Source organism: Solirhodobacter olei, from assembly GCF_004010155.1.
GTDB lineage: Bacteria > Pseudomonadota > Alphaproteobacteria > Rhodobacterales > Rhodobacteraceae > Solirhodobacter > Solirhodobacter olei.
This window is the reverse complement of the sequence record NZ_RRYH01000003.1, coordinates 1-57,671: the sequence shown is the minus strand read 5'-3', so window position 1 is coordinate 57,671 and position 57,671 is coordinate 1. Positions and strand designations below refer to the sequence as shown.

Annotated in this window: 51 protein-coding genes and 1 tRNA gene (1 of these 52 running past the window's edge); 44 read left to right on the top strand and 8 right to left on the bottom strand. The window is 66.8% G+C overall.

Annotation, left to right across the window (positions count from 1 at the left end):
• The 21 genes from EIP85_RS02485 to EIP85_RS02385 all read left to right on the top strand — a co-directional run.
• Positions 1–731, top strand: the 3' portion of a protein-coding gene (locus EIP85_RS02485) for a pyridoxal phosphate-dependent aminotransferase (protein WP_127900570.1). It extends 442 nt beyond the left edge of the window; 731 of the gene's 1,173 nt are visible here — the last part of the coding sequence; its start codon lies off the left edge, out of view; the stop codon is at positions 729–731.
• A gap of 168 nt (positions 732–899) precedes the next feature.
• Positions 900–1,343 (top strand): DUF2852 domain-containing protein, encoded by a 444-nt coding sequence (locus EIP85_RS02480; protein ID WP_127900569.1) that lies wholly within the window; start codon positions 900–902, stop codon positions 1,341–1,343.
• 111 nt (positions 1,344–1,454) lie between these two features.
• Positions 1,455–1,910 carry an RDD family protein gene (locus EIP85_RS02475; protein WP_127900568.1) on the top strand — a complete coding sequence of 152 codons (456 nt, stop codon included), beginning with the start codon at positions 1,455–1,457 and terminating at the stop codon, positions 1,908–1,910.
• Between the two features lie 89 nt (positions 1,911–1,999).
• Complete coding sequence (locus EIP85_RS02470; RefSeq protein WP_127900567.1) at positions 2,000–2,836, top strand: arginyltransferase; 837 nt, start codon at positions 2,000–2,002, stop codon at positions 2,834–2,836.
• A gap of 7 nt (positions 2,837–2,843) precedes the next feature.
• Complete coding sequence (locus tag EIP85_RS02465; protein WP_127900566.1) at positions 2,844–3,230, top strand: VOC family protein; 387 nt, start codon at positions 2,844–2,846, stop codon at positions 3,228–3,230.
• Between the two features lie 191 nt (positions 3,231–3,421).
• Positions 3,422–4,030 (top strand): TRAP transporter small permease subunit, encoded by a 609-nt coding sequence (locus EIP85_RS02460; RefSeq protein WP_127900565.1) that lies wholly within the window; start codon positions 3,422–3,424, stop codon positions 4,028–4,030.
• Positions 4,027–5,805, top strand: a complete 1,779-nt coding sequence (locus EIP85_RS02455) for a TRAP transporter large permease (protein ID WP_127900564.1) — start codon at positions 4,027–4,029, stop codon at positions 5,803–5,805. The genes EIP85_RS02460 and EIP85_RS02455 overlap by 4 nt, the downstream gene beginning before the upstream one ends.
• Before the next feature lie 150 nt (positions 5,806–5,955).
• Positions 5,956–6,534, top strand: a complete 579-nt coding sequence (locus EIP85_RS02450) for a YceI family protein (RefSeq protein WP_127900563.1) — start codon at positions 5,956–5,958, stop codon at positions 6,532–6,534.
• Between the two features lies 1 nt (position 6,535).
• Positions 6,536–7,084 (top strand): cytochrome b, encoded by a 549-nt coding sequence (locus EIP85_RS02445; RefSeq protein WP_164871622.1) that lies wholly within the window; start codon positions 6,536–6,538, stop codon positions 7,082–7,084.
• 116 nt (positions 7,085–7,200) lie between these two features.
• Entirely contained in the window at positions 7,201–8,439 is a 1,239-nt protein-coding gene (locus tag EIP85_RS02440; protein WP_127900561.1) for an MFS transporter, read from the top strand.
• A gap of 98 nt (positions 8,440–8,537) precedes the next feature.
• The gene (gene metG / locus EIP85_RS02435) at positions 8,538–10,280 is read left to right on the top strand and encodes a methionine--tRNA ligase (protein WP_127900560.1); all 1,743 of its coding nucleotides are present in this window, start codon (positions 8,538–8,540) and stop codon (positions 10,278–10,280) included.
• Positions 10,281–10,594: 314 nt separating this feature from the next.
• On the top strand, positions 10,595–11,281 hold the full coding sequence (locus EIP85_RS02430) for a hypothetical protein (RefSeq protein WP_127900559.1): 687 nt from the start codon (positions 10,595–10,597) through the stop codon (positions 11,279–11,281).
• 175 nt (positions 11,282–11,456) lie between these two features.
• A complete protein-coding gene (locus EIP85_RS02425) occupies positions 11,457–12,596 on the top strand; it encodes a tyrosine-type recombinase/integrase (RefSeq protein WP_127900558.1) in 1,140 nt (379 codons plus the stop codon).
• A 115-nt stretch (positions 12,597–12,711) separates the two neighbouring features.
• A complete protein-coding gene (locus tag EIP85_RS02420) occupies positions 12,712–14,058 on the top strand; it encodes a phospholipase D-like domain-containing protein (RefSeq protein WP_127900557.1) in 1,347 nt (448 codons plus the stop codon).
• Positions 14,059–14,185: 127 nt separating this feature from the next.
• A complete protein-coding gene (locus tag EIP85_RS02415; RefSeq protein ID WP_206615433.1) occupies positions 14,186–14,425 on the top strand; it encodes a helix-turn-helix transcriptional regulator in 240 nt (79 codons plus the stop codon).
• Between the two features lie 166 nt (positions 14,426–14,591).
• Entirely contained in the window at positions 14,592–16,886 is a 2,295-nt protein-coding gene (locus tag EIP85_RS02410) for a VapE domain-containing protein (RefSeq protein ID WP_127900556.1), read from the top strand.
• 484 nt (positions 16,887–17,370) lie between these two features.
• Positions 17,371–17,685 (top strand): hypothetical protein, encoded by a 315-nt coding sequence (locus EIP85_RS02405; protein WP_127900555.1) that lies wholly within the window; start codon positions 17,371–17,373, stop codon positions 17,683–17,685.
• A 35-nt stretch (positions 17,686–17,720) separates the two neighbouring features.
• Entirely contained in the window at positions 17,721–18,263 is a 543-nt protein-coding gene (locus EIP85_RS02400; RefSeq protein ID WP_127900554.1) for a hypothetical protein, read from the top strand.
• 1 nt (position 18,264) lies between these two features.
• A complete protein-coding gene (locus EIP85_RS02395; protein WP_127900553.1) occupies positions 18,265–18,483 on the top strand; it encodes a hypothetical protein in 219 nt (72 codons plus the stop codon).
• 615 nt (positions 18,484–19,098) lie between these two features.
• On the top strand, positions 19,099–20,676 hold the full coding sequence (locus tag EIP85_RS02390) for a P-loop ATPase, Sll1717 family (RefSeq protein ID WP_127900552.1): 1,578 nt from the start codon (positions 19,099–19,101) through the stop codon (positions 20,674–20,676).
• Positions 20,673–21,425: an FRG domain-containing protein gene (locus tag EIP85_RS02385; protein WP_127900551.1), complete on the top strand. Its 753-nt coding sequence runs from the start codon at positions 20,673–20,675 to the stop codon at positions 21,423–21,425. Before EIP85_RS02390 ends, EIP85_RS02385 begins: the two co-directional genes overlap by 4 nt.
• A gap of 29 nt (positions 21,426–21,454) precedes the next feature.
• On the opposite strand, the gene EIP85_RS02380 is transcribed toward EIP85_RS02385, so the two are convergent.
• On the bottom strand, positions 21,455–22,627 hold the full coding sequence (locus EIP85_RS02380; RefSeq protein ID WP_127900550.1) for an AlbA family DNA-binding domain-containing protein: 1,173 nt from the start codon (positions 22,625–22,627) through the stop codon (positions 21,455–21,457).
• Positions 22,628–22,702: 75 nt separating this feature from the next.
• The gene (locus tag EIP85_RS02375) at positions 22,703–23,188 is read right to left on the bottom strand and encodes a hypothetical protein (RefSeq protein ID WP_127900549.1); all 486 of its coding nucleotides are present in this window, start codon (positions 23,186–23,188) and stop codon (positions 22,703–22,705) included.
• A 79-nt stretch (positions 23,189–23,267) separates the two neighbouring features.
• On the opposite strand from EIP85_RS02375, the gene EIP85_RS02370 reads away from it, so the two are divergent.
• From EIP85_RS02370 to EIP85_RS02350, 5 genes are all read left to right on the top strand, one after another.
• On the top strand, positions 23,268–23,549 hold the full coding sequence (locus EIP85_RS02370) for a helix-turn-helix domain-containing protein (RefSeq protein WP_127900548.1): 282 nt from the start codon (positions 23,268–23,270) through the stop codon (positions 23,547–23,549).
• A gap of 114 nt (positions 23,550–23,663) precedes the next feature.
• Positions 23,664–24,791, top strand: a complete 1,128-nt coding sequence (locus EIP85_RS02365; protein ID WP_127900547.1) for a DNA-methyltransferase — start codon at positions 23,664–23,666, stop codon at positions 24,789–24,791.
• Positions 24,775–25,425 carry a hypothetical protein gene (locus EIP85_RS02360; RefSeq protein WP_127900546.1) on the top strand — a complete coding sequence of 217 codons (651 nt, stop codon included), beginning with the start codon at positions 24,775–24,777 and terminating at the stop codon, positions 25,423–25,425. The genes EIP85_RS02365 and EIP85_RS02360 overlap by 17 nt, the downstream gene beginning before the upstream one ends.
• Entirely contained in the window at positions 25,418–26,440 is a 1,023-nt protein-coding gene (locus EIP85_RS02355) for an McrB family protein (protein ID WP_127900545.1), read from the top strand. The genes EIP85_RS02360 and EIP85_RS02355 overlap by 8 nt, the downstream gene beginning before the upstream one ends.
• A 2-nt stretch (positions 26,441–26,442) precedes the next feature.
• Positions 26,443–27,795: a 5-methylcytosine restriction system specificity protein McrC gene (locus tag EIP85_RS02350; protein WP_127900544.1), complete on the top strand. Its 1,353-nt coding sequence runs from the start codon at positions 26,443–26,445 to the stop codon at positions 27,793–27,795.
• A 3-nt stretch (positions 27,796–27,798) separates the two neighbouring features.
• On the opposite strand, the gene EIP85_RS02345 is transcribed toward EIP85_RS02350, so the two are convergent.
• Positions 27,799–27,883: transfer RNA gene (locus EIP85_RS02345), tRNA-Leu, on the bottom strand.
• A gap of 210 nt (positions 27,884–28,093) precedes the next feature.
• A complete protein-coding gene (locus EIP85_RS02340) occupies positions 28,094–28,621 on the bottom strand; it encodes a tetratricopeptide repeat protein (RefSeq protein ID WP_127900543.1) in 528 nt (175 codons plus the stop codon).
• A 183-nt stretch (positions 28,622–28,804) separates the two neighbouring features.
• Here EIP85_RS02340 and putA point away from each other — a divergent pair, with 183 nt between their 5' ends.
• The 11 genes from putA (at position 28,805) to EIP85_RS02285 (ending at position 43,271) form a co-directional block, all read left to right on the top strand.
• A complete protein-coding gene (gene putA / locus EIP85_RS02335) occupies positions 28,805–32,260 on the top strand; it encodes a bifunctional proline dehydrogenase/L-glutamate gamma-semialdehyde dehydrogenase PutA (RefSeq protein ID WP_127900542.1) in 3,456 nt (1,151 codons plus the stop codon).
• 170 nt (positions 32,261–32,430) lie between these two features.
• Positions 32,431–32,808, top strand: coding sequence for a MerR family transcriptional regulator (locus tag EIP85_RS02330; RefSeq protein WP_127900850.1), 378 nt, complete (start codon positions 32,431–32,433; stop codon positions 32,806–32,808).
• A gap of 11 nt (positions 32,809–32,819) precedes the next feature.
• Positions 32,820–34,598: an acyl-CoA dehydrogenase C-terminal domain-containing protein gene (locus EIP85_RS02325; protein ID WP_127900541.1), complete on the top strand. Its 1,779-nt coding sequence runs from the start codon at positions 32,820–32,822 to the stop codon at positions 34,596–34,598.
• Between the two features lie 27 nt (positions 34,599–34,625).
• Positions 34,626–34,838, top strand: coding sequence for a hypothetical protein (locus EIP85_RS02320; protein WP_127900540.1), 213 nt, complete (start codon positions 34,626–34,628; stop codon positions 34,836–34,838).
• A gap of 301 nt (positions 34,839–35,139) precedes the next feature.
• Positions 35,140–35,775 (top strand): glutathione S-transferase family protein, encoded by a 636-nt coding sequence (locus EIP85_RS02315; protein ID WP_127900539.1) that lies wholly within the window; start codon positions 35,140–35,142, stop codon positions 35,773–35,775.
• A gap of 10 nt (positions 35,776–35,785) precedes the next feature.
• Positions 35,786–36,997, top strand: coding sequence for an acetyl-CoA C-acetyltransferase (locus EIP85_RS02310; RefSeq protein ID WP_127900538.1), 1,212 nt, complete (start codon positions 35,786–35,788; stop codon positions 36,995–36,997).
• A gap of 1 nt (position 36,998) precedes the next feature.
• Positions 36,999–37,469 (top strand): cupin domain-containing protein, encoded by a 471-nt coding sequence (locus EIP85_RS02305; RefSeq protein WP_127900537.1) that lies wholly within the window; start codon positions 36,999–37,001, stop codon positions 37,467–37,469.
• Between the two features lie 88 nt (positions 37,470–37,557).
• A complete protein-coding gene (locus EIP85_RS02300; RefSeq protein WP_127900536.1) occupies positions 37,558–39,756 on the top strand; it encodes a 3-hydroxyacyl-CoA dehydrogenase NAD-binding domain-containing protein in 2,199 nt (732 codons plus the stop codon).
• A 163-nt stretch (positions 39,757–39,919) separates the two neighbouring features.
• Complete coding sequence (locus tag EIP85_RS02295; protein ID WP_127900535.1) at positions 39,920–41,065, top strand: SPFH domain-containing protein; 1,146 nt, start codon at positions 39,920–39,922, stop codon at positions 41,063–41,065.
• Between the two features lie 4 nt (positions 41,066–41,069).
• Complete coding sequence (locus tag EIP85_RS02290; protein WP_127900534.1) at positions 41,070–42,212, top strand: primosomal protein N' (replication factor Y) - superfamily II helicase; 1,143 nt, start codon at positions 41,070–41,072, stop codon at positions 42,210–42,212.
• A 111-nt stretch (positions 42,213–42,323) separates the two neighbouring features.
• Positions 42,324–43,271, top strand: coding sequence for a phosphoribosylaminoimidazolesuccinocarboxamide synthase (locus tag EIP85_RS02285; protein ID WP_127900533.1), 948 nt, complete (start codon positions 42,324–42,326; stop codon positions 43,269–43,271).
• 6 nt (positions 43,272–43,277) lie between these two features.
• Here the strand turns inward: EIP85_RS02285 and EIP85_RS02280 are convergent, their stop codons facing one another.
• Positions 43,278–44,534, bottom strand: coding sequence for an NAD(P)/FAD-dependent oxidoreductase (locus tag EIP85_RS02280; RefSeq protein WP_127900532.1), 1,257 nt, complete (start codon positions 44,532–44,534; stop codon positions 43,278–43,280).
• A 125-nt stretch (positions 44,535–44,659) separates the two neighbouring features.
• Here EIP85_RS02280 and EIP85_RS02275 point away from each other — a divergent pair, with 125 nt between their 5' ends.
• From EIP85_RS02275 to EIP85_RS02265, 3 genes are read left to right on the top strand one after another with little or no spacing between them, the layout of a single operon-like run.
• The gene (locus EIP85_RS02275; protein ID WP_127900531.1) at positions 44,660–45,427 is read left to right on the top strand and encodes a LamB/YcsF family protein; all 768 of its coding nucleotides are present in this window, start codon (positions 44,660–44,662) and stop codon (positions 45,425–45,427) included.
• A gap of 3 nt (positions 45,428–45,430) precedes the next feature.
• Positions 45,431–46,114 carry a 5-oxoprolinase subunit B family protein gene (locus EIP85_RS02270; protein ID WP_127900530.1) on the top strand — a complete coding sequence of 228 codons (684 nt, stop codon included), beginning with the start codon at positions 45,431–45,433 and terminating at the stop codon, positions 46,112–46,114.
• Positions 46,111–47,073, top strand: coding sequence for a 5-oxoprolinase subunit C family protein (locus tag EIP85_RS02265; RefSeq protein WP_127900529.1), 963 nt, complete (start codon positions 46,111–46,113; stop codon positions 47,071–47,073). Before EIP85_RS02270 ends, EIP85_RS02265 begins: the two co-directional genes overlap by 4 nt.
• Positions 47,074–47,079: 6 nt before the next feature.
• Here EIP85_RS02265 and EIP85_RS02260 read toward each other — a convergent pair whose 3' ends face one another.
• On the bottom strand, positions 47,080–49,641 hold the full coding sequence (locus EIP85_RS02260; RefSeq protein WP_127900528.1) for a DUF3131 domain-containing protein: 2,562 nt from the start codon (positions 49,639–49,641) through the stop codon (positions 47,080–47,082).
• A gap of 321 nt (positions 49,642–49,962) precedes the next feature.
• Here EIP85_RS02260 and EIP85_RS02255 point away from each other — a divergent pair, with 321 nt between their 5' ends.
• Positions 49,963–53,304 carry a glycosyltransferase gene (locus EIP85_RS02255; protein ID WP_127900527.1) on the top strand — a complete coding sequence of 1,114 codons (3,342 nt, stop codon included), beginning with the start codon at positions 49,963–49,965 and terminating at the stop codon, positions 53,302–53,304.
• A 34-nt stretch (positions 53,305–53,338) separates the two neighbouring features.
• On the opposite strand, the gene EIP85_RS02250 is transcribed toward EIP85_RS02255, so the two are convergent.
• The gene (locus EIP85_RS02250) at positions 53,339–53,938 is read right to left on the bottom strand and encodes a hypothetical protein (RefSeq protein WP_127900526.1); all 600 of its coding nucleotides are present in this window, start codon (positions 53,936–53,938) and stop codon (positions 53,339–53,341) included.
• A 460-nt stretch (positions 53,939–54,398) separates the two neighbouring features.
• A complete protein-coding gene (locus EIP85_RS02245; RefSeq protein ID WP_127900525.1) occupies positions 54,399–54,638 on the bottom strand; it encodes a hypothetical protein in 240 nt (79 codons plus the stop codon).
• A 230-nt stretch (positions 54,639–54,868) separates the two neighbouring features.
• On the opposite strand from EIP85_RS02245, the gene EIP85_RS02240 reads away from it, so the two are divergent.
• The 3 genes from EIP85_RS02240 to EIP85_RS02230 form a co-directional block, all read left to right on the top strand.
• A complete protein-coding gene (locus EIP85_RS02240; protein ID WP_338325333.1) occupies positions 54,869–55,969 on the top strand; it encodes a LacI family DNA-binding transcriptional regulator in 1,101 nt (366 codons plus the stop codon).
• Between the two features lie 145 nt (positions 55,970–56,114).
• The gene (locus EIP85_RS02235; RefSeq protein WP_127900524.1) at positions 56,115–56,927 is read left to right on the top strand and encodes a TIM barrel protein; all 813 of its coding nucleotides are present in this window, start codon (positions 56,115–56,117) and stop codon (positions 56,925–56,927) included.
• Positions 56,928–56,950: 23 nt separating this feature from the next.
• Positions 56,951–57,671, top strand: a 721-nt coding sequence (locus tag EIP85_RS02230) for a thiamine pyrophosphate-binding protein (RefSeq protein WP_277749279.1), incomplete at its 3' end; no start/stop codon positions are given.

Sequence of the window (57,671 nt, the reverse complement as noted above, 5' to 3'; positions counted from 1 at the left end):
ACCGGGACTTCCTGCCGCAGGAGGCCGACATCCTCGCCCGGGCCGAGGGTGCGCGCACGCTTCTCATCAACACCCCGAACAACCCGACGGGCGTGGTCTATGACCGCGCCACGCTGGAAGGGATCGCACGGGCGGTGACCCAGGCCGACCTCTGGCTGATCTCCGACGAGGTCTATGACAGCCAGGTCTGGACCGGCGAACACATCTCCCCCCGCGCCCTGCCGGGCATGGAGGAACGCACCATCGTCATCGGCTCTATGTCGAAGAGCCATGCGATGACCGGCTCGCGCCTCGGCTGGGTCGTCGCGCCCGAGCCGGTGGCCGAGGCCGTCACCATGCTCGCCACCTCCACCACCTACGGCGTGCCGGCCTTCATTCAGGACGCGGCGCTCTTCGCGCTGAACCAGGGCCCCGCATTCGAGGCGAAGATCGCAGAGCCCTTCCGCCGCCGCCGCGAGATCGCGCTGCGGGTGCTGGCGGGCGCGAACGCGATCCGGGTCATCCATTCCTCGGGCGCGATGTACGTGATGCTCGACATCCGCGCGACCGGGCTCGACGGCAAGGGCTTCGCCAACCGGCTGCTCGACGAGGAGAAGATCGCGGTGATGCCGGGCGAGAGCTTCGGCGACGCCTCGGCCGGCCATATCCGCGTGGCACTGACCATCGCCGACGACCAGTTCGAGGAAGCCCTCACCCGCCTCGCAGGTTTTGCAGAGCGGCTCCTGCCCTGACAGGCACCCGGCCGGGCGTGGCGCCCGGCCGCCCCTGCCGCCCGGCGCGCAGCAGCGCCGTTGCCGGGCGATGTAAAAAACATTCACATTCCTCTTGACGCGGGGCCGGGCGATCCCGATCTTGGCTGATGTGAAGATGCTTCACATAGTTCCGCACAGGAGTTCACAATGAGCGCCATCACCGCCTGGCCCAACCAGGCCCAGGACTGGCTGGACGAGCGCGGCAAGCCCGCGTGGATCGCCACGATGATCCTCGGTTTCATCCTGTTCTGGCCGCTTGGCCTGGGCATTCTCTTCTACATGATCTGGAGCAAGCGCATGTTCAACGGATCCTGCCGCAACCGCTGGCATTCCCACCACCACGACTGGAAGATGCATCGCGAGATGCACCGCCACGGCTTCCGCTCCTCCGGCAACAGTGCCTTCGACGCCTACAAGACCGAGACGCTGCGACGCCTCGAGGAGGAACAGGACGCCTTCGAGGCCTTCCTGCAGCGCCTCCGCGAGGCCAAGGACAAGACCGAGTTCGACGCCTTCATGGACGAGCGCGCCCGCGAGGCGCGGACCGCTCCGCCCGAGGCGCCGGAACCCCCGCAAGGCCCTTCCGCCTGAGCCGAAGCCGGTTATGCTGAAGAGGGCGGCCCCCCGGGCCGTCCTTTCGCCCTGCCCGCCCTGCGACCGTCCGTCCCGTGACCGTCCGTCCCGAAGCCGCCGAGGCCCCAGATGTACCGCGCCGATCCCTATGACCGCCTGCCCGATCCCGAGTTCCAGGCCGAGTTCTATCGCGACGTGCCAATGAAACGGGCCTTCGCCTGGGTCGTCGACACCATCCTGATCGTGCTCCTGACCGCGATCGTGGTGCCGTTCACCGCCTTCATCGCGCTCTTCTTCCTGCCCGCGCTCTTCCTGGTGCTGAATTTCCTCTACCGCTGGGTGACGATCTCCACCCGCTCGGCGACCTGGGGGATGCGGCTGGCCGCGATCGAGTTCCGCCGGCTCGACGGCGCGCCCTTCGATCCGATGACCGCTTTCCTGCATACGCTCGGCTACACGATCTCCTGCGCGATGGTGCTGCCGCAGCTTGCCTCCATCGGCGCGATGCTGGTGACAGCGCGGGGACAGGGGTTGAGCGACCTGATCCTGGGCACGGTGGCGATCAACCGGCCCGGGCGGGTCTGACCGGTTCGCGCCATGTGCGAAAACTCTGCGCTTGGCGGAACCTTGAGGGCTTGATAGGCTTTGCCGGTTGAACTGCCAAACATGCTACGATGCGCCACACGCTGCCCATAGCGCCCCAATTCTATGTGACGGCCCCGCAACCCTGCCCGTATCTCGACGGGCGGATGGAACGGAAGCTGTTCACCGCGCTGCAGGGCGACCGGGCCGAGCGGCTCAATGACACCCTGTCGAAGCAGGGCTTCAGGCGCTCGCAGAACGTGCTTTACCGGCCCTCCTGCGCGGAATGCTCCGCCTGTCTTTCGGCGCGGATCCGGGTGGCGGATTTCCAGCCTTCGCGCAGCCAGTCGCGCGCGCTCAAGCGCAACGCGGAGTTGCGGCGCGAGGCCACCAGCCCCTGGGCGACCGAGGATCAATACGCGCTGTTCCGCCGCTACCTCGACAGCCGGCACGCCGATGGCGGCATGGCTGACATGGATATCTTCGAGTTTGCCGCGATGATCGAGGAGACGCCGGTGCGCTCCCGCGTCATCGAATATAGCCTGCCCGATCCGGCCCGGCCGCGACGGCGGGTGCTGACCGCCGTCTGCCTGACCGACGTGCTCGATGACGGGCTGTCGATGGTCTATTCCTTCTACGACCCCGACCTCGCCGCGAAATCGCTGGGGACCTACATCATCCTCGACCATATCCGCATCGCGCAGGAGGCCGGGCTGCCATACGTCTACCTGGGCTACTGGGTGCCGGGCAGCCGGAAGATGGGCTACAAGGCCAATTTCTCGGCGCTGGAGATCTACAAGCACGGCGGCTGGCAGCCGATCGGCGATCCGGCGAGCCACGGGGCGGAGCTGCATCCGCTCTCGGTCGATCCGATCGCCGAGCAGGTGGCGCGGCTGCGCCTGCCCGACGGGCTGCACAGCGCCGGATGAGGACCCGATGAGCGAAGCGAGGATCGCGCTGGTGGCGCTGGTCGTGCCGGACTACGCGCCGGCGATCGAATTCTACGTGGGCAAGCTCGGCTTCCGGCTGGTCGAGGACATCGACCAGGGCCGCAAGCGCTGGGTGGTGGTGGCGCCGCCCGGCGGGGGCTGCGCGCTGCTGCTGGCACGCGCCGAGGGCCCGGCGCAGGAGGCCGCGGTCGGCAACCAGGCCGGCGGGCGCGTGGGTTTCTTCCTTCAAACCGACGATTTCGCCCGCGACCATGCCGCCATGAGGGCCGCGGGCGTGACCTTCGACGAGCCGCCGCGGGAGGAGCCCTACGGCACCGTCGCGGTCTGGCGCGACCCGTTCGGCAACCGCTGGGATCTGATCGAGTATCGGTGATCGCCCCCCTCGCGGCGCCCCTGTTCCGGGGGCCGGATCGGGCCGCTCCGGCAGCGGCCGGCACCCCGCCGACCCCTTTCCCGACAGGCCTGCGCGTGCCGCCGCGGCGCAGTTGACGGTTCCTCACACATCCGACATAGGTGTTGACCACAAAGGGGCCGCGGCCTCGCCCTCACCGAGAAAGGGACCCCATGGGAGGAGTGCTGAAACTCGCCCGCGCCATTGACGCGGCGACGGAAGCGATCGGGAAATCCGTGGCCTGGCTTATCCTGGTCTCGATCCTGGTCAGCGCAATCAACGCGACGGTGCGCAAGGTCTTCGACGTGTCGTCGAACGCCTGGCTGGAGCTGCAGTGGTACCTCTACGGCGCCGCCTTCCTGCTGGCCTCGGCCAACACGCTGCGCCACAACGAACACATCCGGATCGACATCCTCTACGGCGCGCTGAGCCGCCGCAAGCAGCACTGGATCGACCTGATCGGCCATGTGCTGTTCCTGATGCCCTTCGTGATCCTGATGGACATCTACCTGGTCCCCTGGGTCTGGCTCTCCTTCACCTCGGGCGAGATGTCGACCAACGCGGGCGGGCTGATCCTCTGGCCGGCGAAGGCGCTTCTGCTGGGCGGCTTCCTGCTGCTGACGGTGCAGGGCGTGTCCGAAATCATCAAGAAGATCGCGGTGATGCGCGGCGACATGGAAGATCCGACGCCCTTCGTCTCGTCGCATGCCTCGGCAGAGCTGGAGGCGGAGGAACTGGCCGGCGAGATGCTGGGCGAGCAGGCCGGGGAGAGCCGTAAATGATCGAAGTAATCGCCCAGAACATGGCGCCGATCATGTTCCTGTCGCTGATGGTCTTCCTGCTCATCGGCTATCCCGTCGCCTTCTCCCTGGCCGCGAACGGCCTTCTGTTCTTCGTCATCGGCGTGATCATGGCGCCGCATTCCCACGGCACGATCTCGCTCGACTGGCCGCTTCTCTACGCGCTGCCGGAACGGTTCTGGGGGGTGATGTCGAACGAGACATTGCTGGCCATTCCGTTCTTCACCTTCATGGGCATCGTGCTGGAACGCTCCGGAATGGCCGAGGACCTGTTGGAGACCATCGGCCAGCTCTTCGGCCCGGTGCGCGGCGGGCTTGCCTATGCGGTGATCCTGGTCGGCGCGCTTCTGGCCGCGACCACCGGCGTCATCGCCGCCTCGGTCATCGCCATGGGCCTGATCTCGCTGCCGATCATGCTGCGCTACGGCTATGACCGGCGGGTGGCCACCGGGGTCATCGCGGCCTCCGGCACGCTGGCGCAGATCATCCCGCCCTCGCTGGTGCTGATCGTGCTGGCCGACCAGCTGGGCCGGTCGGTGGGCGACATGTATCAGGGCGCGCTGATCCCGGGCTTCGTGCTGACCGGCATCTACATCGGCTACGTGCTGCTTCTGTCGATCTTCAAGCCCTCGATGGTGCCGGCGCTGCCGAAGGAGGCACGCACGCTCGGCTCCGGCGTCACGTCGCTCTTCGTGGTGCTGGCGCTCGGTGTCGCGATCTCCTGGTACGCGTCGGGCGAGATCTCCAAGCATCACAGCGACAATGCCGATATTCTCGGCGCGATGGTGGGCATCGCCGCTACCTATGTCCTGGCGCTGCTCGACGGGGTGCTGAAGATCAACCTGATGAGCCGGCTGGCGCGGCAGGTGGTGATCGTGCTGATCCCGCCGCTGGCGCTGATCTTCCTGGTGCTGGGCACGATCTTCCTGGGCATCGCCACCCCGACCGAGGGCGGCGCGATGGGGGCCGTGGGCTCGCTGATCCTCGCGGGCATGAAGGGGCGGCTGAACCTGGGCGTGATCCGGCAGGCGCTGGCCTCGACCACGCGGCTGTCGTCCTTCGTGATGTTCATCCTTCTGGGCGCGCGGGTCTTCTCGCTGACCTTCTACGGGGTGAACGGGCATCTGTGGGTCGAGCACCTGCTGACCTCGCTGCCCGGCGGCAAGATCGGCTTTCTGGTCGTGACATCGCTTCTGGTCTTCGTGCTGGCCTTCTTCCTGGACTTCTTCGAGCTGGCCTTCATCATCATCCCGCTTCTGGCGCCGGCGGCGCAGAAGCTGGGGATCGACCTGATCTGGTTCGGGGTGATCCTGGGCGTGAACATGCAGACGAGCTTCATGCATCCGCCCTTCGGATTTGCCTTGTTCTACCTTCGATCCGTGGCACCAAAGGTGCCCTACGAGGACCGGGTGACGGGCAAGATGATGGCGCCGGTGGCGACCAGCCAGATCTACTGGGGGGCGATCCCCTTTGTGGTGATCCAGGTCATCATGATCGTGATCGTGATCTCCTTCCCCGGCATGGTGATGCGCTACAAGGGGCCGCCGGTCGACACCGAGCACGTCAAGATCGTCATTCCCGGAATGGGTACGGGCGGCGGAGGCGGGGGCAGCGTCGGAAGCCCGAACTTCGGCGGCGGTGGCGGCGCGGGAAGCGTCGGGACCCCGAACTTCGGCGGAGGCGGAGGCGTGGGTTCGCCCGACCTCGGCGGCGGGGGGGCGGTCGGATCGCCGAACTTCGGCGGCGCGTCGAACTAGCGCCGGACAGGAGACGAAATTGGGGGCTGCCCGGGGATCGGGCAGCCCCTTTTGTTTCGGCCCCGCCCCCGGGCGGCGCAGGGGGCCGAGGTTTATTTCGGACTGAAACGGGCCCTGCTTCGTATACAGAGGGAGAAACCGGAGATCGCCATGCGCCCTGCCCTGCCGAAAACCCTGCTCGCCGCCGCGTTCGTGCTGATCGCGGGCATGGCCTCCGCCATGCCGCGCCATTACGCGCTGGAGCCGGCGACGACTGCCGTCCGCTTCTCTGTCGCCTTTGGCGGGGACAAGATCACGGGACAGATGCCCGTGGCAAAGGCGACGGTGACGCTGGACTTCCAGTCGCTTGCCAATTGCCATGTCTCGGTGACGCTGGACGCCGCCAAGGCGGAGGCGAGCTTTCCCTTCGCGGCGCAGGCGATGAAGGGGCCGCTGGTGCTCGACACGCGAAAATTTCCCGACATCTCCTTCACGAGCACCGCCGTCCACGCCACCGCGACCGGCGCGCTGATCGACGGCAGGATCACCATCCGAGGCCAGACCCGGCCGATCCGGCTGACGGCCGATCTTTACCGCCAGCGTGGCACGGCGCCGGGCGAGCTTGACCATCTCGCGATCCAGCTGACCGGAGAGGTGAAGCGGTCGGAGTTCGGGGCGACGGGCTGGGCCGGGACGGTGGGTGATGTCGTGCATCTCGACATCATCGCCAACATGGACCGGCGCGGCTGAGATGACGCTGAGAAACAGCGCCGAGGGCTTCGGGCTCATCTCGCGGCTTCTTCACTGGGCGATGGCGGCGGGGATGCTCGGGACCATCGCGCTTGGGCTGAGCCTCGCGCGGACGCAGCCGAGCCTTTCCAACATCTGGCTTTTCAGCCTGCACAAGACGATCGGGATCACGCTGCTGACGCTGGCGGTCGCGCGGCTCCTCTGGCACCGGGTCAGCCCGCCGCCACCGCCCCTGCCCGGGCCGCCCGGCTGGCAGATGGCGCTGGCGCGCTGGGTGCATCGCGCGCTTTACACGCTGATGATCGTGCTGCCGCTGGCCGGCTGGGCCGGAAGCGCTGCGACGGGGATCGACGTGGTGGTCTTCGGGCGCTGGGTTCTGCCCGGCCTCGTCCCCGCGACCGAGGCCAATGCGGAAGGTTTCCTGCGGCTGCATTACGTACTTGCCTTCGCACTGATCGGGCTTCTTTCGCTGCATGTCGCGGGGGCGCTGCGGCGGGCGGCGAAGCGCGACGGGAGCCTGCGCCGGATGCTCCTCGGAACCCGGAAATAGCCGCCCGGACGAAAGGGCGGAATGCGACATGGCCATGACGGAACGGGAGGGTCAGCACCCGGCGCGCCGTCCTAGGGGAGGGGCATGGCCCGCAAGACCCCTGCCCCGTTCCGCCGATGCGCCTGATCCTCACGCTTTCGGCGCTCTTCATCTCCGACGTGCTTCTGCAGCTCGGCTCGGGCGGCGTGGCGCCGCTCGACGCGATCTCCGGCCTGCAGCTGCATTTCTCCAACGCGCAGATCGGTTTTCTCGGCTCGGCACATTTCTTCGGTTTCTTCATCGGCTGCTGGTGGGCCCCGCGGCTGATGGGAACGGTCGGCCATTCCCGCGCCTATGCCGCCTTCGCGGCGGCGGGGACGATCGGGATGCTGATGCATATGATGATCGTCTCGCCCTATGCCTGGGCGGCGATGCGGATGCTCTCCGGCCTCTGCATCGCGGGCTGCTACACGATCCTTGAGGCCTGGCTGAACGCGCGGCTGACGAACGAGACGCGGGGCCGCGCGATGGGAATCTACCGGATGGTGGACAGCGGCGGCAGCCTGCTGGCGCAGACGCTGATCGGCTTCCTGCCGCCGGCGGCGTACCTCTCGTACAACCTGCTGGCACTCTTCTGCTGCATGGCGCTGCTGCCGGTGACGATCACCAAGGCCGAGCAGCCCGACATGCCCGAGGCGCCGCGCCTGCGGCCGCGGCTCTCCTGGGACTGCTCGCCGCTCGGCTCGGTCGGCGTGGCGGTGGCCGGTGTCACCAGTTCCGCCTTCCGGATGGTCGGGCCGCTCTACGGCGTGGCGGTGGGGCTTTCGACGCACCAGCTTGCCTTCTTCCTGGCAATCTACGTCGGCGGCGGCTGGCTGGCGCAGATGCCGGTGGGGTGGCTCGCCGACCGGTTCGACCGGCGCTGGGTGCTGATCGGGCTTTCGCTCGGCGCGATGATGGCCTGTGCGGCGACCGTCCTTGCCGCCGGGATCGGGCCGCGGGCGATCATGGCGGCGGCGGCGCTGTTCGGGATCACCACGATCCCGATCTATTCCGTCTCATCCGCCCATGCCCATGACTTCGCGGCGACCGAGCAGCGGGTGGAGCTGTCGGCCGCGCAGATGTTCCTTTATGCCCTGGGTGCGATCGCCAGCCCGCTGATCGCCTCCTGGCTGATCACCTATTCGGGGCCGGCCTCGATGTTCGGGCTGATCTCGCTGGCGCATCTGGCGCTGGTGGTCTTTGGCCTCGCGCGGATGCGGGCGCGGCCGAGCCGGGGTGCGCGGACCGCCTATATCCCGGCGCAGCGGACCTCGTTCCTGATCGGCAAGCTGACCCAGAGGCTGCGCGAGGACGGGCCGGACCCCAAGGCATAGGCCCGGCGCAGGGGCGCCGGGAGGGGGGCCGGAACCCTCTGGCCCTTCGCCGCGTCGGAGGATAAACAACCCCCCGACATTGGCGAGGGATGGCGTGCATGGCCCGGATTCTGATCACTTCGGCGATCCCCTATATCAACGGGATCAAGCACCTGGGCAATCTGGTGGGCAGCCAGCTGCCGGCGGACCTCTATGCCCGCTACAGCCGCGCGCGGGGGCACGAGGTGATGTTCATCTGCGCCACCGACGAACACGGCACCCCGGCCGAGCTTGCCGCCGCCAAGGCCGGAATGCCGGTGGCCGACTACTGCGCGCAGATGCACGAGGTGCAGAAGAACCTCGGCGCCGGGTTCCGGCTGTCCTTCGACCATTTCGGGCGCTCCTCCTCGCAGCGGAACCGTGAGCTGACCCAGCATTTCGCGGGCCAGCTGGCCGAGGCCGGGCTGATCGCCGAGGTCGAGGAGCGGCAGGTCTATTCCAATGCCGACGGCCGCTTCCTGCCCGACCGCTACATAGAGGGCACCTGCCCCAACTGCGGCTATGACCGGGCGCGCGGCGATCAGTGCGAGAACTGCACAAAACAGCTCGACCCGACCGACCTGATCAATCCGCGCTCCGCGATCTCCGGCTCGACAGACCTGGAGGTGCGGGCGACCAAGCATCTTTACCTGCGCCAGTCGGCCATGCGCGACCAGCTGCGGGAGTGGATCCTGTCGAAGACCCAGATGGGCGGGAACGGCCAACCGGCCTGGCCGGTGCTGACCACCTCCATCGCGCTCAAGTGGCTCGACGACGGCGACGGGCTGCAGGACCGCGGCATCACCCGCGACCTCGACTGGGGCGTGCCGGTCAAGAAGGGCACCGAGGACTGGCCGGGGATGGAAGGCAAGGTCTTCTACGTCTGGTTCGACGCGCCGATCGAATATATCGCGGCCACCGCCGAATGGGCCGATGCCGGCGGGCGCGGCGAGGGCGCGTGGGAGCGCTGGTGGCGCACCGACAAGGGGGCCGAGGATGTCCGCTACGTCCAGTTCATGGGCAAGGACAACGTGCCCTTCCACACGCTGAGCTTTCCCGCGACGATCCTCGGCTCCGGCGAGCCGTGGAAGCTGGTCGATTACATCAAGTCCTTCAACTACCTGAACTATGACGGCGGCCAGTTCTCGACCAGCCAGGGGCGCGGCGTCTTCATGGATCAGGCACTGTCGATCCTGCCCTCGGATTACTGGCGCTGGTGGCTTCTGAGCCACGCGCCCGAGAGCGGCGACAGCGAGTTCACCTGGGAGAATTTCCAGGCCTCGGTGAACAAGGACCTTGCCGACGTGCTGGGGAATTTCGTCAGCCGGATCACCAAGTTCTGCCGCTCGAAGTTCGGCGAGACGGTGCCGGAGGGCGGCGCGTCCGGCGCGCGCGAGGCGGCGCTGGCCGCGGAACTCGAGACCCGCGTGCGTGCCTACGAAGGCTTCATGGAGGCGATGGAGGTCCGCAAGGCCGCGGGCGAGCTGCGCGCGATCTGGGTGGCGGGCAACGAATACCTCCAGGCCGCCGCGCCCTGGTCCGTGGTGAAGGAGGATCCGGAGGCGGCAGCGGCCATCGTGCGGCTCTCGCTGAACCTCGTGCGGCTCTACGCGGTGCTCTCGCAGCCCTTCATTCCGGATGCGGCGGCGGCGATGATGACGGCGATGGACTGCGACGACTGGTCCTGGCCCGGCGAGATCGGCGCTGCCCTTCAGGCGCTTCCGGCGGGACATGGCTTCAGCGTGCCCGAGGTGCTCTTCCGCAAGATCACCGACGAGGAACGCGCCGACTGGCAGCAGAAATTCGCGGGCGTCCGGAACTGAGGCCCGGCCCGCGATGACGCGGGTCCGGGCGGGGTCTACCGGCTCGCCAGTCTTCAGAAGCGTCAGGGCCGACAGGCGCCGGCGCTGCGCTTTCCGGACTTCGGTCGAACGGATCCGATCGCGCGGGGCCTGAACCCGGGCAGGCCGACGCCGGGGATCGAGCGGGAACGCAGATCAGGCGCGCCGACAAGAAACCACGGCATTGCCCGATTTGTCACAGCATTTACCACAGTTTCGCACCGTTTGGTTGCAAGCCTGACCGCTGCCCCGAGGCGTGGTACCCTGCTGCGCGAGGGCCGGAAACGGAGGCCGACATGCTGGGGCAGGTCGCGGTCAGAGAGGATATCCGGGCGATGCTGCGGACGCTCCACCCGGGCTCGCAGGTGGCCGATTTCGTGACCGATGTTCTGATGGAGGATGCGGGCGGCTTCTTCCCCGCCCTGCCCTGCCCCGACGGCCAACCGCGCCATTTCGTCGAGATCGCGCGGCTGGCGGCGACCGAACTGCGCATTGCCGAGACGGCGCTGGCGACCCTGCCGGACCAGCTCTGCGCCCGGGACGACGCGCAGGCTCTGACCACGCGCAGGCTCTGGGCGCAGCTTCTGAAACTGCGCGACCGGGCGCAGGAGATGGTCTGGGACGCGGTGCTGCTGCGCGAGGCCGCGGCACCCGCGCCCGGGGACGACAGCGCCGCCTCGCCCGCGATCGCCCGGCTGCTGAAGGCCCGGGCCAAGGCGCTCGCCGCCGGGCACGCGGCGCCCGAACCGGCACTGGAGCCGGAGCCCGAGCCGCAACCGCATGAGATCAGCCTCTTCGACACGCTGCCCACCGGTCCGTTCCCGCCCGGCGCACCGCGCCCGCCGGCCCGCGCGGCGGCGGCCGCCCGGGCGCTGCGCGCCGCCGCGCGCCGCGGTGTGCGGCTGGACGCCGATATGCCGGAACGCGCCCCCACACCCGAGACCGGCCATACGGCCGGCGCTGGTGCCCGCGGCCGGACTTGAACCGGCACGCCATGCGGCTAGGGATTTTAAGTCAGTCCAAGCGCGTCTCATGGCGCCCTATGCCGCACCATGATGGTTCGCAACCAACTGAAACCACGACACAATCCTCCTACCCGACCCTATCGGATCGGTTCTGACACCGGGCCTCAGACCGGGCCCACAGGAGGATCAGGACATGGCAACAAGGCTGACGCAGGCCCTCGTCGCGAGGGCCCGAGAGCAGCACGCGCCCGGCACCCAGCTCTACGACGAGGAGGTCTCGGGCCTCAGGGTCGTGGTGGGCAAGACGGGCTGCTCCTACAAGTTCGTGGGCAGGATCAACGACGGCACCGACCGGTACGTCTCGATCGCGCTCGGCAGGACGACGGACCTGAGCCTCAGGTCAGCCCGAGAGCGCTCGACGGAGCTGCGCCTCGCGCTGCGTCGCGGCACCGACCCGAGGACGCCGAAGGTCTCCGTGCCAACCGTGGCCGAGGCCCTCGAGCGCTACCTCGCCGGACGCCCCGACCTGAGCCCGGCCACCCACAAGTGGTACCGCGAGAAGATCACAGGCCCGCTCAAGTCCGTGGCCAGGCTACCCGCCGACCGGATCGACCGTGAGGCCGTGCGGACGCTCCACGAGAGGCTGACGCGGAGGTGCGGGCCCTACGGGGCGAACGGAGCCATGCGGCTGCTGAAGCTAGTGCTGAACGACGTGGCCCGCACTCACGACCTGCCGCCCAACCCCGTCTCGCGCGGGGTGAGGATGAACCGCGAGACGCCCCGCGACTGGGCGGTGCCGCCGGAGGAGATGCCCCTGCTGTGGCGGAGGCTCGACGCGATGGAGGACCGGGTTCGCCGGGGCGCGTGGCTCGTCATGCTGCTCACCGGCCTACGCTCTCACGACGCCCGCTCGATGCGTTGGGAGCACCTCGACGCCGACGGCCTGCTCGCCGTGCCGAACCCGAAGGGCGGCGAGGCCAAGGCGTTCCGGCTCCCCCTCCCCCGACTGCTCCGGCAGGAGCTGGAGGAGGTGCGGGAGCTGACACGGCCACTGGAAAGCCCGTTCGTCTTCCCCTCGCCCTCCGCGAAGAGCGGACACATCGAACAGCAGCGCCGCATCGCGTCGTTCCCCTACGCACCGCACGGGATGCGCCACACCTATCGGACGATGGCGCTGGAGGCGGGAGTGGACCTGCAGATGGCGATGGTCCTGATGAACCACCGACCGGCAGGGGTGACGTGGAACTACGTGACGCGGGCTAACCTTCTCGGGCCTATGCGGGACGCCTCGGAGAGGGTCGCGGGGCTGATCGCCAGCTATCGAGGCAAATGAACAACCTCTCCCAGAAAGACACCTTGGCAACTAAAAATCTGTAGCTCGGCCACCAAAACCATGTAACCACATCGGTAGCAGCAATTTCACCCTCGAGAAGAGTAAGGGGTCTTTAATGCACTTGGTCATGGGCGGGATTAATGGGCACTATTTGAGGGATATTAGAGATAGAGCCGCCAAAGAGACAGATGAGGTTCTCGCTGCAGTCGCATATGCAACCGACATGTCACTTCTCTTCAAATGGTGCCTCGATTACTCAATCCCTTTGAGATACTATGGTCGACTAGATGATGGCGTCGCCGTCACCTGGAATATCCTGAGGCAGTTCTTGGAACAGCGTTCCGCCAAGTTCCAGTGCTGGCTCGTCCAACACCATCACGCTAAAGTGATATGGTGGCGAGGGCACGGTCTTTACGTAGGCTCAGCAAATTTGACCGGCAGCGCCTGGTACAGTAATATTGAATCAGGCTGTTTCTTTGAAGAAAATGAAATTACTGATGAAATCGCAAATGACGTTCTAGATTTATTTGAAACTTTGCACGCCCACGCCACTCCACTTACCGAAGAATTATTGACGATCATGAAAGATCGAGAGAAGGAGTTGGGTAAGCGGAAACCACCCGAGGATGAGTTCTGGAAGAGCGCAAGCTTCAACACGTGGCCTGGTCTCATACAAACACAACGAAAAGCAGCCAGCGATCGAAGGCGCCAAGCGTTTTTGGCGGAGTGGCACTCGACTCTTCAACAGCTTCGCGACATCGGCACCCTCGTGAGTCGGCCAGAAAACCGTCCTTCTTGGATCAAGAAAGAGGCACCAGCTGGGGCCCTCGCCGATCAGTTTCTTCATGCACACTACTATCAGCGCACCATGGATGGTAGGAGAGCTCGGTACGAAGAGTTCTACGAAAAGAATAAGAACGATCCTGATGCTGCACTAAGGGAAGCTGTTGCTTGGTGGCGCAACCTTCGTAGCGCTCCATCCGAGGAAGATGAGATGCTAAATATTACAGCGCCCAAATTAAGATCAGCGCTATCTAAGGAAAATCTGAAGACCTTGGACGAAAACGGATTTCGTATGATTTGTATGGGCGTGCATGCCATCAAGGATTACGCCCGTCGCGTAGCTAACAAATCGGTTGGGTTACCAGAAAGCAAAATCCCTTATACGATTCCTCAGAAGGTCGATGCCCTATCCGCCCGAATTTGGAGAGAACGTTCGGAGGGAGGAACTGACGTCAGACAGTTGCTCGCGCACATTCTCTATGGTGGGCCAAATGATAAACTCCCAGAGCGACTGTGGCAGGGATTCAGCGATCCGAGATGGAAACTTGAAGGCCTCGGGATTAGTGCACTTGGCGAATTGGTGGGGTGGGCCCTCCCAGACGCCTTCCCGCCTCGCAATGGAAGAACGTCGAAATCGTTGCGGTCGCTTGGGAATGACGTTCGGGTACATGTTGGTTAGGCTACACTCACTCTTCTGCAAAGGCAGTGCGCTACCGATGCATAGGGCCGAGCAGGAAGTAACGGGTTACTGACACTCGTGGTTCGCGCACGATCAACCCGACCTACCTCATTCGCGAGCCACGACGATGCAGCAGGAAATCATGGAACGACTCGAGCGCATCGAGCGGACGTTGGCGGCGCCGCGCCGCGAGTTCCTCGACACCAACCAGGCGGCCGGCTTCCTTGGCCTGAGCCGTCAGCAGCTCGAACTCTGGCGGCTCCGAGGCGGCGGCCCCGCCGTCCACCGGGTGGGCAGGAAGTGCCTCTACTCGGTGGATGACCTGCGGGCATTCATGGCCGGGCTGCGCCGCGAGCCGCTCGCCTGAGCGGCCCGGCTGCCCGGCTTCCAGCACCGTAATGATGGACGATTTGCGCTTGACGGGGGCGTAAAGTGATTCGGGTGAGCGGCCGCCGCGCAATGCAAAGGAGCGCGGCGGCCAGACCTTAACCCGGGACCGAACGAGTTAGCGAACAGCGCCGTTGGAGTCCCGAATGAGATCGGCCCCGGAGGGCCGCAAGCAGATGAACCATAGCAACTCGCGGGCGTCGAGCACGCCATCAAAGCCAGATGAGATCGAGAGATATCCTGAGGGGCGTTGGGATCTGATCCCGCTGAAGCCCCTGACCAAAGTCCCGCGAGAACGCGGGTGGATGGATAAGCGCTACGCCCGCGCGGACGTGGTACGTCACGTCACCGGCGGCGGAAACGCCGGGGTGCGCCTGCGGGCCGGGCAGCTCGTGGTGGACGTCGACCCGCGCAACTTCATCGAAGGCGACAACCCCTGGGAGAGACTCTGCAAGGATGCAGGGATCGACCCCGACGCCTACCCGACCGTGAATACGGGATCGGGCGGGCTGCACGTCTACATGCTCAAGCCGGCCGATGTCACGATCCGTCAGAAGCTGGACGGCTACGAGGGCATCGACTTCAAGTCGGTCGGCGGCTACGTCGTTGCCGCGGGCTCGGTCCATCCCGTCACCGGTCGGACCTATGAGTGGGACTTCCTGACCCCGCCATTCGCCGACGTGGCGAGGGCGCCCGAGAGGCTCCTAGTGGCCATCGCGCGCGACGAAACGACCGGGGCGGGCAATGCCGAGCCAGGTGAGATCGACGCGGGGCAGCTGGCCTCAATGCTCGACGCCCTCGACGTGGAGGACTTCAGGGATTATTCGGCCTGGCTGGGCGTCATGATGGCCAGCCATCACGGCACCGCAAGCGCGGGTCGCGAGGAGTTCATCACCTGGTCGATCGGGGACCCGGCCTACGCTGGCGACGCCGAGATCATCGGGCAGCACTGGGATAGCCTGCGCCTGGACGGCCGCGAGGGCATGGTGACGGCGCGCACTCTCTACCGTCTGCTCGTTGAGGCCGGCCGCGAGGACCTCGTGCCGCGCCCGACGCCTCAGGAGGACTTCGACGTTATCGACGGCGATGAAGCTCTGCGGGTCACCACCAACGTTGCGACCAGCGAAGAACAGCCGATCCACGTGGGCGGACTATCTATACACAACAAGACTCGGGTTGCGCCCGACACGCCCGTGAACGCGCTGAGAGCGGTCCACGCCTCCGGCCTCACTCCGCGTTTTGACGAGCTCAAGCAGCGCGTCGTGTTCTCCGGCGAGCTACCTTGGGACGTGAGCTACGGCAGGGAACTCAACGATCAAACTGCGCGGATGACCCGACTGCTCCTAATGGAGATCCACCAGGGTAACGACTACCAGCCGTCGAAGGAGAACGTCCTAGAGGCTGCCATGACGCTTGCCTACGCACATAAGTTCAATCCGATCCACGACTACCTGGACCGCCTGGAGTGGGATGGAACCGAGAGGGTGGAGCGCCTCTTCACCGATGGGTTCATGTGCGCCGACGACGAGTACACCAGGGCCGTATCGCGCTGCTTCATGGTCGGCGCCGTCGCCCGCCAGAGAAGCCCGGGATGCAAGCTCGACACAATGCCCGTCATCAAGGGGCCGCAGGGCTCAAACAAGTCGTCCGGCCTGCGTGACCTGTTCTCCACCGAGTGGTTCAGTGATTCCGAGCTCGGCGACCTGCGCAACAAGGACGCGCCGATGCAGCTGGACGGAATCTGGGTCCACGAGTTCGCCGAGCTGGCCGGCCTGCGGGCCAGCGACATGGACGTCCTGAAGGCCTTCATGTCCCGGGCGACGGACCGATACCGCGTGCCCTACGGTCGAACCATCGATGACCATCCCCGCCGGGCGGTCTTCGCCGGGACGGTCAACGAGGGCGGCTACCTCAGCGACCCGACTGGCGGCCGGCGCTTCTGGCCCCTTGAGATGCGCCCCGGGACGCGCGTCGACCTCGCGTGGATTGCCGCCAACAGGGACCAGCTCTGGGCCGAGGCGGAAGCCAGGTTCCATCGGGGCGAGGCGCACGTCCTTCCCGAGGCACTCTGGCCGCGCGCCGCGGAGCAGCAGGCAGCCGAGACTGTGGACGATCCGTGGGCCGACGAGGTGCGCGCCATCCTGGACAGGCTCGCCGCCGACTACGCCGACTGGGCCCTCGGCACAACGGAGACGATCGAGGAGATCGTGGACGGGCGGCTGGTGGCCGTGCCCGCCGAGAGGCCGCACGAGCCGGACCGCATCCACACCGGCACGCTGCTCCGAGCCCTCGAACTCGACGGAGGCAGGCAGAACCGATCTCACACAATGCGCCTACGCCGGGTCATGGAGGCGCTCGGCTGGAGATACCGGAAGTCCGTCAGGATCGGCGAGGTCGTCCGAGCAGGCTACATCTCCCCCACCTCCGATGCCGCAACCTAGATGCGGCGAAGATCCGGTCTCTTAACGTAGGCGAAGTAGGGCTTTGCTGCACGAAGCCCTACACGCACAAAGCCTTGTTTCGGTTGCCTTGTAGGGCTGCAGAGCATGTAGGTCTGAAAATGACATTGCGCAGCGGAGTTGTCTGCGACGGCTGGCCCAAATGGGTGCATCAACGGCAGAATATAGCAGCGTAGCCCTACAAGCCATACGGAGCCACGTTCCTGCCAGACTGGAGCATCCAGATCGGTCACAGGGTGCGCAACTTCAGACCGTCCTGGTCTGGCCTTGCGCGCGGGCGCGCACGAGATAGTTGCCGAGCGCAACGATGGCTCGCGCCGCGGCTCGGACTGCGCAGCCTGGATCGCGTCCGCTGATGACGGCGGATCACTAGCCCCTGAATCGGGCCGGATTCCCCTTCCGCGGCATGGCGTTGCGGGTAGGGAGATCCGCGGCCCGGCGCGGGGCCCGACGGGGACGCAAGAGAATGGCAGCGCCGAGGCTGATCCTCCCTGAGCACAAGGCGAGGTTCCTGGACCTCCTGGCCGTCGGACTGACGGTCGCCTCGGCCTGCGCCGAGCTGGGCGTGGCGCGCCACACCATGTACTGGCACCGCGCCCGCGACCCCGGGTTCCGCGCCGCCTGGGACGCCACGGCCGCCCGACGGCTGGAAGCGAGGCGGGGCGCCGTCGCCGGCGACCGTGCGCTGAGCGGCGCGGGAGCGGGAGCGCCGCCCGATCTGGGACCCGGGTCCGGGCCGCGAACGACGGTTCCCCGGAGCGCGGCAAGCGGCGCAAGCTGAGCAAGAACGGCCTGCAGCAAAGGAGGAGCACCGCGATGTCGCTCGCAGAGCAGATCGCCCGCCTGCGCGGGAGGCGGGACGAGGTCACCGCCGTCATAGACGAGGCCGAGGGCGAGCTGGCCGCGCACGCGCTGGACGACCCCGAGGAGTACCGGAGACGCCGCGAGGCCCTGGCGCGAGAGCTCGACGAGCTCGACCGCATCGACGCCGCCGAGGCCGAGGCCACACGCCGCCTCGCCGAGGAGCGCGAGGAATCGACCGCGCGGGAGCGGGAAGCGGACGCCGCGGCCCTGGACGCCCTGCTGGCCGAGCGGCTGAGGCTCGCCGCGGAGGCCGACGCCACCATCCGCGCCCTGGAGGAGATCTTCGGCGAGCTGGAGACCGCGGGCGGCGAGATACGCGGCCTGGCGCGGCGGCTCGGCCAGACGGGACGGGCGCACGACGCACGAGCGCGCGCAGAGGCGATGCGCGCGGCCCTCTGGGCCGGGGCGCCCACCCTCGCCCGCGCCCTCCGCCTGAGGCCGACGATCGGGGCCCGCAAGGACCGGCCCCTCGCACAGCAGCTGGGAGATATCTGAGATGGCAGCCGACGCGCAGTACCAGAAGGCCGCGGACCTCCGTCAGCGGTTCGAGGCCGAGCTCGACGCCATGGCCAAGGCCCGCGCCGACGAGCGGGGCGAGGACTACTACGACGCCTACCACGCCGTGTGCCAGACGGAGCGCGGCCGGCAGACGCTCGTCGCCGCCGACCTCGCCGCGCGCCTCCAGGCGCAGCTGAGGCCGGGTCCGACCGACTGACGGTCGGATGGCAAACGCCGCCCGGGCGACGGGGGCCCGGCGGCGCCAGGCCGTCCCCGGGTTGGCCTCCTTCCCCGGGGGCGGCCACTTCTCTTGCTGACGGCCCGGGGAGCACACCACCCGTGGCGCTATCCCGTCGCAAAATCACCGCTAGATCGCGACAGCGAAACTGCCCCTCGCAGATTCCGGATCGAGAATTTGTACGCGCCTAAGGGAGACCATCATCCGATCGTCGCGTTTCCCGGATTGCTTCGGATCGCTCGGCATGCCCGCTCCCGAACGCCACTCGCACTCCCCGGCCAAACCGGCCGAAGGTCACAATGGTCGGCCCGGCGAAGGCACTCCGCCGAAGTGCGGGACAGGACCGGCCCAATTTGTCCAGTCATCCAGACCAAATAGCAAAGATGCCGACTCCTGAATGCCCGGGAGCCAAACACAACACATAATTGTGAACAAAAACCGCAATCGCCAAGCGCAAGACTTTGCGCATGCCCCGTGAACAACAACAACACAGACACTCAAAGCTGTCCGCCAAGAAGATCCTTGATTCTGAGACGGGTACACTTACGCTGACCTTGACCACCTCGAACGACAACTTGCCGAAAGGCCTTGCCAATGCAAGCAGACTATCCCTTCGGAGATCCCGACGGTGCCCGCGCCGAGCTAGTCGACATTATGGACGGGTTCGTCGGCTTCGGCGGCCATCCGGGCTGGGGCGGGATAGCTACTCGTGCAGACGACAGAACAGTAAGGGTAATTGTTGGAAAGAAAGGGTCGGGGAAAACCGTATACCTGCGCAGATTGCAGGTTTCAACTCGCGCAGAGGAGTCTGTCTTCTCCCAAACAATCCAGACCGACATACCTTCCACCGCACAAATACTAAGGTTCTGCGAAATATGCCAAGGCGAGCAAGTAACAGAAAAGTGGAGCGAGCTGTGGAGAGTCTCTATACTTGCATCTTTGCTTTCCTTAATTCTTCACAAAGGATATTTCGCACCTTACGTTACACAAAAACAGCGAGATGAACTTGCACAAAAATATCGCGGCATCCTACCTGATGGCGCCGTGGTTCACACGGCCTACAATATAATTGGATTCTACATTTCAACGATCGCAACCCAAGCCCGATACGACGAATTTATCAATCGTTCGGTATGGTTACAGCTCCGACATGAGCTCTCCGAACTAATGAAAACGACCCCTCCCGTCTTCTACTATTTGGACGCAGTGGATGAAGAATTTGCTCATGCACCAATGGAATGGCATCAATGCCAAAAGGGCCTCTTTGATGCAGTAATGCGCATGCTGCGAGGCCAAGGGCCATTGGCGAATAGGTTCCATGTCGCCATATGTATTCGCGATATGGTCCTTTCGTCTGTACTCCGGACCGAACACGCCTCAAGATATCGCGGAGCGCCCCATATTTGCAAATTGAACTGGGACACCAAAAGAATCAAATTCTTCTTTCAACGGAAAATAGAGAAACTAGATGAAAGGTACTTTGACCAGCCCGCCGGGGACCGGAATGTCGAAAATTTCCTTTCGCTGTCGAAGATACGAAATGTAGAACGTGGCATAGACGAGGATATCGTTAACTACATAATTCGCCACACTCGGTTTCTTCCAAGGGATATAGTGGAGTTGGGGAACAATTTAGCAAACGCGAAGATTACTGCTAGGGAGAATGGAATTTCCGACTCCAACTCTTGGCAGGAAGTCATCCGAAAACTGGTTTCGAGAGCCGCGCGTTCGTTTGCCAACGAACAACTTACTATATGCGCGAATCAACTTGCCTCTCATGACCGTCCAGAATTTTCTGCGCGGCACGATTACCATGAGCTTTACACCTCAGGCCAAGAGTATATTTCAGCAAAGTCGAGCTATTTGAAGGAAGTTATTAAAATGATCGGAGCCGAGGCATTCGATCGCGACGCACTTAATGAGGCTAGGACCGCGATCTCGGCGGATTTGCCACGAGACGTCGACGTGATGTCCATTCTTTGGCAAAATGGCCTAGTCGGCTGCAAGCATAAGGAGGACCAAATTGGCTACAGCTTTTTCAACCTGGATGACCGAGAGGACTTTTTGATTCCAGATGACGCCATTAGCTTTGCCTTCCATTCATGTGTTAGGGATGCTGTTCCTTTGGGTATCTCTGGCGAATCTCCAATCACGGAGTTGGACGTCATATGACCGATACCGGAAACATCCGCACTATTCGCTTCAGGAGTTGGCACAAATTTGTTGCCAACTTCGGATTCGATCTCTTTCTAGATGGAGTGATTTTGCCAGGGGGTTTTCTTTTCCGAGGCCAAGGAGACGCGAACTACGAGTTGCGCTCATCATTTGACCGCAGGTTTGCTGACATTCCGATTGATGATCGCGTGAGAAAGTACCAAAGAGTCAAGGACAATTTTGCGAAGCTTTACAGAGAAGAGGTTGATGAGGAAGCGTCTGACGACTTGACTATATCAGTCGCTCAACACTATGGATTACCGACCCGGCTTCTAGACTGGTCTTCAAATCCTTTCGTAGCAGCTTACTTTGCTTTTAACCGCGCCGCTTTGAGCAATCAACGCTCCGGAAATGTTGTAATTTGGGCCCTTCAGCGTTCCAGCAAGTTAATCCATCATCAACTTGGTCTGAGCGTTCTTGAAGCTCGATCGAAGGGAAATCTTCGCGCAAATGCGCAACTTGGATACTTTACTCACCTCACCGGACTCCACGAGACGCTTGAAGATTATGCCAGAGCTGCGCCTCCGCAAGGTCAACCCTTGTTGATTAGGTTTGTTTTGCCGGTTACTGAGGCCCGGACGGCGTTTGCATACCTTAGCTCTGTAGGCGTCAATGCACGCAAGCTCTTTCCAGATTTTGAGGGAATCGCCCTTTCTGCGCTGGAGTCGGACTGGCTACAAAGCCTGAAAGACGTTCTCTCTGCTTGAACCTTGGAGAGACCTTGTTGGTTTGTTCGCTATGGGCCAGCCCACTTGCCCTCGCTGTTAAAATAGAAGCAGCGCTCGAAGTCGAACACGTTCCAAAGGAAATCCATCTGTTCGGCGACCACGTCCTGGTAGTCTTCATCATTCCGATATTCGGAAATTATCGACGCGGGCAAGTGCAGCTCCTCCCGTCCATACGTAGGCGGTGGGTTCAGTACTCTCATTGGATCTATGCCCAGCCCGACCCCATTCATCGCGAGAAATGACACCTGAAGTAGGATAGGCGATGAAGCATCAATTGCCCTAAGGCCCGTCATATAGGATCGGAGCGCCTGCATAATCCTTTCGGGCACTGCGACGGACGGCAGCAGCCTTCGACCATCCATCTCCGCAATCATACTGACGCTCGTCGCCTCGACGCTCCCATCTCGGAAGACTTGGGTGTAGCCGCGGCACACTGGGCCGCCGCGGTAGAGAAGGAATCCATCCAGGTTGACACGGGGGGTATACCCACTCGCACCGAGGGGAGCGAACGCCATGCTCTGCTGACGTAGCTCGGAAAGCTCATGGCGTCTTCCCGACCCAAAGTCCGGCAGCGGAACGAGATGCATGATCATGGCTCCGACTTCAACCGGAAGCGGCATGGCTCCGTCGTTCGCCTGAACACGAAGTAGCCGCTCTCTCATAAAGGTCTTGGCGCGCTCCTCAACACTTCGGAATTGCCCGAACAGCGTCCGCAGTTCTTCAAGCGACAATTCGTAGGTCCCTGAAGAGCTACGCGAATGGTACCGATTGCTGCCCTTGAAGATGATCCGATGCGGAGGATTATAGCTGCGCGGGATCTGGATAACGATCACATCGCCGACACCGGCTTGGATCCGTTTCATCCGAACGCCGACGATGGCCGGCTCAATGCCGGTTCGCACCACGCTCTCAAGACGAAGCAGCTCCTTGTCTACGTCAATGCCGACGATTGGCGTGACCGCCGACGCGGCTCCATCCACCTCATCGACACCTATTAGCAGGTGGCCTCCAAGCGCATTCGCGAATGCAGAAACGTCCTTGAGAAATTCCTTCTTGTCGCTGTCCGCCGAACCGTAGGGGTCGCGCTTAAACTCCAGATGAACCGATTCAGTTGCCCCAGCGCCTACGAGCGCCTGGATTGTGGCACTATCAATCTCGTCAAAGTTCTTCCCGAGCAGCATAACGTCGGCTCCTGCAGCAATGGGTCGATAGGGTCGGACTGAATGGTTAGCGGATTTTCTCTGCCGGGTGAACTGTCAGGGGTTCGATCGAAGCAAGTTATCTATGCCGGCCGTCAGGGCGGAAAGCGTCGTGTGACGGTAGATAACGTATTTGTCCCGTGTGGTGACGCGGAGGCTCGGCACGAGGGCAAATTTCGCGGCGCGCTCCGTTCCGATTGTGGGGATGTCACGCATAGGAAACACCCAACCGACGATCATAGTGAGCGTCATCGGGTCCATGACCACGCAGACGACGGCGCCGCGGCCGCCCTCGGCGAAGGTCGACCGCTGCACATCGAACTGGACGTTCCGCACAGGCCGGTCGAGCGAAAGGAACCACGACTTCACCTGCACCGGCAGCGCACGGCCGCTCTCCTTGTCCAGCACGACGAGGTCGACGCCGTGGTCGTCGGAGATCGGCGCGAACGGAGACAGCCTCCCGCCGGACTGCGCCATAAGTGCCGTCGCGACGTGAAGCTCGGCTATCCTGCCCCTCTGCGTGGAGGTAAGCCCCTCCGCCATGCCGCCGACTTATCCTATTTTGGGATAATCCGATTGCGGGACTACCGCTCTCCGCGTCCCCGGTCAACGGAACGCGCGGTTGTCGAAGAGCATTTACGACGAGGAGTATCGGCGGCTCATCGACGCCCTAAGGTCAGCGCGCCAGGGTGCGGGCCTGACCCAGCAGCAGGTCGCCGACCGGCTCGGGCGGCCGCAGTCGTTCGTGGCCAAGGTCGAGGGGTACGAGCGGCGGCTGGACGTGGTGGAGTTCCTGCACCTCTGCCGGGCCATTGGGATCGACGCTTCCGCGATGATCGACAAACTCAAGGTAGAGGCGGGCGGGAGGCCGCCCACACGAATGGGCGAAGCCCCCAAGATGTAGATTTTCACTCGACGAGCAACACATTATTAGGTAGTGTGTTCGAGAATCACTTTGGCGCACAACTCAAGCAATGCCCTTGCGAGGCGGCGTCGAACAGAACGGTCGGACACCACAATGAACTTAATTGCACCGCTCAGCTCGGACACGAAAACAGACCTGTCCAAAGATCCTTGCAATGAGAAACCACGTGTCCACGAGGGGCCGTTCACCCGAAAGCTACACGGAGATGCCAGAGAGGTTCCGCTGAGTGCTGGCGCCGCCGACATCGTGGTAACTTCACCTCCGTATTGGCTCAAGCGCGACTACGGGGTTGCCGGACAGATTGGGCAGGAAGCCACCCCAGACGAATACGTCGCCTCCATGATCGAGTGCATGGAGAACTGGCGGACCATCCTGCCCCCGTGGGGCTCGGTCTTCATGAACATCGGCGACACCTATCACAACGGCTCACTCGCCAACACACCCGGCCGCCTAGAGATCGCGGCCCAAGCGGCGGGTTGGACCGTTCGCAATCGCATCGTCTGGGTGAAGGACGCCGGCATGCCGGACCCGGCCAAGGATCGGCTCAAGAGCCGCCACGAATACATCATCCACTTCACACCGAAGCGTCGCGGCTACTATTATGACCAGTTTGGTTATGCCGAGAAATACGGTAACGGAACGGGGCCGAGCGACGTTTGGCAGATTGGGCTGCGTCGTGACATGAGCAAGCATCTCGCTCCGTACCCAACCGAGTTGGTGGACCGGGTGTTGACGCTTGCATGCCCTGTCGAGGTATGCACCTGCTGCGGCAAGCCCCGGGAAAGGATCGTCCGGCGGACTGCGCGCCTCGACCCCTCCCGGCCGCAGGCAAAGCGGGCGATGGAACTCGCAGCGGAGAAGGGTCTGACGCCGGAGCACATCGCGGCAGTGCAGGCTACGGGAATCTCGGACGCGGGCAAGGCCATGCTTGTCCAGACCGGAACCGGCCGGAACTCGGCTGTGGTGAAGGCGCTTGCAGCAGAGGCCAAGGCCGCGCTTGGGGGTTACTTCCGCGAGTTCACCTTTGCCAAGCGCGAGACGGTTGGATGGACCGACTGCGGGTGCGACGCGCCGTTTCGCCCCGGAATCGTCCTTGATCCGTTCATGGGCACGGGCACAACCCTACGTGCCGCAAGGGATATCGGCAGAAGCGCCATTGGTGTAGACCTCGCTCAGAAGAGCGAATCGATGAGGTCTACGAAGCGTGGCGGAGCCAAGTGAGCCGAGCACTTACGTCTTCACGAGGGATGCTGTCCTTCGCTCCATCCGCTTGCTTGAGACTTGCAAGATTCATGAGCACTTCCCCGGCTACCTGGCAATTCTGCGCGGGTTGAAGTCGGCAGAGCCGGGGGAGCCCGTGAGATCCAAGGCAATTTGGGACCTGCACAACAGGTACCTAAGCGTCGCCGACGAGAACAAGCAATCCGTCTACGTCCGCCCCTTTGCTTCACGCGGTAGCCGAGGCCTTGAGCTCTTCAACCCAAATGTCGCCGGGTCGTATGGCGCGAGTTCGATACGTGCGCGTGGCAAACTATCGGAGGTCATCGAGGTAGAGGGGGAGGGAGCGAGCGCAACGTATAGGCTGAAGGACGAGCACGCGAAGCTCGCCAGACGGTTTCTCTTGAAGGGGAAGGTGCCCGTCGGGGCCCTCGCCGCCTTCTTCTACCGCGACTACGGATTCCGCCTAGACGCCCGCGAAGTGTCACGGGTGATAGATCTGTTTCGCTACGAGTTCGGGTTGAGCGAGGCCGATCCCGAGGAGAGGAAGGTGTTCGACACCCTATTTGCCGACGATGCGGACAGCTTCACGCCCGAAGACCTGGAAATGCTTCAAGGGGGGCAAGCGGATGGATAGCCTGACATCTGACAAGGTCCGACCAATGTCTTTGGAGGATCTCGGACTGGACATTCATCCGCCTGCCACTCTTGAACGGATTTTGGACGAAGACGGAGAGACGGCTTCGGACGTCGACGCCGAGCGGGAGGACCAAACTGACCCACTCCCGGAAACCGACGAGATGCTGATCGAGGTCCGTGCGGCCCTCGCCATGGGCTTCGCCGGCGTGATCCTGTCGGGACCGCCTGGGACGGGCAAGAGCTGGTACGCGAAGCGACTTGCCAGCGCGATCGCCGGCGACCTGGACGCAGTCCGAACCGTGCAGTTCCACACATCCTACCAGTACGAGGACTTCATGCTCGGTTTCGCGCCGCGCGATGGAGGGGGTTTCCATCTACAGAAGAAGACTTTCGCCCTGCTCTGTGACGACGCAGCCGAGCGGCCCGATGTGCTGCACGTCCTGCTGATTGATGAGATTAGCCGATGCGACGTGGCAAGGGTCTTCGGCGAGGCATTGACATACCTGGAGATGGACAAGAGGGGTCAACGGTTCACCGTGGCATCTGGCGGGACGATGGCGGTGCCGAAGAACCTGATCGTACTTGCCACAATGAACCCCTGGGATAAGGGCGTCGATGAGTTGGACGTGGCGCTCGAACGGCGGTTCGCCCAGATCGACGTGCCGCCCAGCGCCGCGAAGCTGCGCGACCTCCTGATTGAGGGCGGCGCGGCGCCCGATTTGATCGACAGGGTGGTTGCCTTCTTCGACTCTGTCCAGCGGGAGAGCGACGAAATGGTCCGCCTAGGCCACGCCTACTTCATCACCTGTCTGGATGAGGCCAGCGCCCGTCGCTGTTGGGAGTACAGGCTCCTGCCCTTCTTCAAGAAAGCGTGCCGCCTTGACAGTGCCCTACTAGACAGGATCAGCAAGTCGTGGGCGCGGTCGTTTCCCGCCGACGTTGCCCCGATTCCACCAGATGGGACCGATAGCGCGGAGCCTGAACTTGGGCCGGTCAGCGCCGAAGGCAACTGACGATGGCAGGCAGTGGCGCCCTGGAGGCCGCATTCAGGGGCCGCGGCCTAGCGGCGTCCGGCGGGATCGCCCGCATTGCCATCCCTGCGATCGAGCACGAAACCGTTGCGCTTCCGTCCGAACTCGTCCGCGATGACGGCTCGCTCGACCTTTACGAGGACGTGCTCAACAGGTTCCGGCCAACCTATCAGAGGAATCGACCGTCGATCCAGTGCTCCGGCTGGGTGGGCTACATTCCACTAAATGACTCGTACGCTCTTGAGGTATCGACGCGTGTCCCGGTGGGAAATCTGGAACGGCTGGTCGGGATGGCCGCCGGATACACGCCGGCAGTCCTGCGCAAGTACTCTCGACTATTCAGTGACTCCGAGGATCGGCCTGAGGCTCTCGTTGACCTGCTCGCGGACCAGCTCCTCGGTGCGTTCGACAGGATCTGGTCCGGCGGACTGCTGCAAAGCTATGGCCGGGTGGTCAACTCGGGCTCAACGCCGAGCGGTCGCATCATGCCGTTCGAAACCGAGTGGAAGTCCGCCAAGGTCGGACGGCCCACCGCTGTATCAACGGCCTTCCGTCGCACGCCAGACTTCGGCCCAAACAGGCTGCTCCGCCACGCTTTCGAGAAACTTCTGGCCCGCTACCTTGGCCTGTCGGAGCCGACACAGAGGTTGCGCACGCAGAGGCTTCGCGCGGCCATTGCGAGGTTAGAGGGGGTCGGACGCGCCTCCCCATCCGAGCTGACGACCCAGGCGATCGCCCAGTATGTCACACGGCTACCCTACCATCACGAGGCCTACGCTGACGCGCTCCTCGTCGCTCATCTGGTGGTCTACGACCTCGGTCTCTCAATACGCCAGGCTGGCGGCGTCGCCATCCTGCCGTCAATCCTAATAGACATGGCTCTGGTCTTCGAGGCCTACGTGCGCCGAGTCCTCGCCGAGGGGCTGGCCGACGACCCATCTTTGGAGGTCAAGGACGGAAACAGGGCAGGCGACGGGGGAGCGAAGCTTGCGCTGTACGATCCACTTGCCGTCGGAACGAACAATCCCGCCGTAACACCTGATATCGTGATTGAGAGGGATGGGACGCCGGTGCTGGTCATTGACACGAAGTACAAGCCGGCGCCGAGAATGCCCGATCGTGGGGACGTCAATCAGGTCGTCGTATATGGCATAAGATACTCGGCCGATCGGATCATGCTATTGCACGCCGGCCGTCCCGAAGGGCGCGACCAAGCAGAGTTTTGCGGCGAAATTGGCGGCTTCAAGGTCTTCAACGGAATGATCGACCTGGATGCAGTACCCATCGAGGATGAAGAGAGGGCGTTCGTCGCGGCGGTGCGCGCGCTGCTCCCGTAAGTTTGGTGGCCCCTTCCGGGGTCGAACCGGAACGCCTTGCGGCCAGGCATTTTAAGTGCCTTGCGTCTACCAATTCCGCCAAGGGGCCGGCCTTCGCCCTCTATCAGGCCGGGCGGAGCCCATCAACATCTCTGTGCCGGGCCTCATCCGGGCCGCGGAAACTCGATACAACCCTAACGCGCTGACAACAATGCGCTTCCCGGTCGGCACATCGGGATTTTAAGTCCCCTGTGTCTACCATTCCACCACGCGGGCCCGAGCGGCGCCGGCGGACCATAGCGGCGGGTCGCGGCGGGGGCTAGGGCTTCTTGGCCGAAGGGCCCGTCAGAAGCCGCCGCTCCGGCAGCCAGGGGTCGAGTTGCACCGCACGGCGCAGCACCTGCTGGCCCTCCGCCGTCCGCCCTATCCGCATCAGCACCAGCGCCTTGCCCGCGAGCGCCCCGAGATGGTCGGGCGCCACCGCAAGCACGTGGTTGGCGTCGGCCAGCGCGGCCTTGTTCTCGGAGGCGAGGAACTCGACGAAAGAGCGCTGGTTGTAGGCCTCGGTGAAGTCGGGGCAGTCGGCGATCAGTCCGGTCAGCGTGTCGCGCGCGGCGGCGAGATCGCCCTGGTCGCGCTGCGCCGTGGCCGCGTTCAGAAGCGCCTGGGCACGGACGTCGGGCGCGCGCATCTGGTTCATCCAGAACGCCGTCATCAGGGCCGAGGCCGCTTTCTGCGTCTTGGCCGCCTGCATGTCGGCGATGATCGCGGCGCGCTCGGGCGCCTTGTCCGGCCCCTTGGGGCAGGTCTGCGCCATCGCCGGCGCGGCAAGAAGGGCGAGAAGCATTGGAACCCGCATCGGCCCAGCATGGCGTATCCGTCCGCGAAATCAAGCGGGCCGCGCGCGGTCTCGTAGGCCATTCGGCCTGTTCCGGGCTGATTCTTGGCCGATCCGGATAGCCCAAAGCCATACTTTGGCCGATCAGATCCGCCGTGGCCGGATATGATGTGCCATTCGCGGAGAATCGACATGACCGAGCATTCGAAAGACGCCCTCGCCCGGATCGAGGCCCAGACCCTGGCCCCCGAGGGCCCGCTTCTCGAACGGCTGATCGCCCAGGCGGCGCTTGCCCCCGACACGCGGGACCGGATCGTGACCGCAGGCGCGGCGCTGGTCCGGCGTATCCGCGCCAGCGTGAAGCCCGGCCTCATGGAGGTCTTCCTGGCCGAATACGGTCTGTCAACCGAGGAGGGGATCGCGCTGATGTGCCTCGCCGAGGCGCTCCTCCGCGTGCCCGATGCCGAGACCATGGATGCGCTGATCGAGGACAAGATCGCGCCCTCCGACTGGGGCCGCCACCTCGGGCGCTCCGCCTCCTCGCTGGTCAATGCCTCGACCTGGGCGCTGATGCTGACCGGCAAGGTGCTGGACGAGCGCGAGCCGGGCATCGTCGGCCACCTGCGCGGGGCGGTGAAGCGGCTGGGCGAGCCGGTGATCCGCACCGCGGTCGGCCGCGCGATGAAGGAGATGGGGCGGCAGTTCGTCCTTGGCGAGACCATCGGCGCGGCGATGGAGCGCGCCCGGGGGCTGGAGGCCAAGGGCTACACCTATTCCTACGACATGCTGGGAGAGGCTGCGCGCACCGAGGCCGATGCCCGGCGCTATCACCTCGCCTATTCCAAGGCGATCGGTGCCATCGCCGGGGCCTGCACCTCGCGCGATATCCGCGAAAACCCGGGCATCTCGGTAAAGCTCTCGGCGCTTCACCCGCGCTACGAGGTCGCCAAGCGCGAACGGGTGATGGCGGAGCTGGTGCCGCGGGTGCGCGCGCTGGCCGGGCTCGCCAAGGCCGCGGGTCTGGGCTTCAACATCGACGCGGAGGAAGCCGACCGGCTGGCGCTGTCGCTCGAGGTGATCGAGGCGGTGCTGGCCGATCCCTCGCTGAAGGGCTGGGACGGGTTCGGCGTGGTGGTGCAGGCCTATGGCCGCCGCGCGGGGCCGGTGCTCGACTTCCTGCATGACCTCGCCGAACGCTATGACAGGCGGATCATGGTGCGCCTCGTCAAGGGCGCCTACTGGGATGCCGAGGTGAAGCGGGCGCAGGTGCTGGGGCTGGAGAGCTTCCCGGTCTTCACCCGCAAGGCCGCGACCGATGTCAGCTACATCGCCAATGCCCGCAAGCTCTTGGGGATGACGGACCGGATCTATCCGCAATTCGCCACCCACAACGCCCATACCGTCGCCGCGATCCTCGAGATGGCCACCGACAAGACCGCCTTCGAGTTCCAGCGCCTGCACGGGATGGGCGAGCGGCTTCACGATCTGGTCCATGCCGATGAGGGCACCCGCTGCCGGATCTACGCGCCGGTGGGCGCGCATCGGGACCTTCTGGCCTATCTCGTCCGCCGGCTGCTGGAGAACGGGGCGAACAGTTCCTTCGTCAACCAGATCGTCGACGAGGACGTCCCGCCCGAGGTCGTGGCCGCCTGTCCGTTCACGGCTGTCGAGGCCGTCCTGCCCGAGCCGGCCAACCCGGCGATCCGGCGCGGGCCGGATCTTTACGGCACACGGGCCAACTCGCGCGGCTGGGACCTGACCGGGGCAGACGATCTTGCCGCGATCGAGGCGGCGCGCGGCCCAAGCCATCGCGAGCTTTTCCACGCCGCCCCGATGGTCGTGGGCGGCGCCAAGGGCGCGGCGGCGGAGCCGGTCGCCAACCCGGCCCGGCCCGAGGACCGCGTCGGCATGATCGCCAATGCCACCCCGGCGGAGGTCGAGGCGGCGCTGGCCGGGGCCAGGACCTGGGACGCGCCCGCGGCCGAGCGCGCGCAGGCGCTGCGTCGAGCGGCGGAGCTTTACGAGGCGGAATACGGCGCGATCTTCGCCCTGCTCGCGCGCGAGGCTGGCAAGGCGCTGCCCGACGCGGTCAGCGAGCTGCGCGAGGCGGCCGATTTCCTGCGCTTCTATGCCGACGGGGCCGAGAAGCTGACGGCCGGCCCGCGCGGTACCTTCGCCTGCATCAGCCCGTGGAATTTCCCGCTGGCGATCTTCACCGGGCAGGTGGCGGCGGCGCTCGCGGCCGGCAACGCGGTGATTGCCAAGCCCGCTGAACAGACCCCGCTGATCGCCGCTCTTGCGGTGCGGCTTCTCCACCAGGCGGGCGTGCCGGAGGCCACGCTGCAGTTCCTGCCGGGCGACGGCGCCACGGTGGGCGCGGCGGTGACGGGCGATCCACGGATCGCGGGCGTGGCCTTCACCGGCTCGACCGAAACCGCCAAGGCGATCCGCCGGTCGATGGCCGAAACCGGCAACGCCACCGCGCCGCTGATCGCAGAGACCGGCGGGCTGAACGCGATGATCGTCGATTCCACCGCCCTGCCGGAGCAGGCGATACGCGACATCCTCGCCTCCGCCTTCCAGTCCGCAGGCCAGCGCTGCTCGGCGCTGCGCTGCCTCTACGTGCAGGAGGACGTGGCCGGCACCATCTCCGAGATGCTCTTCGGCGCGATGGAGGAGCTGGCGCTCGGCGATCCCTGGGATCTCTCCACCGACGTCGGCCCGGTCATCGATGCCGAGGCCGCGGGGCAGATCGCCGATTACATCGCCAAGGCGCGGGCCGAGGGCCGGGTGCTGAAGGAACTCTCCGCCCCCGCCGCCGGCCATTTCATCGCCCCCACCGTGCTTCGCGTCTCGGGTATCGCCGAGATGGAGCGCGAGGTCTTCGGACCGGTCCTGCATCTCGCCACCTTCAAGGCGCAGGAGATCGACGCGGTGATCGACGCCGTGAACGCCACGGGCTACGGCCTGACCTTCGGGCTGCATACGCGGATCGACGACCGGGTGCAGCAGGTGGTCGACCGGCTGCGCTGCGGCAACACCTACGTCAACCGCAACCAGATCGGCGCCGTCGTCGGCTCGCAGCCCTTCGGGGGCGAGGGGCTCTCTGGCACCGGGCCGAAGGCGGGCGGGCCGGAGTATCTGACCCGCTTCGTGCTGGGGGCCGGCGCGGAAGGCGGCGCTTGGGAACGCGAGGCCGACCCAGCCCGTGCGCAGGCCGCGCTGGATGCCGCCCCCCTTCCCAAGGGCGCCTCGCGGGTGATCGACCTGCCGGGGCCGACGGGCGAGTCGAACCGGCTCTCGCTCTTCCCCCGCGCGCCGGTGCTCTGCCTCGGCCCGGGGGCGGAGGCGGCGGCGCGGCAGGTCGCGGCGGTGCAGGCCGTGGGTGGCGTCGGCGTCGCGGCCGAAGGCACCTTGGCGCCGGAGGCCCTGGTCAGGCTTCGAGGCTTCTCGCAGGCCCTCTGGTGGGGCGGTGCAGAGGAGGCGCGGGCCTTTGCGCGGGCCCTCGCCCGCCGCGACGGGCCGATCCTGCCGCTTGTCACCGAGGCCCCCGATCCGGGCCGGGTACTGGTGGAGCGGCACGTCTGCATCGACACCACAGCGTCGGGCGGGAATGCACAGCTTCTGGCGGCGGTCGGCGGGCCCTGAGCGCCGCCGCCCGCCGTCGCGGCCCCCTCTGCCCGTGCGACGTTCGTGACGCGACGTTCCTCTGACGTTTGCGTAAAGCACCCTTGTTTCCGCGTCCCGTCCGGCCAAGTTGTCTGCCAAACCCACCGTGACGGGATGCGAACGTGCAACAAACGACCACGGAAGAGCTGATGACGATCCGCGAGATGAGCGAGGCCTTCGAGGTCACGCCGCGGGCGCTGCGCTTCTATGAATCCAAGGCGCTTCTGGCGCCGTACCGAACGGGCCAGAAGCGGCTTTACACCAAGCGCGACCGCGGCCGGCTGAAGCTGATCCTGCGCGGCAAGCGCTTCGGGCTGAGCCTGGAGGAGATCCGCGAGATCCTCGACCTCTACGACCGCGGCAGCCGCAACGAGGCCCAGCTGAAGCGCGGCTGCGAGATCGGCCGCAAGCGGCTGGCGCAGCTTGAAAGCCAGCGCGCCGAGCTCGACGAGACCATCGCGGAGCTGAGGGTGGAGCTCGCCTGGTTCGAAGACCAGTCCGCCCGCCACCGCCCCGCCGCCAAATAAGGGAAGAGACCATGCCCGGCTACACCGCGCCCACGCGAGACGTCGCCTTTCTTCTGCACGAGGTGCTGAAGGTCAGCGAAAGCCCGGTGCCGGGCTATGGCGAACTTGACCCCGAGACCACCGGCGCGATCCTCGAGGAGGCCGGCAAGCTCGCCTCCGAGGTGCTGGCGCCGCTGAACGCCGTGGGCGACCGCGAGGGCTGCCGGTTCGAGAATGGCGTCGTCCGCACCCCCACCGGCTTTGCCGAGGCCTTCCAGGCGGTGAAGGACGGCGGCTGGAACGGCCTCGACCTGCCGGAGGAATTCGGCGGCGCGGGCCTGCCCTATCTGATGGGCACGGCGGTGGGGGAGTTCTTCGTCTCCTCCAACATGGCCTTCAACATGTACCAGGGCCTGACCCATGGCGCGATCGCGGCGATCCTCGCCCATGGCTCGGAAGGGCAGAAAGCCACCTACCTTCCGAAGATGGTCTCGCTCGACTGGACCGGCACGATGAACCTGACGGAGCCGCATTGCGGCACCGACCTGGGCCTCATTCGCACCAAGGCGGAGCCGCAGGACGACGGCAGCTACCTCATCACCGGCCAGAAGATCTTCATCTCGGCCGGCGAGCATGACCTGGCGGAGAACATCATCCACCTCGTCCTCGCCAAGGCGCCGGGCGGCGGCGAGGGGACGCGGGGCATCTCTCTCTTCATCGTGCCGAAGTTCCTGGTGAACGAGGACGGCTCGCTCGGGGCGCGCAACGCGGTCGCGGCCGGGAAGATCGAAGAGAAGATGGGCATTCATGGCAATGCCACCTGCGTGATGAACTATGACGGCGCGACCGGCTACCTTGTCGGCGAGCTGCACAAGGGCATGCGCAACATGTTCACCATGATGAACGAGGCGCGGCTGGGCGTCGGCCTGCAGGGCTACGCCGTGGCCGAGGCCGCCTACCAGGCCTCGCTCGCCTATGCCAAGGACCGCCAGCAGGGCCGCGCGGTGCCGAAGCCCGCAGCACCGGAAAGCCCGGCCGATCCGCTGATCGTGCACCCCGACATCCGTCGCGCGCTGATGGACCAGAAGAGCTTCGTCGAGGGCGCCCGCGCGCTGACCCTCTGGGGCGCCGAGCTGATCGACCGCGCCCATCGCACCGGCGACGCGGAGGCCGAGGCGATGATCTCGCTCCTCACCCCGGTCATCAAGGGCTTCCAGACCGACCGCGGCTTCGACATGGCCGTCGTCGCCCAGCAGATCTGGGGTGGGCACGGCTATATCGAGGAACAGGGCATGAGCCAGTTCGTGCGCGATGCCCGGATCGCGATGATCTACGAGGGCGCGAACGGCATCCAGGCGCTCGACCTCGTCGGCCGCAAGCTCGCGGCGGATGGCGGCAAGCCGATCATGGCCTTCTTCGAGATGGTCAAGGGTTTCATCAAGGAAAACGCCGGGGACGAGGCGCTCGCCCGCGACTTCCTGGAGCCGCTGAAGCGCGCCTCGAAAGACCTGCAGGCGGCGGCGATGTTCTTCATGCAGCATGGGATGAAGGATCCGAGCGCCGCGCTCGCCGGCGCCACCGATTTCCTGCACCTCTTCGGCCATACCTGCCTGGGACTGATGTGGGCGCGGATGGCCAAGGCCTCAACGGCGGCCCTGGCCGCCGGGGCAGAGGACGCGGGCTTCCACGAAACCAAGCTCGCCACCGGGCGCTACTACATGGCGCGCCAGCTTCCGGCCACCGCGCTGCACCTCGCGCGGATCGAGAGCGGATCGGCGCCGGTGATGGCGCTCGCCCCCGAGGCGTTCTAGGCTCCCGGCATCGAGAGGGAGGACGAGATGCCGAAACGCCTGCGCTTCACCCGCCGCTTCCCGGTGATGCTGACCGAAGACGCCTACCGCAAGCTGCGCGCCTTCTCGGCCGAGGCCGGCATCACCCAGGACGAGGCGCTGGTGTTCCTGTTCGAGAATTTCGCCTCCGTCACCGACGAGGAGACGCTGGGCCACCGGCTGCGGCTTTTCCTGGCGGAGCTGGAGGCGCGGAAGAAATGAGTGGAGACGGCGCATATGGTCAAAACAAGATTTGGCAAGCGGCACACCAACTGCTTGATCACCGGCGTCTAGCCGCTGGCTTGGCGGAGACCTACTACGAATGCCTAGTCCATGTGATCGAAAGCGATGTTCCATCAAGCGTTTGGTCCGAGTTGCAGGAGTTGAAGGCCGACCTTTCAAGGTACTCCCCCACACGCCACCATGGCGCTGCTGAGGTTAGCGCCGGCCGTATGTCAGCTGCAAAGACCAGGATGCATCGCCACCGAATTCTGGATTGGGCTGTCCTGATGGGAGAAGATCAATGACCGCGAAACTCTACTGCTTCGGCGAAAGCGGCAATGCCTACAAGGCGGCGCTGACCCTGCAGCTGGCAGGCTATGACTGGGAGCCGGTCTATGTCGACTTCTTCAACGGCGGGACGCGCACGCCGGACTTCCGCGCGCTCAACGAGATGGGCGAGGTTCCGGTCTTCGTCGAGGGCGACCTCATCCTCGCCCAGTCTGGCGTGATCCAGGATTACGTGGCCGGGCAGACGGGCAAGCTCTACGGCCGGGACGCGGCTGAGCGGCGCGAGGTCCTGCGCTGGCTCTTCTGGGACAATCACAAGATGTCCAGCCAGGCCGGCACGCTGCGCTTCCTGATGAACTTCCTGCCCGAGGCAAAGCGCCCGCAGGAGGCGATCGCCTGGCTCTCGGGCCGGATGCAGGCGGCGCTGAAGACGCTCGACGGGCATCTCGACGGCCGGGACTGGATGGTGGGCCCGGGCCCGACGCTGGCCGACTGCGCCTGCTGTTCCTATCTCTACTATCCGGAGCCCTTCGGGTTCTCCCGCGCCGACTGGCCCCATATCGCCGCCTGGCTTGACCGCATCGCGGCCCTGCCCGGCTGGAAACACCCCTATGAGTTGATGCCCGGCAATCCCTCCGACCGGGCCTGAGGAGGATCCCATGGCAGACGCCTTCATATATGACGCCATCCGCACCCCGCGCGGCAAGGACCGGCCCGACGGCAGCCTTCAGGAGGTGACCTCGGTCGCGCTCTCGGCCCGGGTCCTGAACGAGGTGAAGACCCGCAACGGCCTCGAAGGCGCCGCGGTGGAGGATGTGATCTGGGGCAACGTCACCCAGGTCGGCGAACAGGGCGGCTGCCTTGCGCGCTCGGCGGTGCTGCTCTCCGACCTCGACGAGACGATCCCGGGCCTGTCGATCAACCGGTTCTGCGCCTCCGGCATGGAGGCGGTGAACCTTGCTGCCAACCAGGTGAAGGGCGGCGCGGGCGCGGGGTATATCGCCGGGGGCGTGGAGATGATGGGCCGCGTCGCCATGGGCTCGGACGGGGCCGCGATCGCGGTGGACCCGAGCCTTGCGATGAAGACCTATTTCGTGCCGCAGGGGATCTCTGCCGACATCATCGCCACCGAATACGGGTTCTCGCGCGACGACTGCGACGCCTTTGCCGTCGAAAGCCAGAGGCGCGCGGCGGCGGCCTGGGCCGAGGGGCGCTTTGCCCGCTCGGTGATGACGGTGCGGGACCAGAACGGCCTGCCGATCCTCGAGCGCGACGAATACATGCGCCCCGGCACCGACATGCAGGCGCTCGGCGCGCTGAAGCCCTCCTTCAAGGAGATGGGCGAGATCATGCCCGGCTTCGACAAGCTCGCGGTGATGAAATACCCGCATCTCGAGAAGATCGAACATGTCCACCACGCCGGCAATTCCTCCGGCATCGTCGACGGCGCGGCGGCCCTGCTGATCGGCAATGCCGAGTTCGGCAAGGCCCATGGCCTGAAGCCCCGCGCGCGGATCCGCGCCACGGCGAAGATCGGCACCGATCCCACGATCATGCTGACCGGCCCGGTCCCCGTCACCGAGAAGATCCTGCGCGAGGCGGGCATGTCGACCTCCGACATCGACCTTTTCGAGGTGAATGAGGCCTTTGCCGCCGTCGTCCTGCGCTTCCTGCAGGCCTTCGATGCCGATCCGGCCAAGGTCAACGTCAACGGCGGCGCCATCGCCATGGGCCATCCGCTGGGCGCGACCGGGGCGATCATCATCGGCACGCTGCTGGACGAGCTGGAGCGCACCGGCAAGGGCACGGGGCTTGCCACGCTCTGCATCGCCTCCGGCATGGGGGCCGCCACGATCATCGAGAGGGTCTGACATGGGCGTCATCGACCAGTCCAGATGCCCGGTGAAGACCGGCTCTATCTACCCCGAGCCCTATGCCGCCGAGGTGGCCGGCCGCTCCTCGCTCCGCCTCGGCGATGCGGGTGGGTTGACCCAGTTCGGCGCCAATCTCGTGATCCTGCAGCCCGGCGCAAAATCCTCGCTCCGCCACTGGCACCTGAAGGAGGACGAGTTCGTCATGGTGACCGAGGGCGAATGCGTCCTTGTCCAGGACGAGGGCGAGACCGTGATGCGCCCCGGCGATTGCGCCGCCTTCCCGGCAGGCGATCCGAACGGGCACCACTTCCTCAACCGCACCGATCGCGAGGCCCGCTTCCTTGTCGTCGGCACCCGCGCGCAGGGCGAGGTCGCGACCTATTCCGATGTCGACCTCATGGTCCACATGGAAGGCGGTGGCCCCCGCTTCACCTACAAGGACGGCAGCGACTGGAAGGGTCCGCGGTGACCGACCCCGCCTTCATCATGGCCGAAATTTCCTCGGGGGTCCGGGGGCAGACAGCCCCCGGCTTCCCGCCCGATCCCGGAGGACCGAAATGACCGATTTCACCTATGCCGTCGATGCCGAGGGCGTCGCCACCATCACCTGGGACGTGCCCGGGAAATCCATGAACGTCATGTCGCTCGAAGGCTTCGACGCGCTGGAGGCGCTGATCGACCGCGGCCTCGGCGATGCGGAGGTCAAGGGGATCGTCATCACCTCGGCCAAGAAGGACTTTGCCGGGGGGATGGACCTCAACGTCGTGGCAAGGATGAAGGAGGCCGCGGGCGATGCCCCGGCGCAGGGCCTTTTCGACGGGCTGATGCGGATCCATCACCTTCTGCGGAAGATCGAGCGCGCGGGGATGGACCCGAAGACGCTGAAAGGGGGAAAACCCGTCGCCGCCGCCCTGCCCGGCACAGCGGTGGGGATCGGGCTGGAGATCCCGCTGGCCTGCCACCGGATCTTCGCGGCCGACAATCCCAAGGCCAAGATCGGCCTGCCTGAGATCCTCGTCGGCATCTTCCCCGGCTCCGGCGGCACAACGCGGCTGGTGCGCAAGCTGGGCCCCATCGCCGCGGCGCCGGTGCTGCTGGAGGGCAAGCTTTCGAACCCCAAGGCCGCCAAGGCCATGGGCCTGATCGACGAGGTGGCGGAGGATCCCGTCGCCGCCGCCAAGGCCTGGATCCTGCAGGCCAAGGAAGCGGACCTGGTGAAGCCCTGGGACCAGAAAGGGTTCAAGATCCCCGGCGGCGCGCCATATACGCCGGGCGGGTTCATGAATTTCCTCGGCGCCAATGCGATGGTGATGGGCCGGACGATGGGCGTCTACCCCGCCGCAAGGGCGCTCCTTTCCGCCGTCTACGAAGGCGCGCTGGTGCCTTTCGACGTGGCGATCCGGATCGAGGCGCGCTGGTTCACGCAGGTTCTGATGAACCCCTCTTCCGGCGCGATGATCCGCTCGCTCTTCCTCAACAAGGAGGCGCTGGAGAAGGGCGCGGTGCGGCCGAAGGGCGTGCCCGACCAGACGGTGACGAAGCTCGGCGTGCTCGGCGCGGGGATGATGGGGGCGGGCATCGCCTATGTCTCCGCCCGCGCAGGGATCGAGGTGGTGCTGATCGACTCCGCGCAGGAGGCGGCCGAGCGCGGCAAGGCCCATTCCGCCGGGCTGATGGATAAGGCGATCTCGCGCCGCAAGGCCACCGAGGCGCAGAAGGAAGAGCTTCTGGCCCGCATCACGCCCACGACCGACTATGCAGCACTCAAGGGCTGCGACCTGATCGTGGAGGCCGTTTTCGAGGACCCGAAGGTGAAGGCCGAGGTGACCGCAAAGACCGAGGCTGCCATCGGCGCCGATTGCATCTTCGCCACCAACACCTCCACCCTGCCGATCAGCGAGCTTGCCAAGGCATTCTCGCGGCCCGGCGATTTCATCGGCATCCACTTCTTCTCGCCCGTCGACAGGATGATGCTGGTGGAGATCATCAAGGGCGCAGAGACCGGCGACCGGGCGGTGGCCAAGGCGCTCGACTTCGTGCGCCAGATCCGCAAGACCCCGATCGTGGTGAACGACGCCCGCTTCTTCTACGCCAACCGCTGCATCATCCCCTATATCAACGAGGGTATCCGCATGGTGGCCGAGGGCATCGCGCCGCCGTTGATCGAGAATGCGGCGAAGCTGGTAGGCATGCCGCTCGGGCCGCTGCAGCTGGTTGACGAAACCTCGATCGACCTCGGCGTGAAGATCGCGAAGGCGACCAAGGCGGCGATGGGCGCGGGCTACCCCGACGGCGCGGTGGACGAGGTGCTGTTCTGGATGGCCGACCAGGGCCGGATGGGCCGCAAGGCCAAGGCCGGGTTCTACGCCTATGACGACGCAGGCAAGCGGGAGGGCCTGTGGGACGGGCTTTCCGCCCGCTTCGCCGAAGCCGAGGCGCAGCCGGACCTGCACGAGGTTCAGCACCGCCTGCTCTTCGTTCAGGTGCTGGAGGCGGTCCGCGCGCTGGAGACGGGCGTGCTGACCGATATCCGCGAGGGCGACGTGGGCGCGATCCTCGGCTGGGGCTTCGCGCCCTGGTCGGGCGGCCCGTTCTCCTGGCTCGACATCCTGGGCGCGGGGAAGGCGGTTGAGATCTGCCGCGGGCTGGAGGCCGCGCACGGCCCCCGCTTCGCGGCGCCGAAGCTGCTCGTGGAGATGGCGGAGAAGGGCGAGAGCTTCTACGGCCGCTTCGCGCCAGAGGCAAAGGCGGCCTGACCCAGGGGCAGGATCAAGGGGCACAGGCGCGTCACGAGCGCGTGGGATCGGCCCCGGAGGCACCGCCCCGGGCGCCGATCCGCTTGCATCCGCGCCCGCCCCGCCGCAGGTTTGAGCCGGGCGCGCAGATGCAGGCCGCCCCGGCGTTGGAAAGGATAGCAGCATGGCCCTCTTCAACTTCCTCGGCGGCGAGTTCATCGACGTCATCGCCTGGACCGATGACACCCGCGACACGATGGTGTGGCGGTTCGAGCGGCGCGGCAACGCGATCAAGTACGGCGCCAAGCTGACGGTGCGCGAGGGCCAGTCGGCGGTCTTCGTGAACGAGGGCCAGCTGGCCGATGTCTTCACCCCCGGTCTCTACATGCTGGAGACCAACAACATGCCGATCCTGACCACGCTGCAGCACTGGGATCACGGCTTCCAGTCGCCCTTCAAGGCCGAGGTCTATTTCGTCAACACAACGCGGTTCAACGACCTCAAATGGGGCACCAAGAATCCGATCATCTGCCGCGACCCCGAATTCGGCCCAGTGCGCATCCGCGCCTATGGCACCTATGCGATGCGCGTGGCCGACCCCGGGAAGTTCCTGAAGGAGGTCGTGGGCACCGACGGCGAATTTACGGCAGATGAAATATCCGACCAGATCCGCAATGTGATCGTGCAGGAATTCAGCCAGACCATGGCAAAATCGAACATTCCGGTGCTCGACATGGCGGCGAACACCGGGGACCTCGGAAAGATCGTCGCCGCGGCTATCGCGCCCACCGTCGCGAACTACGGGCTGGTCCTGCCGGAGTTCTACATCGAGAACGTGTCGCTGCCCGAGGAGGTGGAGAAGGTTCTGGACAAGCGCACCTCTGTGGGGCTGGCCGGGGATCTGTCCAAATACACCCAGTTCTCGGCGGCGGAGGCGATGAACAACCCGCAGTCGGGCGCCGGCGCCGCGATGGCGACGGGGATGGGCGCCGGGATGGGCGTCGGGATGGCGCAGCAGATGGTGGCAGGCCCTTGGGGCGCCGTCCCGCAGGCGGCGCAGCCCGCTTATGCCGCCCCGCCGCCCCCGCCTCCGCCGCCGGTCGAGAAGGTCTGGCACATTGCCGAGAACGGCGAGACCACGGGCCCGTTCAGCCGCGCCACGCTTGGCCGGATGGCGATGGAGGGCGGGCTGACACGCGCGACCCTGGTCTGGACCCCGGGCCTCGACGGCTGGACTCAGGCGGGCGAGATCACCGAGCTGGCGCAGCTTTTCACCGTGATGCCGCCGCCCCCGCCGCCTCCGGCACCGCCCACCGCCTCGGGGTCGTGACCCCATGGCCGAGGCCGGGGCGGGCGCATCGGCGGGCGCCGATATCCATTACAAATGCGAGGCTTGCGGCGCGGAGCTGAGGTTCGCGCCGGGGCAGACCTCGCTTGTCTGCGACCATTGCGGGCACGTGCAGTCGATTGCCGGCGCCGGCAACCTTGCCCCCGATACGATCGCCGAGCTCGACTATCTCAGCGCGGTCGCCGAGGCCGTGCCCTCCGCCGCGCTCGAGACGGTGCAGAACGTCACCTGCCCCTCCTGTGGCGCGGCCTTCACGCTGCCGCCGGACGTGCATTCCTCCGAATGCCCGTTCTGCGCCACGCCCGTCGTTGCCGGCACCGGGGCCACGCGGCGCTTCAAGCCGCAGGGGGTGATCCCTTTCGCCCTTGGCGAGGCAGAGGCGCGGAAGGCCATGACGGACTGGCTGGGCCGGCTTTGGTTCGCTCCCTCGGGCCTGCAGGAATACGCCCGCAAGGGCCGCGCGCTCACGGGCATCTACGTCCCCTACTGGACCTTCGACGCCGAAACCGTGTCAGCCTACCAGGGCGAGCGCGGCGAGGTCTGGTACGAGACCCGCACCGTCACAGTGAACGTCAATGGCCGGATGGAGCAGCGAACGGAGCAGGTTCCCCATGTCGCCTGGTACCCGGCGGCGGGTACGGTCGGGCGGCGGTTCGACGACGTGCTGGTGATGGCCTCCAAGGGCCTGCCGCAACGTTACCTTGACGCGCTGGAGCCCTGGACGCTGGCGGAGCTTCGGGACTATTCGCCGGACTACCTCGCGGGCTTCCAGTCCGAGGGCTACACCGTCGGCCTGCAGGACGGCCATGCCGAGGCGCGGGCGCGGATGGACCAGGTGATCGAGGCCGACGTGCGGCGCGACATCGGCGGCGACCAGCAGCGGATTATCTCCATCGATACGCAGGCTTCCGGCGAGACCTTCAAGCATATCCTGCTGCCGGTCTGGATGGCGGCCTACAAGTACGGCGGAAAGAGCTACCGCTTCGTCGTCAACGGCCAGTCCGGCCGGGTGCAGGGAGAGCGGCCCTGGTCGGCCTGGAAGATCGCGGGCGCCGTGGTGGTGGCGCTGATCGCCGCCGGGGCGCTGGCCTATTACTACCAGTTCTGGCAGCAGACCCACGGCTACTGAGCCGCTTTTGCGGTCACGGCCCGCACCGGCCGGCCCCGCGGGCCCCGGTCCCGGTTGACTCCGCGGCCCCGGCGGCGGATGAGACGCGCGAGCCCTGCGGACGGAGGCCCCATGCGCATCCTGGAAAAAGCCGTCATCCCGGAACTGCCGAATCCCTATTTCGGCAAGGTGCGGGACAATTACGACCTGCCGGACGGACGCCGGCTGATCATCTCCTCCGACCGGCTGTCGGCCTTCGACCGGATCCTCTGCTCGGTGCCCTACAAGGGCCAGGTGCTGACCCAGGTCGCCCGCTTCTGGTTCGAGGCGACGGGCGACATCTGCCCCAACCACGTGCTCGGCTATCCCGATCCGAACGTCGTGCTGGGCCAGAGGCTGGAGATCCTGCCGGTGGAGATGGTGGTGCGCGGCTATCTGGCCGGGACCACGGGCACCTCGATCCTGACGCTTTACAGGAAGGGCCAGCGCGAGATGTACGGCCACCGCCTGCCGGGTGGCCTGCGCGACAACGCGGCGCTGCCCACGCCGATCATCACGCCGACCTCCAAGGCCTTCGACGGCGGCCATGACGAGCCGCTGACGGCGGCGCAGATCGTGGCCGAGGGGCTGCTGACCCAGGCGCAATGGGATCAGGTCGCGGATTATTCGCTGCGCCTCTTCGCGCGCGGGCAGGAGATGGCGCGGGAGCGCGGGCTGATCCTCGTCGACACCAAGTACGAATTCGGCCTGGACCGCGACGGCCGGATCCTGCTGGCGGACGAGATCCACACCCCGGATTCCTCGCGCTACTGGATCGCTGAGGGCTACGAGGCGGCGCTCGCCTCCGGTACCCGCCCACCGTCGTTCGACAAGGACGTGATCCGCGCCTGGGTGGCGGAGCGCTGCGATCCCTATCGCGACCCCGTGCCCGAGATCCCGGCCGAGATGATCGAGAAGACCAGCCGCGTCTATACCGAGGCATACGAGCGGATCACCGGCACGCCCTTCGTCCCCGATCTGTCGGGCGAGACGGTGCTGGACCGCGTCCGCGCCAACCTCGCGCCCTATTTCACCGCCTGAGCGGTCTCAAAGGCTGCGCGCCAACTGCGCCGCCGCGAAGGCAGAGGCGTAGAACGCCTCCCGCAATGCCCGGCCGGCGACCGGCTTCGGCTCGGTCAGGGGCAGCGGCAGTTCCGCCGGCCCGCCGGTGAGAAGCGCGGCGACGGCCCGGCCGAAGACGGTGCCCGTGGTGATGCCGCGCCCTGAATAACCCATCGGCGTGTAAAGCCCCTCGGCCAGCCGGTGGATCTTCGGGAAATGGTCCGGCGTCATGGCGATGCGGCCGTGCCAGGGGGCTTCGAACCGCACAGGGCCAAGCTCGGGGTAAAGCCGCGCCAGGCGCCGCCGCGCCCAGCGCTCGGAGAGCGCGGAGACCGACCCCATCGAGCCGAGGATCAGCCGCCCCGCCGCGTCCCGCCGGAACGAGAACATGATCGGCGCGGTGTCCCAGAGGCCCTGCCGCTCCGGCAGGATGTGGGAAACGCGGCTGCCCAGCGGCTCCGTCGCGATCTGGAAGAAGTTCAGCGGCGTGAAGCTGCGGGAAAGCCCGGGCCAGAGCGCGCCGCTGTAGGCGTTGGTCGCCAGCACCACGTAGCGCGCGGTGACCGTGCCCGAGGGGGTGCGGATCCGCCAGCCCTCACCCGCCCGCTCCAGCGACAGGGCCGGGGTGCCGGTGCTGATCTCCGCCCCCGCCGCCCGTGCCGCGCGGGCGAGGCCGCGGGCATAGCCCATCGGGTTGATCGTCCCTGCCCGCCGGTCGAGAAGGCCGCCGTAGAAGGCCGCGCTTCCGGTCCGCGCCCGGGTTTCTTCGCGCGAAAGCAGATCCACGGGGGCGCCGAGCGCCTTCCAGCCCTCTGCCCTGCGCGCAAGATCCTCGTAGCCCTTCGTCGAATGGGCGGCGTGGATGGTGCCCGTCCGCGTCGGCTCGCAGCGGATCTGGTGCTTTTCGATCAGATCGAAGACATAGGCTGGCGCGGCGCCGAGGAAGTCCAGCAGCGCCCGTCCCTCGGCTTGGCCCATATGCGACAGCACCTCGGCCGGCGGCACCCAGAGCCCGGCGTTGACGAGGCCAACGTTGCGGCCCGAGCCGCCGAAGCCGATCTTCTCGGCCTCCAGCACCTGCACGCCCATGCCCGCGGCTGCGGCATGAAGTGCTGTCGAAAGCCCGGTGAAGCCCCCGCCGACGATGGCGAGATCGGTGGTCCGGTCGCCGCCCAGCGGCGCGTCGGTCTCTGCCTCTTCCGCAGATGCGTCCCAGAGAGAGAACCTTGCCACGCCGCTCATCGTCATCCCCTTGCCTTGGTCGGCGGATCGCCGCCCGCCCACCATTGCCGGAGGCGGATTCGCCGGTCAATATGCCGCCGTTGCCGGGGCAATCCCTTCTCCGGCATTCAAGGCAAGGACAGGACATGGCGCAGGTGATCGACCTCAACTCCGATCTGGGCGAGGGCTTCGGCCCGTGGAAAATGGGCGATGACAAGGAGATGCTGGGCATCGTTACTTCCGCCAACATCGCCTGCGGCGGCCATGCCAGCGATCCGGAGACGATGTTCGAGACCCTGAAGCTCGCCGATGCGCGCGGCGTGATTGTGGGCGCCCATCCGGGCTATCCGGACCGCGAGGGCTTCGGGCGCCGGGTGATCCCGATGACCCCGGCCGAGATCGGCCGGATGGTTGCGGCGCAGATCGGCGCGCTCGTCCATGTCGCGGCCCTGGTGCCGGTGGAGGTGCGCTACGTGAAACCGCATGGCGCGCTCGGCAATCTCGCGGCGGCCGACATGGCGGTGGCCGAGGCGATCGTGGCCGCGGTGCAGGCTCTGCCCGGCGGGCTCTCGATCCTCGCAATATCCGGCACCGCGCTGGAGCGGGCGGCACGGACCGCAGGCGCCCCGGTGTTCTCGGAGATCTTCGCCGACCGCGCCTACATGCCCGACGGACAGCTCGTGCCCCGGTCGCGGCCGGGCGCGATGCTGCATGACGCCGACGAGGCCGCCGAGCGGCTGATCCGTTTCCTTGAAAGCGGGCGGATGCCGACGATCGAGGGCGAGGCGATCCCGCTCGCCGCGCAATCGGTCTGCGTGCATGGCGACAACCCGGTCGCCGTCGCCACCGCCGGGCAGATCCGCGCGCGCCTGGCGGGTGCGGGCGTCACCGTCGCCCCCTTCCTCGCCGGCTGAGCCATGGCGGATCCCGCGTTCCGGCCGGTGGCCGAGCATGCCCTCCTGGTCGAATTCGGCAGCGAGATCAGCGATGCCGCGCATGAGGCCGTGCTGCGGCTTGACGGCGCGCTGGCGGCCGCCCCCTTTCCCGGGTTCCGCGAGGCGATCCCGGCCTATGTAAACCTGCTGGTGGATTTCGACCCGCTGGAGACCGATCACGCGGCGGCCGAGGCCGCGCTCCGTGCCCTGCTCGGCGCAAAGGCCGGGCCGCGTCCGGACCCGGCGGTACGCGAGGTTCTGGCCTGCTACGAGGGGGACCTCGCCCCCGACCTGCCCGCTCTGGCCGAGCTTTGCGGGATGAGCGTGGAAGCGGTGATCGCGGCCCATCTGGCCGGCGACTACCGCGTCTTCATGTACGGCTTCGCGCCCGGCTACGCCTATCTCGCCGGGGTGCCGGAGGCGATCCGCCAGCCGCGCAAGCCTGCGCCGGTGCGCGGCATCCCGGCGGGCAGCCTGATCGTGGCCGGGGCACAATGCCTTGTGACCACGCTGACCATGCCCACGGGCTGGTGGGTCATCGGCCGCTCGCCGACGCCGATCCTGACCGGCGATCCCGACCGGCCCTTCCTGTTCGACGTTGGCGACAAGGTGATCTTCCGCCGGGTCGGCCGGGACGATTTCGCCCGGGCGGAGGGCAAGGCATGAGCGGCGCGCGGCTGAAGATCGGCTTCGCGGGGCCGCTCGTCTCGGTGCAGGACGGCGGGCGGATGGGGCGCATGCGATTCGGCGTGCCGGAATCCGGCGCGATGGACCGGCTGGCGCTCGCCGCCGCGAACACCGCGCTCGGCAATGCGCCCGGCGCGGCAGGGATCGAGGTCTCGCGCGGCGGGCTGACCCTCTCCTGCAGCGAAGGCGCCGTGACCCTCGCCATCGCCGGCGGCGGGTTCATCGTCGAGGCCGCTGGCGGGCCGCTCGGCTCCTGGCACATCCTCACGCTCCGCGAGGGCGAGCGGCTGGTGATCCGCCCCGGTCCCTGGGGCAGCTGGTGCTACGTTGCCTTCGCCGGTGCGCTTCAGGCCGGGGACTGGCTCGGCAGCGCCTCGACCCATGCGCTTTCGGGCCTCGGCGGCGGGGTGATCCGCACCGGACAGGCGATCGAGATTGCCGAGGCACAGATCCGCCCCGTGCTCGAAGGCCCGATCCCCTGCCCGGTCATCGCCCGGCCCCGCCACACGGCGCGCGTGGTCCTCGGCCCACAGGACCGCTTCTTCGGGGCGGAGGCGGTGGAGGCGTTCCTGTCCGCCCGCTACACGCTCTCCGACGCCTATGACCGGATGGGCGTGCGCCTCTCCGGCCCGGCGCTAGTGCCGGAGGCGGCACTCGGCATCCCGTCGGAGGCGATCCTGCGCGGCTCGGTCCAGGTGGCGGGCGACGGGGTGCCGGTGGTGCTTCTGGCCGATCACCAGACGACCGGCGGCTATCCGAAGATCGCGACGGTGGTGGATGCCGATCTTGACGGATTCGCCCAGCTTCGCCCGCGCGATGCGGTGCGGTTCAGCGCGATCCCGCCCGCGGAGGCCGTGGCGCTTGCCCGCCACCGCGCCCGGGCACGACAGGATTACCTCGCCGCGCTTGGCCGCGCGACGGCGCGGCGCGGCGGCTGAGACGGCTCACACGGGCCTCGGCCTGCGGCCGCGCAGGATATAGGCGATCGCCTGAAGAATGACGCCGTTGGTGTTGATATCGGTGTAGAAAGCGGTGGGCTTGCCGGTCTTGGCATAGATGCCGGAGGCGTAGCCGCCCTTTTCCAGCCGCGCCCGGGCGCGGACATAGGCAAGAAGCAGGTCCGAATAGGACCCAGGCCGCATCGCGGCCCAGAGGAAGGCCGCCTTCGGGCTGACCAGCCGCATCGACGCCCGGAAGGCGGCGCTGTCGTATTCCGGGGCGCGGCTGATCGGCTCGACCATCCAGGGATCGTCGGGCCGGTCGACGCGGAGGCCCTCGTAGACGAACCAGGGCGCGCGGTCGATCGGCCCTTCCGAGACGCAGTAAAGCTCGCCGCTTTCCGCATAGGCGCGCTTCTGGGCGAAGAAGAGCACGTCGGAGAGATAGGCCGAGGGCGGCGAGAGGCCCATCTCCACCCCCTCGACCAGCATCGGCTCGGTTCCGAGCGAGCCGATATCGGCGACGGTGTAGAGCAGCGCCATCTGCCGGTCGGTCTCGGGCAGGGTGGCGGGGGTGTCATAGGGGCTGTTCGCAGCGATCCCCCAGAGGGCGAAGGCGCGGGCGGTGTAATGGGAGTATTGCGAAGCCGGCGCCGGCGCGAGCCGCCCGTTGGAGACCCATTGGATCCGCCCCCCCACCACCGTGCGAGAAATCTGCCACTTCTCGACATGGGGTTCCGCCAGCCCGCGCGAGAGCGGGTGACGGTTCAGCTCGTGCAGCGCGCTCAGAAGGTGGCCGGTGTCGAAGGGATTGTAATCCCAGGCGCGGGCAGCGCGGCGGCTGGTGTCGATCTCGCTGTTGGGGAGTGTCAGCCCGGCGATGCGCCCTGCCGGAAGATTGCCGAGGATGGCGCGGGCGCGGGCGCGGTAGTCGTCGTCGCTCATCAGGCCCAGCTCATGCGCGGCCAGGACGCCCTGGATCAGGTTGGCGAAGTCCCACATGGTCAGCATGCGCTGCAGGCTGCGCGACTGCGGCCCGTCGAAGACGGCGGAGGCGTAGAGGCCGGTCGACCGCTCGCTCATCCGGGTGAAATAGGCGAAGGCGACGCGGGCATCCTCGCGCAGGGCCGCCTGCCGCGCCGGGCTGTCGTCGGGCGGGGCCGGCGGGTCGGCAAGGGCGTCGCGCCGGGTTGTGCGCATCAGCGCCTCGACCGGATCGGCGGGCAGGAGGCCGCGCAGATAGGCCGGAAGGGGGCGGAACTCGGTCGGTCCGCGCGCCTTCAGCCCGGCCAGCCCCTGCAGGATGCGATCGCGATCATGGCCGTCGGCATAGGCCTCGGGCGCGGCGGTCAGGACCAGGTCGCGCAGCCCCGCGGCCGGGTCCTGACCCGCCTCGCGCCCGGCCAGAGCCAGGGCCACCGGCGGGGCGGGAAGATGCAGGATGCCTTCGGGGTCGAGCCGCGGCGTCGCAGGGCCCGAAGGGTCGAGCACCGCCACCACCCCCGCCGCGGCAAGCGGCCCGGCCGGGGCCGCCCCGGCACGCAGGAAGACGCAGGGGGCTGGACCGCCCGGCGCCAGTGGGGGGCCGCCGGGGCGCAGGTCGACGCAGTCGGCCGGCCCTGCACGGGACCCGGGTTCGACGAGGCTGTAGACGATCCCGGCCCGGTTCAGCGCGGCGGTGAAAGCGGCGAATTCCGCCCGGCGGGCCGGATCGGCAGGCGGGACGACGAGCAGGCCAACAAAACGGGCGGTATCCGCGGCAAACCACAGCACATTGTCACGCGGCAAAGCGGCGGACAGCCGGCCCGCACCGATGCCGTCGGCAATATCACCGATGACGCGGGCGATCTCCGCCTCCCGCGCGGCGGGGCCTAGTGCCGCGAGCCGGTCGAGCGGCAGGATCAGCTGCACCGGCCCGCTCACGCCATAGCGGGCAAGCGGGCCTGCGAGCGGCACCCCGGGCTGCCAGGAGAGGCTGCCGCGCAGGCAGGGCATCGCCGCCCCGCAGCGGTCCGAGGCGCCGGGCGCGCCGGTCGCGTCAAGGAAGGCGAGGTTGCGGAATCCCATCGCCCGGATGCCGGACAGGTCCATGGGCTGGCCCTGTCCCGCCGTGGCCAGCGTGACGGGCGCGAGGGCCGCCGCCCCCGGCTCCGGCCCCGGCGGCAGCAGGCGCGCGGCCTCGGCGCGCGCGCTCTCGGCCGCGCGCAGCTGGAAATATGGCCGCGCCTCGGCCAGGCCCGGCGCCCATGCGATCGGTTCTCCCAGCTCCGGCGCGGCCAGGAGGTAGTCGCGCACCAGCCGCATCGTCGGGTCCCCTGCCCCGCCCGGTCGGATGCCCGGCCGCGCGCCCTCGCCGCCGGGGCGCAGCAGGAAGCCCGCCGGGAGCCGGGCGCGTTCCAGCGCGGCAAGAAGCGGGCGCATCACCTCGGGCGGCACATCGCCTGCCACGCCGTCCAGGATCAGGAAGACCGGCTGCGCGCCCCCCTCCCCGGCCCATGCCCGCCAGCCCGGCGCGGCGAGGACCAGCGCCGTGAGGCTGCGCAGGAGGGCGCGGCGTGTCACGGGCATCGGACAGGCCTCCACTTCAGCACCAGGAACATGGGATCATAGAAGTCCGCAATTCTCGCCACATCATTGACCGTAATCATCACGATTTTGCCTCATTCAGATTATGCCAGAATGACAAGGTAACGGTCTGATAAAACAAAAATGCATGAACGAGGGCCCTCTGGATTGGGGGCAGGTAAATCTCCGGCCGAATTGGCCGGGGGCCAACCTGTATTTTCCGATCCGACGCACAGGCGACAGCAATTGTTTCGCCGGATCCTCTTTTTATTCGCCACAATTGCAATTGGCTGGATTGCGGTATTTGCATTCAGCCTCATTTCGGTGGCGCGACTTCCATCGGGTCCGGTGCTGGCCGCGCAGGGCAGTGCGTTTGCCCAGGCGCTGCGAGAGGTGCCGCCCGTCGCGGGTCCGCCCGCCGCGCTGCCCAGCGTCTCGCCCGCCATCTGCCGCCATCCGCTGGACGGGGGCGGAGCGGGCTCCGCGGGCGCCGCCGCGATAACGACGGGTTTGCCGGCCGGGGATCCGGCCAACCGGCGGCTGCACATCTACCTGCCGTACTGGTCGCATTGGACCTATGCACCCTTCGCGCAGCACTGCACGGCCCGCGACGTGCTGATGGCAGAGCGCTACGAGATGTCGCTGCCCGGCGGCGCCCTGACCCGGCTGGACCCGATGGCGGGGCACCAGGCCCAGATCACCCGCCGCATCCGCGCGGATATTCCCGGGATGAAGATGCTTCCGGTCCTGTCGCTCAGCTACGATCCGGCGTCCTCTGCGCCGGTCGATCCGGCTGCGACCGCCGAGCGTCTGGCCGCGGCGGCAAAGGCGGATGGTGCCGCGGGCCTCTGCATCGCACCCAACGGGTTCGGCGATGCGGGGGCGGGGCTGCTCGACAGGATGCTGCGCGCGCTTTCGGGGGCGCTGAAGGCGCGCGGGTTGACGCGCTGCCTGATCAGCGCGGCGGAGGACGGGCTGTGGCAGCAGCCGGCGCTCGTCGCGGGGTATGACAAGATCGTGGTGCAGGCCTTCCGCACCCCGTCCACGCCAGAGCCGCTGGCCCCGCAGGGCTGGTTCGCGGCGCAGGCCCGGGCGCTCGCCGCGGCGGTGCCGCCGAGCAAGCTGGTCCTTGCGCTGGGGAGCTTCGCGATGGATTGGAAGGCCGGCGCGCCGGAGGGAGAGGAAATCCCCTATGCCGAGGCGATGCGCCGTGCTGCGCGCCGTGCGGCCGTGGTCCATTTCGATCCGGCCAGCGGCAACGCGACGCTGGATTACAGCGACGCCGATGGCGCGCCGCACCGGATCTGGATGCTCGATGCCGCCACCGCCTTCAACCAGCTGACCATCGCGGCCCGGCTCGGGATCTCCGGCATCGCGCTCTGGCCCCTGGGGGAAGAGGATCCCGGGATCTGGCCCCTGCTCGCGGCCCCCATGCCCCTGCCGGTGGAGGCACTCTCCTCCGTCCAGCTGACCGATTACGTCGGCTACGAGGGCCAGGGGCCGTTCCAGGTGGTGGCCAGCCCGATGCGGCCCGGCACGCGGCAGGTGACGCTTGATCCCTGCACCGGGCTGATTACCGCGGCGCGCTATACGGTGCCGCCCCGGCCCTACACGATCCTGCGCTTCGGGCGGGCCGATCCGAAGAAGATCGCGCTGACCTTCGATGACGGACCGGACCCGAATTACACGCCGAAGATCCTCGACGAGCTGCTGGCCGCCAAGGCGCCGGGGGCCTTCTTCATGGTCGGCGAGGCGATGCTGGGCGCGCCCGGCGTGGTCGCCCGCGCGGCGCAGGAGGGGTTCGAGATTGGCTCCCACACCTTCCTGCATGGAAAGTTCGAACATCTGACGCCGCTGCGCGGCGGGCTGGAACTGAACGCGGTGCAGCGGCTGCTGGTGGCGCAGACCGGGCGCGGAACGATGCTCTTCCGGTTTCCCTACGAAGACGGGATGGGGCCGCGCACGACTGCGGACGCGCGCTCGATGTCGCTGCTGGCGCAGAAGGGCTACATCACCGTGCTGGGCCAGATCGACAGCTCGGACTGGAAGCCCTCGACCCCGCAGCAGATCGTCGATCGCGTGTTCGCGCAGCTGAAGGATATCGGTGGCAACGTCATCCTGCTGCACGACGGCGGCGGCAACCGGGCGGCGACGGTGGCGGCGGTGCCCTTGCTGATCCACCGCCTCAGGGCGGAGGGCTACCAGCTCGTCTCGCTTCCCGAGATGCTGGGGATGAGCCGCGACGCGCTGATGCCGCGCGAGACCGGGCCGCGGACGCTGTTCGAGCAGATCACCTTCGGCTTCGTCACCCAGTTCTGGAGCGGGCTGAACTGGATCTTCTGGGGGGCGATCCTGCTGGGGCCGGTGCGGATGACGGTTTTCGCCGCCCTCGCCCTGACGCGGCGGCGCAGACCCTCCTACCGCAGCTACCGGCCCTCGGTCGCCGTCGCCATCCCCGCCTATAACGAGGAGGCGGTGATCGTGAAGACCGTCCGCTCGGTGCTGGCGAGCGACTATCCCGGGCTGGAGGTAATCGTGGTCGACGACGGCTCGGCCGACGCGACCTATTCACGGGTGACCGAGGCCTATCCCCCCGGCGGGCCGGTCACGGTGGTGCGGCAGGCCAATGGCGGCAAGTCGCGGGCGCTCGGCACCGCCTACGGGCTGGTGCGGGCCGAGATCGTCGTCGCCATCGACAGCGACACGCTGCTGGCCCCCGATGCGATCGGCAAGCTGGTGGAGCCGTTCCACGATCCCCGGGTGGGCGCGGTGGCGGGCAACGTGAAGGTCGGCAACCGCGACCGGCTGCTGACCCGGTTCCAGGCGGTGGAGTACATCACCGCGCAGAACATCGACCGGCGCGCGGCAGAGGTCTATGGCGGCGTCATGGTGGTGCCTGGCGCCATCGGCGCCTGGCGGGCGAGCGCGGTGCGCGCCGTGGGGCTTTATTCCAGCGACACGCTGACGGAGGATGCCGACCTGACCGTCGCGCTGCAGCGGGCGGGCTACCGCATCGCCTGCCGCACGGATGCGTTCTCCTACACAGAGGCGCCGGAGGATGTGAAAGCCTTCCTCGCCCAGCGGCTGCGCTGGACGCTGGGGATGATGCAGGTCGGCTGGAAGCATCGCGGGGCGATCCGAGAGCTGCGGCCGGTGGGGCTGATCTCGCTGATCGACCTGCTGGTCTTCGGAGTGCTGCTCGGGCTGCTCGCGCCGGTCGCGGATCTGGTCTTCCTGAATGTCGCGCTGCGGTACGTGGTGGATCTCGTGGTCGGGCGCGGGGGGCCGGCGCAGCCCTATCCGGCGATGGTGATGGCAAGCTATCTGGTGCTGCCGCTGGCGGACCTTGCGGTGGCGGCGCTGGCCTTCCGGATGGAGCGGCGGGAGACATACCGGCTGCTGCTTCTGGTTCCCATCCAGCGGTTCTGTTACCGGCAGCTCCTCTATTTCACCGTCTACCGCGCGGTTCTGCGGTCGATTTCTGGCCAACTCGCAAGCTGGGGAAAGCTGGTGCGGCTGGGCACCGTGCAGCTGCCCGGCCGGGAAGAGGAGGCCCGGCCCGACGCGGCCCCCGTCGGCCCGGTGCTACCGGCCCAGGCGATAGCGGTCCCGGTGCATGCCGCCGCCCCCGCGCGGCGGCGGAAAGAGGCAACGCCCGCGAGCTGAGCCGAGGCCCCGAGGGGCTGGGCGGCCTGACGGATCAGAACACGCGGCAGCCGGCGTCGGCGATTGCACCCTGCCTCACGCGGTAGTTCGGGCGGGGGTTGATGATGATGGTCTGCAGCGCGGTGATGCGGTGGACGCAGGCATCGGCGGCGACGGCCGACTGGCGGCGCCCGCCGACATAGACGTCAAGCCAGGGATGACCCTTGTAGCCGGTATGGCAGGGGCCGTCCTGCGGGTCTGGGCCGTCGCCGCAGACATCCTCGACCACGGCGTATTTCTCGAGCCGGGTAAGGTAGAAGCGCGTGCCGGCGGGGAAGTCCAGCTTCTGCTGGCCGCCGATGATGGAATGGCCCACGGCGATGGTGACCGGGTCGGTGTAGGTCCCGGTTCCGCCGGCGCGGCGATGGATGACGGGCCGCGCGATCTCGGCGGAGCCGGGCGGCGTGTTGTCCCAGTAGCTGTAGCCGGTGATATAGGCCTTGAACTGGCGTTCGGAGGAACGGGCGTTACTTGTCGAGAGCCGGGCGATGCCGGGGCTCGCGCTGGCCGCCAGCAGGGGAGCGCCGTCCGCCCCTGCAGAGAAAGAGACACATACCAGTGCCGCTGCCAGCGGCCCGATCAGCTTCCCTGTCATGTGTAAACCTTTCCTGTAAATGCGGCCCCATCTGCCGCCCTGCCCAAGCACGGACCGTCGACCGCGTCTGGCCCCATCTCAACGGATGGGGTTACACCCGCGCGATACACCTACACCTGCGCAGCACTGCTACATCTGCGTCTTCGGCCTGGCCCGCACACTGCCCTTGCCATGATCGTGCAGCATAGGGAGTTAACGGGAGGTTCAAAGTTTGCAGGAAAAATGCGGCGTATTTTTGCCAACGCCGGCGGGCCGCGACGCAGCGGCGCCCCAATCTGCCGGCGGGCAGGACGCGCAGCCACGCCGCGCGGACCGGTGGTACGGCCCGGTAAGGGTTTGTCGAAAGGGGAGTTTTCCGGCCCCCTCCGCCGCGCACCGTGGTTCGGGCGCAGCCGGGCGCGCAGGGGCCGGCAGCGGCCGCGGAAGATTACAGTGAGGCGCGCGCGCGTGACCGCGCGTTTCAGACCAAGCGGGTGGCGCGGGCGCGGCGGCGAAGGCTGGCGGCGAATCGCAGCCCGCGGGCGGCAAGCCGGGTGGCGCGCGACAGCAGGTGGCCGGTCCAGGACGCAAGGTCGATCAGGCGATCGAGCGTGGTCGGCGGAATGATCTCCGGCTCCGGGGGCGCGATCTCGGGCAGCACGTCGAGGCCCCGGCGGCGCTTGTCGGAACTGGTGGAGGTCATGCGGTCTTTCGGGGTCATTCAAGCTGCCTATGTTCTTCTGATGGATTTTGGACTGGCTACGCTCGGGGTACTGTCGATGGGCCACTCTCATCCTTCAAATGCATCCGGAAATGGGAGCAGGCAGGTCCTTTTTGTGGCGGTGGAGCGGGATCGCCGGCCAATCCCCGGCAGGCCGGACGATTAACCTTAATCCATCGACAACCCGGCCCCGCGCGGGGGGACGAAACCGCAACGCCCGGCCGGAGGGCTTGCGGCTTGATCCGGCGGCCGAAACCCGCATCATCGGCCGCGTGACACAGCACCGGACCCTGCCCGCGATGGCGCGACGCCCCACGATCGAGGATCTTGCCCGCGCCGCCGGTGTCAGCACCGCCACAGTGGACCGGGTGCTCAACGGCCGCCTGAAGGTGCGCGAGGATACCGCGCGGCGGGTGGCAGAGGCCGCGCATCGCATCGGCTTCCACGCCCGCGGCCTGATCGAGCGGCGGCTCTCGCCAGAACTCCCAGTGCTCGACCTCGGCTTCGTTCTGCTGAAGGAGAAACAGGAGTTCTACCAGAACTTCGCGGCCGGGATCCGCGCCGCCGTCGCCGCCCGCAGCGACATTCGCGGCCGCGCGCTGATCCGCTTCTCTCCCTCGCAGGGGCCGGAGGATTTCGCCGCCCACATGCGCGCGCTAGGGCAGGAGGCGGATGCCATTGCCTGCGCTGCGGTAAACCATCCCGGCGTCAGCGCAGCGGTGCAGGAGTTGAAGGGGGCCGGCGTACCGACCTTCGCGCTCCTGAACGATTTCGGCCAGGGCATCCGCGAAAGTTATATCGGGCTCAACAACGTGCAGGTCGGCCGCATCGCGGCCTGGACCATCGCCACCGCCGCACGCACCCCCGGCAAGATCGCGGTCTTTGTCGGCGGCAACCGCTGGCACGGGCACGAACTGCGCGAGACCGGCTTCCGCTCCTACGTCCGCGAGCATGCGCCGGGCTTCACCGTGCTCGACACGCTGGTGAACCTCGAGACCCGGCAGGTGACCTACGAGGCGACACTCGACCTGCTGCACCGCAACCCGGACCTCAAAGGCATCTACGTCGCCGGCGGCGGGATGGAGGGCGCCATTGCGGCGGTGCGCGAGACGCTGCCGCCCGGCCAGATCGCCTTCGTGGTGAACGAGCTGACCGCCGAAAGCCGCGCAGCCCTCTCCGCGCGATACCTGACGCTGGTCATGGCGACGCCGCTTGCCGATCTCTGCCGCGACCTCGTGGATTTCATGGTAAAGGCCGTGCGCGAGGGGATGAGCCCGGTCCCCGGCCAGCACTTCCTGGAACCCCGGCTCTACACCCCGGAGTCGATCTGAGGCGCGGGCGCGCCATGATGGTTTTCCATCATGGCGCCCGGTTAAAACCCATCATGAATGATGGATTCCACCGCCCCGCAGATTGACGCAGGGCCCCCAGCCCGCGCAGGGTCGGCCCCGGATACCGCGCCGGAGGGGGAACGCGATGCTCAAGGCCTTGAACCACATCACCACGCCCGGGCTGGGTTACGAGGCCTTCCTCGACCTCGCGGCGCAGCTCGGCTGCATCGGCGTCGAGGTGCGCAACGACATTGCCCGCCCGCTCTTCGACGGGATGGACCCGGCCGAGGCCGGCCGGCTGGCCCGCGCCAAAGGCCTGCGCCTGCTCGGCCTCAGCCAGGTCTACCCGTTCAACAGCTGGTCCGACGCCATCGCCGCCGAGGTCCGCGCGCTCATCGCCACGGCCAAGGCCGCCGGGGCGGAAACGATCAGCCTGATCCCCCGCAACGACGGCACCGGCACCGCGAATGGCGAGCGGCAGGCCAACCTGCGCCTGGCCATGAAGGAGACCCTGCCGATGCTGCAGGAGGCGGACCTCGTCGCGCTGGTAGAGCCGCTGGGCTTCCCGGTCTCCTCGCTCCGCCAGAAATCGGAGCTGGTCGACGTGATCGAGGCGCTCGGCGCGCAGGCGCATTTCAAGCTGGTCCACGACACGTTCCACCACGCGCTGGCGGGCGGCGGGCCGATTTTCCCGGCGCACACCGGCATCGTCCACATCTCCGGCGTGAGCGACCCCGCCCCGGCGGTGGAGGAGATGCTCGACGCCGACCGCGTGCTGGTCGATGAAAACGACCGCCTCGGCAACATCGCCCAGATCGCGGCGCTTCTGGCTGCGGGCTACGACGGCGCCTTTTCCTACGAATGTTTCTCGCCCGAGACCCAGGCACTGACAGATCCGCAGGCTGCGATCGGGGCCTCGTTCGATTACATCGCGGCCCGGGTGGCCGCCCCCGTCTGAGACGTCCGGAGGGAGGAGACAAGATGAACACGATCCGGTTGACCGCGGCGCAGGCAATGGTGCGCTGGCTCTCGGTTCAGATGACCGAGGAGGGAGAGCGCTTCATCGAGGGCGTCTGGGCGATCTTCGGCCACGGCAACGTGGCGGGGCTGGGCGAGGCGCTGCAGGGCATCGGCGACGCGCTGCCAACCTGGCGCGGGCAGAACGAACAGACCATGGCCCATGCCGCCATCGCCTATGCCAAGGCGAAGAAGCGGCGACGGGCGATGGCGGTCACCTCCTCGATCGGCCCGGGGGCGACCAACATGGTCACCGCCGCCGCGCTGGCGCATGTGAACCGGCTGCCGGTCCTGCTGATCCCCGGCGATGTCTTCGCCAACCGCCGGCCCGATCCGGTGCTCCAGCAGATCGAGGATTTCGACGACGGCACCGTCAGCGCCAATGACTGCTTCCGCCCTGTGGTGCGCTACTTCGACCGCATCACCCGGCCGGAGCACCTGCTGAGCTGCCTGCCGCGGGCGCTGGCCGTGATGACCGATCCGACGAACTGCGGCCCGGTCTGTCTGGCCTTCTGCCAGGACGTTCAGGCAGAGGCCTACGATTACCCCGAGGCCTTCTTCGAACCGAAGGTCTGGCGCATCCGCCGGCCGGAGCCCGACCCGCACGAGGTGGAAGAGGTGGCCGGGATGATCCGTGCCGCCAAGGCGCCGGTGATCGTCTCCGGCGGCGGCACGCTCTATTCGG

Coding starts and splice junctions, on each gene's coding strand:
- EIP85_RS02480 (WP_127900569.1), top strand. CDS start 900: ATGAGCGCCATCACCGCCTGGCCCAACCAGGCCCAGGACTGGCTGGAC.
- EIP85_RS02475 (WP_127900568.1), top strand. CDS start 1,455: ATGTACCGCGCCGATCCCTATGACCGCCTGCCCGATCCCGAGTTCCAG.
- EIP85_RS02470 (WP_127900567.1), top strand. CDS start 2,000: ATGCGCCACACGCTGCCCATAGCGCCCCAATTCTATGTGACGGCCCCG.
- EIP85_RS02465 (WP_127900566.1), top strand. CDS start 2,844: ATGAGCGAAGCGAGGATCGCGCTGGTGGCGCTGGTCGTGCCGGACTAC.
- EIP85_RS02460 (WP_127900565.1), top strand. CDS start 3,422: ATGGGAGGAGTGCTGAAACTCGCCCGCGCCATTGACGCGGCGACGGAA.
- EIP85_RS02455 (WP_127900564.1), top strand. CDS start 4,027: ATGATCGAAGTAATCGCCCAGAACATGGCGCCGATCATGTTCCTGTCG.
- EIP85_RS02450 (WP_127900563.1), top strand. CDS start 5,956: ATGCGCCCTGCCCTGCCGAAAACCCTGCTCGCCGCCGCGTTCGTGCTG.
- EIP85_RS02445 (WP_164871622.1), top strand. CDS start 6,536: ATGACGCTGAGAAACAGCGCCGAGGGCTTCGGGCTCATCTCGCGGCTT.
- EIP85_RS02440 (WP_127900561.1), top strand. CDS start 7,201: ATGCGCCTGATCCTCACGCTTTCGGCGCTCTTCATCTCCGACGTGCTT.
- metG (WP_127900560.1), top strand. CDS start 8,538: ATGGCCCGGATTCTGATCACTTCGGCGATCCCCTATATCAACGGGATC.
- EIP85_RS02430 (WP_127900559.1), top strand. CDS start 10,595: ATGCTGGGGCAGGTCGCGGTCAGAGAGGATATCCGGGCGATGCTGCGG.
- EIP85_RS02425 (WP_127900558.1), top strand. CDS start 11,457: ATGGCAACAAGGCTGACGCAGGCCCTCGTCGCGAGGGCCCGAGAGCAG.
- EIP85_RS02420 (WP_127900557.1), top strand. CDS start 12,712: ATGCACTTGGTCATGGGCGGGATTAATGGGCACTATTTGAGGGATATT.
- EIP85_RS02415 (WP_206615433.1), top strand. CDS start 14,186: ATGCAGCAGGAAATCATGGAACGACTCGAGCGCATCGAGCGGACGTTG.
- EIP85_RS02410 (WP_127900556.1), top strand. CDS start 14,592: ATGAGATCGGCCCCGGAGGGCCGCAAGCAGATGAACCATAGCAACTCG.
- EIP85_RS02405 (WP_127900555.1), top strand. CDS start 17,371: ATGGCAGCGCCGAGGCTGATCCTCCCTGAGCACAAGGCGAGGTTCCTG.
- EIP85_RS02400 (WP_127900554.1), top strand. CDS start 17,721: ATGTCGCTCGCAGAGCAGATCGCCCGCCTGCGCGGGAGGCGGGACGAG.
- EIP85_RS02395 (WP_127900553.1), top strand. CDS start 18,265: ATGGCAGCCGACGCGCAGTACCAGAAGGCCGCGGACCTCCGTCAGCGG.
- EIP85_RS02390 (WP_127900552.1), top strand. CDS start 19,099: ATGCAAGCAGACTATCCCTTCGGAGATCCCGACGGTGCCCGCGCCGAG.
- EIP85_RS02385 (WP_127900551.1), top strand. CDS start 20,673: ATGACCGATACCGGAAACATCCGCACTATTCGCTTCAGGAGTTGGCAC.
- EIP85_RS02380 (WP_127900550.1), bottom strand. CDS start 22,627: ATGCTGCTCGGGAAGAACTTTGACGAGATTGATAGTGCCACAATCCAG.
- EIP85_RS02375 (WP_127900549.1), bottom strand. CDS start 23,188: ATGGCGGAGGGGCTTACCTCCACGCAGAGGGGCAGGATAGCCGAGCTT.
- EIP85_RS02365 (WP_127900547.1), top strand. CDS start 23,664: ATGAACTTAATTGCACCGCTCAGCTCGGACACGAAAACAGACCTGTCC.
- EIP85_RS02355 (WP_127900545.1), top strand. CDS start 25,418: ATGGATAGCCTGACATCTGACAAGGTCCGACCAATGTCTTTGGAGGAT.
- EIP85_RS02350 (WP_127900544.1), top strand. CDS start 26,443: ATGGCAGGCAGTGGCGCCCTGGAGGCCGCATTCAGGGGCCGCGGCCTA.
- EIP85_RS02340 (WP_127900543.1), bottom strand. CDS start 28,621: ATGCTTCTCGCCCTTCTTGCCGCGCCGGCGATGGCGCAGACCTGCCCC.
- putA (WP_127900542.1), top strand. CDS start 28,805: ATGACCGAGCATTCGAAAGACGCCCTCGCCCGGATCGAGGCCCAGACC.
- EIP85_RS02330 (WP_127900850.1), top strand. CDS start 32,431: ATGACGATCCGCGAGATGAGCGAGGCCTTCGAGGTCACGCCGCGGGCG.
- EIP85_RS02325 (WP_127900541.1), top strand. CDS start 32,820: ATGCCCGGCTACACCGCGCCCACGCGAGACGTCGCCTTTCTTCTGCAC.
- EIP85_RS02320 (WP_127900540.1), top strand. CDS start 34,626: ATGCCGAAACGCCTGCGCTTCACCCGCCGCTTCCCGGTGATGCTGACC.
- EIP85_RS02315 (WP_127900539.1), top strand. CDS start 35,140: ATGACCGCGAAACTCTACTGCTTCGGCGAAAGCGGCAATGCCTACAAG.
- EIP85_RS02310 (WP_127900538.1), top strand. CDS start 35,786: ATGGCAGACGCCTTCATATATGACGCCATCCGCACCCCGCGCGGCAAG.
- EIP85_RS02305 (WP_127900537.1), top strand. CDS start 36,999: ATGGGCGTCATCGACCAGTCCAGATGCCCGGTGAAGACCGGCTCTATC.
- EIP85_RS02300 (WP_127900536.1), top strand. CDS start 37,558: ATGACCGATTTCACCTATGCCGTCGATGCCGAGGGCGTCGCCACCATC.
- EIP85_RS02295 (WP_127900535.1), top strand. CDS start 39,920: ATGGCCCTCTTCAACTTCCTCGGCGGCGAGTTCATCGACGTCATCGCC.
- EIP85_RS02290 (WP_127900534.1), top strand. CDS start 41,070: ATGGCCGAGGCCGGGGCGGGCGCATCGGCGGGCGCCGATATCCATTAC.
- EIP85_RS02285 (WP_127900533.1), top strand. CDS start 42,324: ATGCGCATCCTGGAAAAAGCCGTCATCCCGGAACTGCCGAATCCCTAT.
- EIP85_RS02280 (WP_127900532.1), bottom strand. CDS start 44,534: ATGAGCGGCGTGGCAAGGTTCTCTCTCTGGGACGCATCTGCGGAAGAG.
- EIP85_RS02275 (WP_127900531.1), top strand. CDS start 44,660: ATGGCGCAGGTGATCGACCTCAACTCCGATCTGGGCGAGGGCTTCGGC.
- EIP85_RS02270 (WP_127900530.1), top strand. CDS start 45,431: ATGGCGGATCCCGCGTTCCGGCCGGTGGCCGAGCATGCCCTCCTGGTC.
- EIP85_RS02265 (WP_127900529.1), top strand. CDS start 46,111: ATGAGCGGCGCGCGGCTGAAGATCGGCTTCGCGGGGCCGCTCGTCTCG.
- EIP85_RS02260 (WP_127900528.1), bottom strand. CDS start 49,641: ATGCCCGTGACACGCCGCGCCCTCCTGCGCAGCCTCACGGCGCTGGTC.
- EIP85_RS02250 (WP_127900526.1), bottom strand. CDS start 53,938: ATGACAGGGAAGCTGATCGGGCCGCTGGCAGCGGCACTGGTATGTGTC.
- EIP85_RS02245 (WP_127900525.1), bottom strand. CDS start 54,638: ATGACCCCGAAAGACCGCATGACCTCCACCAGTTCCGACAAGCGCCGC.
- EIP85_RS02235 (WP_127900524.1), top strand. CDS start 56,115: ATGCTCAAGGCCTTGAACCACATCACCACGCCCGGGCTGGGTTACGAG.